Genomic DNA, 40,643 nt, shown 5'->3' with positions numbered 1-40,643 from the left:
CGGCGCGGCGCGGCAGGTCGGCGGCGGACGCCGCGGCGGTCAGGGCAGTGAAGGCGGTCAGGGAGGCGAGGAGCTTGGTCATCACGGGCGATCCGGGTTTCGATCTGGTGATAATACTACCAAGCTCTGAGCAGAATAGCTGTAGTTTTACGGACACACAGCTTCGCCGCGTCGGTAAAATCATGGTAAATGGCCGATTAACTTCAGTCGACTCGGTTAAATACTGGTGAAGTTCTGGCCGCATGCTCGGGGGCGTCCGGGCCGCGAGGCGGCCGCGTCGGCCCCCGGGGCCGGACTCCGACGGGCGGGAGCGACGCGCAGACATTCGTCGGCGCGCCCCTCTCGGCCACTGGGGCGGGAAGGGTTCGTCGTCGCGGCGTCCCGCGCGCCACCCTACCCCGTCCGGTCGCGCCGGGTGATGTGCTTGACCAGCTCGGCCAGCCTCTCCTCGGCCTTCTTCAGCGCCACGCGCGAACCGTGTCCGGGCGGCGTTCCGTCGGCAGCCGTGCGAAGTTTCGCGATGGTGGCCTGGGTGTCCTCGACCTCGGCATCGAGCGCGGCACGCTCACCGGATCTATCGATGGCCATATCGATCCTCCAGGTGTTCTGCCCCTAGCGGCCGCCAGGGCGCCACGTTCTGAGGTAGGCGGCAGGCCGACCCTGGCGAGACTCGCGGGCGGTGCCGGAACCGGGCTCCCGGTCCGATCCGGGTTCGGCGACCCCCGTCGCCGCCCGTGCGCCACGGCACGCCGCGGCGTGATCCCGGCGCCCTTGGCCGGCGTTCTACCGGTACACCCACCGGAGACGGCCGCCATGCTGATCCTCAACCCCCTCACCGGCCAGACGGTCGACGTGCGCGTACCCCGCCCACAGCCCAGGAAGGCGTGAGCCCGCCCGGCGCGGGGTCTCGCCGAGGCACCCTCCCCGGTCGCGCCGCGGCCTCGGGCTCGCCCAGCCGCACGATCCCGGCACGCCGGGCCGCCGTGCGGCGCGACCGCTCACACGGAGCGCGGGGGCCGGCGCGCCAGTCGCTCGGCCTCCGCCTGCCACGCGTCGCGCTCGGCCTGCAGGGCCTCGATGCGGGCGTGGAGGTGGCCGGCATCGATGGCGGTCTCCATCAGCATGTCCTGCGCGGTGGCGAGCTGCTGGCGCAGCTCGGCGTTCTCGGTCGCGAGCGCGAGGAGCAGGGCCGCCACGTCATCGCTCATCCTGGCCCCTGCGCCGCCACCAAGCCGGCGCGTTTAGCCCCGGCGCGACCGGGCCACAACCGCCCCGCCGGCGCCCACGGACCGGTCGCCGTCCCGGTCGACTCCGCGCGGTCGAGCGACTGCCGCGTCGCGCGTCAGGCGGCCTCGTCGGACAGGAGGCGCCCGACATAGTGGCGCCCGACCGACTCGATGACGGGCGTGAACAGGCTCGCCATCCAGGGCACCAGCGCCTCGACCTCCAGCGCGTCGTCGGCCACCTGGATCGCGACGCGCGCCGTCTGCCCGTAGCCGCTGCCCGAGAAGGCGCGGCGATTGCCGAGCCAGTCCTCGGCCTCGACCCGGATCTTCTCCGCCTCCAGGCGCCGGAAGGCCCAGTCCATGTGCAGGTCGATGCGGCGCCGAACCTCGGCGGCCCCGAGGGCGTGCGGGACGGTGATGGTCAGGCGCTTCGGCACCGGGATCTCCTCGCGAGCAACGCCCGTGAGGTGCGGCCGGACGGTTAACGATTGGTGATCGGCGCCACCCGATCGGCCCGTCGGGTGGTCCGTCGGCGCTCAGTACCGGACGGTGCGGACGCCGCCGGCCCCGCCGCCCACGACGCTCCGGATGACCTCCTTGGTCGACGGGCTGATCCCGCCGTCGCCGCGCAACCGGCGCCCGTCCGCTCGCTCGAGGCGCGCGACGTCGTCGGAGCACCGGTCCAGGGCGTGGCGGACCTTCGCTGACAGCGGGCCGCCGCGTTCCGCCTGGGCGCCGCCCATCTCGAACCGCAGGCAGGACGCCAAGTAGCCTTTCAGGTCGTCGAAGGCGGCCGCCTGGGCCCCCGACGTCAGGACGATGAGCATCAGGGCGGATCGGGCGAGCATCACGCGCTCCAGGGCAGGCGGTCCGCGCGGACAACGCGCGAGCGGGGCGTTGGTCCCCGGGGCGGCGTCACGCCGCCACGTTCAGCCGCTGCGGCGCGGTGCCTGGGCGGCGTCGCGCCGCTGATCCTGGGTGCCCCGACACTGCACGTATTCCGGCGTTCCCGGCTCGGCGCCGTAGCTCCGGCAGATCGCGTCGTCCTTCGCGGCGATGTCCGCCTCGCTCATGAAGAGTTCGCCGCGACCGGGCCGGTTCGCCGCGTTGCAGGCCGTCAGGGCCGTGGCCGCGATCGCCAGAACGATGATGTGCTTCATGGGACTCCTCGACGCCGATCAGCACCACAGCGCCGCGACGCTGTCGATGACGCCGCCGCGGCATCCACAAGCCGGCGGTCGACATGGTTATCCAAGGATGGCCAGGGGGTTAGCGCGGCGCCACGGTCCGGGCCGCCCGCCGCACGGGGCGGAGCTGTCCCGGCATGCAAGCGTAACGCCGTCGTGACCGGCAGTGCCTGCGTGGCCGGCATGTCGTGTCGCCGGTGCAGCCGCGGCGCAACGCCGGCTAAGCATCCGCCCCTGCATCCTCCCGAAGGCAGACCCACCTTCAGCCCCGCCGGCAGCGCCGCGCGGGGCTTTTTCGTGCGCCGGGCGCCGCCGGGCACGAAGGTGAGCGGCGTCGGAAACCCGGATCGCGCGCCCGCGTTCGGGCATGGAGGCCCGTGCGCGCGGCACAGTCAGGGCCGGGATGCCAAGGAGCACATGATGCGTCATGCCCTCTTCGCCATCTTCGCGCTGGTCGCGGCGTCGCCCGGTTCGGCGCAGACTGACAGCGGTCCCGCACCGATCCGGCAGCCCGGACCGCCCCAGCGGGTGACGCCGGGCACCCCGGCCGGAACCGTCGTCGTTCCCGGCGGCGGCCAGAACAGCGGTCCGGGCAGCACCGCCGTCGTCGCGCCCACCGGGACGGGGGCGGCGACCGTCACGACGGACTCGGCCGCGGGCGGAAATGCCAGCCAGCCGGAGCGCGGCGTACCCCAGGTCGGCAAGGGCGGCGAGGCCGGCGGCGGCAGCTGATCGCCGACTCCGCTCCCTGAGAGTCCGCCCCGGCCAGGTCGGGGCGGGCCCGTGCGCCGTCCCTTTGCCGGTGTCCGGATGCGGCGGGCGACGGCGCGCGTGCGGGCACCGGGACGTGAGCGCCGCGCCGTTGACCTGCCCCGGAGCGGTGCGCCGACGCCGCCTTCAGTTCAGATGTCGGGCAAGTTCGTGGCCGGCCATCGAATTCTGACCGCTCTGGCTATGTCAGGTTCTGCAATCAATCTAAAATAATCATAGGCGCCCTTTCCATTGGTGCAATTATACCGGTAAAATTCAATTACAATTCGTTGATGCAGTTCTCGAACTGGCGCGCTATAGAGGTGTCAAAGATTTGTCGCGACGACGCCGTGCGTCTGCCGGAGATTGCGTTGGCGGATCCTGAATTCGAGGATGAGAGAGGTAGGCCGAACGACAAGAGATCGATGCTCCGGCAGATCGCGCACGCACTCGGAACGCCCAAAGACGCCTTTCTCGACGAATCCGAGGCGTTCGCCACGATCGAGATGACGGGGGACTTGCTGTGCGTCTGGTCCGCGCTCACCCTGTCGGACCGCCGCTTGCTGCTGGAGATGGCGCGCGGGATGATCTCCCGCGGCTAGAACGGCCACGGCTCCTCCTGTGACCCCTTCCCTGCCCGCTCGCCCGGCACCACGAGGTCCACGATCTCGTCGAGCGGCTGCGTCACCCGGATGGTCCGACCCGCCGCGGTGATGAAGGTCTCGTTGCGCATCAGGTCCGTGTCGCTCAGCGCCTGGACGCTGGTCACGCGCAGCAGGTGGCGGCAGCCGTCGCCGTCCTGCACCTGGAGGAAGTTCCCGACCCGCCGAACCGCCGACATGGCGCTCTCCCACCCCGCTGGTGATCTGGGCCTAGGCGCCCTGCAGGCTCTCGGCGAAGTCGTCGGGGATCTCGCCCCACTGGCCGAGGATCGTGACGCCCTCCAGCTCGCCGGTCTCGTCGTCGGCCACGACCTTCAGCGCCGCCGCGCCCGGCATCCGCTTGGCCATGTTCTCCGCCTTCTTCACCGCCCCGCTCTCGGTCTGCGCCGGCTCCTGCCGGGCCGGTCGCAACCGCTTCCGGTGCACCTCGAAGGGCTGCACCACGAACGCCGTCCTCATCGCCATCGCCGTCCTGTCCCCCGGTTTGTCACAGGTTCTCCACCGACCCTACCGGCCGGCCAAGGGCCGCCCGCGACAGGTGTTTTCGCGCCGTATTCACATTCGTCCACCGGCCCGGAAGAAACTTCTCGCCCGCAGATTGTGCCCGGCCAGCACCTGTGATCTGTTCCGCTTTCGTTCTAGCACGGCGAGGCGGCGGGCGCACCTCTCCCGGATCAGCGCGGCGGGGCCGGCGTGCCGATGCCGTCCGCGTGCCGCCGATCGGGCCGGGGTTGCGCCGGCCTCCCCGCGCCTGTTGGCGACCGCCCGCCGACGACTGCCTGACGCGCGTCGGACCGGCCCGGCCAGGTCATACCAAGGTATGGCGTCGCCCCGCGTCGGTATAAATGTCCGGCTCCGTCCCGGTCGCTACACTTTCCGTCATCCAACAGCGCAGACGGAGAGTTGTCATGACGGATCGTGCCAAGGGAATTGCTCTGATCACCGGCGCTTCGGGCGGGATCGGTGCGATCTATGCCGAACAGCTCGCCGCGCGCGGCTACGATCTCATCCTGACCGCCCGGAACGCGGATCGCCTGGAGGCGGTCGCGGAGACGGTGCGTCGGGCCTCCGGCCGCACCGTCGAGGCGCTCGCGGCGGACATCAACGACCGGGCCGGTCTTCGGCGCGTCGAGGACCGGCTGCGGGGCGAAGCGGCGATCACCCTGCTGGTCAACAACGCCGGCTTCGGCTCGGCGGCCCCGCTGCTCCAGGCGGATCCGGACGAGATGGAGCGCATGATCGGCGTCAACGTCACGGCCGTGACGCGCCTCGCCTACGCGGCGGCGCCGGCCTTCGTCGCGCAGGGGCACGGGGCGATCATCAACGTCGCCTCGACCGTCGCCCTCAATCCCGAGCTGCTCAACGGCGTCTACGGGGCCAGCAAGGCTTACGTCCTGGCCTTCACCCAGTCGCTGCAGCACGAACTTGCCCCCAAGGGCGTCCGGATCCAGGCGGTCCTGCCCGGCGCGACGGCGACGGAGTTCTGGACCGTGGCCGGCGTCGGCGGCCACCGGAACCTCCCGGCCAGCATCGTCATGACGCCGGCCGATCTGGTCGCGGCCGCGCTGGCCGGGTTCGATGCCGGCGAGGTCGTCACGATCCCGCCCCTGGAGAACGGCGCGGCCTGGTCCGCGCTGGACGCCGCGCGCCTCGAACTCGCCGCCCAGCTCGGCGCGTCGGCGCCGGCGAGCCGGTACCGGAGCGCGCGCGCCGTCGCGGCCTGAGGTGCCCGCGGGGGCGCCCCGACCGGGGGCCCCTGCCCGCTCCCCTCGGCGGATCGGTCAGGCCCGGGCGAGCGGCAGGCGCACCGTGAACCGGGCGCCCGGCGCCCCGTCGCGGGAACGCGCGTCGATCGAGCCGCCGTGGGCCGCCACGATGGTCCGGCAGATCCGGAGGCCCAGGCCGAGCCCCTCGGTCCGCGTCGTGAAGAAGCCGTCGAACAGCCGGTCGACGGCGTCGGGATCGAGGCCCGGCCCGTTGTCGACGACGTCCACCGTGATCGATCCGTCCCGGCAGGTGGTCTCGACCGTGATCTCCGGCCCGGGCATCCGCGCCTGCCGATGGATCTGGATGGCGTTCATCAGCAGGTTGACGAAGACCTGCTGCAGCTGGATCCGGTCCGCGGAGACCTGCGCGGCCGCGTCGGCCGGGACGACGGTGAGCCTGATCTTGCCGCGGTTCAGGTCGTGCGCCACGAACTGCGCGGCCTCGGTCAGGATCTCCGCCACGCAGACGGGCGCGCGGACGCTGTCGCGTTTCGCGGCCATGCGCCGAGTGCGATCGATGATGTCCCCGGCCCGCGTGACCTGATCGACGATGCGCTGGCATTGCCGCCGGAGCAGGTCGCGGTCGAGATCCGCGCGGTCGAGCAGGCGCAGCATCGCCCCGGCGGTCATGCCGATCGACGACAGGGGCTGCCCGATCTCGTGCGCGATCGACGCCGAGAGCTCGCCCAGCGTCGAGATCCGGGAGACGTGGGCGAGCTCGTCGCGCAGGACTTCCAGGGACATCTGCCGCTCGACGTGCTCGGTGATGTCCACGAAGGAGGCGAGCCAGAGGCCGGAGCTGGCGCCGTCCGCCCGCGGGACCACGCAGAACAGCGTCTCGAAGCGCGAGCCGTCGAGCCGGACGCTGTGCGCCTGCTGCTGGAACGCGGTCGCGCCGGCCGCGAAGGCCCGGGCGGAGTTGACCTGGGCGGTGCAGAGGGGGTCGAAGAAGCGCTGCGTGCGCTGCCCGATCATGTCCGCGCGGCCGCCGGCGCCGAACATCCGCACCGCCGCCTCGTTGACGTCGAGGATGACCATCCCGTGCCGCAGGCGGTCGGCCACGTCCGGACGCGCGTCGAGATGGGCGGCGATGTCGGTGATCCCGGCCGCCCGGAGCGCGTCCAGGGTGGCAACCCGCTCGCGGGCATCGACGACGACGAAGCCGATCGTCGAGACCTTCATGCAGACGAGGTACCACGCGTCGTTCCAGTCGGCCTCGCTGGCCACGACGATCCGGTCGTCCGTCGGCGTCAGACCGATGCTCATGTCCACGGTTCCCGGGGCCGGCCCCAGTGCTGGCCCGCCGCACCCCCGGTATACGGCATGCGAAAATCCCGCTTCCAGTCGCGAAGCGGGACTTTCGCGGGGCGGCGGCCTCGCCGGCGTCAGGCCCCCGAGAGGGTCTCCTTGGCCAGGGGCAGGCTGCGCAGGCGTCGGCCGGTCAGCGCCGCCACCGCGTTGACCACCGCCGGCGGCACGCCGGGCAGGCCCGGCTCGCCGATGCCGCCCATCGGCGCCCCGCTCTCGACGATCGCCACGTGCACCCGCGGCATCCGCGCCCGGTCGAGGATCGGATAGGCGTCGAAGTTCCGCGCCTGCCGCTGCCCGCCCTCGTAGACCACCTGCTCCAGCAGCGTCGACGAGAGGCCGAGCGCCGCCGCGCTCTCGACCTGGCGCTTCACGATTGCCGGGTTGACCACCCGGCCCGGATCGATGGCGATCCAGAGATCGTGCACCCGGGCCTCGCCGTTCTCGAGCGACACCTCGGCGATCGTCGCCGTCTCCGACCCGAACGGCGAGGCCATCGACACGCCCCGCGCGCGCCGCGTGCCGTCCGCCGCCTGGAACGGCCCGCGCGTCCAGCCGCCGGCGAGGTCGGCCACCGCCTGCAGCAGGGTGCGGTGGCGGGCGCTGTCCTTCAGGAGCGTCATCCGGAGGGCGAACGGGTCCTGGCCGCCGGCCTGCGCGATCTCGTCGAGGAAGCTCTCGTAGAAGTAGTCGTTCATCGAGTGCCCGACCGAGCGCCAGAACGCGATGGTCACCGGGTGCGGCACCTTCACGTAGGTGAGCCGCCGGTTCGGGATGGCGTAGGGCTTCTGGTCGAGGCCCTCCACCACCGAGGAATCCACCGGCCCCTTGAACAGCGCGCCGAACCAGCGCCCGATCGGGCCCTCCCCCACCGCGGTGGTCTCCAGCGCCACCGGCATCCCGTCCGGCCCGAGGGCCGCCTTGAACCGGGCGAAGCTCAGGGGGCGCAGCGCGTCCATGCCGAACTCCTCCTCCCGCGACCACAGCACCCGCACCGGCCTGCCCGTCGCCTTCGCGAGCAGGATCGCCTGCGGGAACGGGCTGGCCGGCCCGTAGTGGAAGTGGCGCCCGAAGAAGCCGCCGAGCATCGGCGAGTGGATGCGGACCTGATCCGGCTGTAGCCCGGCCGTCTTGGCGGCGACCTGCTGGAACAGCTCCGGCATCTGGTTCGGCACCCAGAGGTCGAGGCTGCCGTCGGGGGCGAAGCGGGCCACCGCCGAGGGCGGCTCCAGCTGCGCGTGCGCGAGGTAGGGGGCGTCGTACGCGGCCTCGACGACTCGGGTCGCGCCCGCAAAGGCGGCGTCCGGGTCGCCCGCCTGCTCGGCCGGAACGCCGGGGCCGGGCGCGTCCCGGAGGGCGGCCAGCATCGCGGCCGAGGAGAAGCCGGCCGAGACGTTCGCGACGCCGTCGGGCGCCGGCCGGCTCCAGGTCACCTGCAGGGCCTCCGCGGCCGTGCGGGCCCGCCACCATGTGTCGGCCACCACCGCCACCGCGCCCGGCAGGCGCTCGACCGCCTGGACGCCCGGCATCGCCCGGACCTCCGCCGCGTTGGTGATCGCCTCCGGCTCGGTGCCGAGATGCGGCGCGTGCCGGATCGCGGCGTGAACCATGCCGTCGAGCCGGATGTCGATGCTGTAGACGGCCCGGCCGATGGACTTGTCGCGCATGTCGAGGCGCGCCACCGGCTTGCCGATCCAGCGGAAGTCCTTCGGATCCTTCAATGTCACGTCGTCGCGCGGCTGCAGCGCGAGCGCCGCGGCGGCGAGGACGCCGTAGCCGAGGCTCCGGCCCGAGGCGGCGTGGATCACGCGGCCGTTCCCGGTGGTCAGGCTGGCCTGCGGCACGGCGAGTTCGGCGGCCGCCGCCCGCAGCAGCATCTCGCGGGCGGTGGCGCCGAGGCGGCGCATGGCTTCGAAGCTCGAGCGGGTGGAGAAGGATCCGCCGGTCATGCGCAGGCCGTTGACGACCGCGTAATCGGGGCCGGGCGGGGCGCATTCCACCGCGAAGCGCGCCGGGTCGAGGTCGAGCTCCTCGCCGATCGTCTGGGCGAGGCCGGTGTTGATGCCCTGGCCCCCCTCCACGAAGGGGCTGAGCAGGCGCACGCTGTCGTCGGGGCGGATCTCCAGGAACGCCGCCACGCGGGTCCCGGGTTTCGGGGCGACGGCCGCCGGGCCCTCGGCGCGGGTCTGGGCGGCGGCCGGCGCCAGCCGCAGGCCGACCCCGAGGACCAGCGCGCCCGAGGCCGCCCCCAGGAAGCCGCGGCGGGAGAGGTTGCGGACCGGTTCGCGGCGGTCCGGGCGGGTGCGGGGCGAGCGGTCGCTCATCGTGCGCCTCCTCAGGCCGCGGCCTGCCGCACGGCGGCGGCGATGGCGTTGTAGGTTCCGCACCGGCACAGGTTGGTCATGGCGCCGGCGATGTCGGCCTCGGTCGGTTTCGGGGTCTGCTTGAGCAGGCTCGTGGCGGCCATGACCTGCCCGGACTGGCAGTAGCCGCACTGCGGCACCTCGATGCCGACCCAGGCGGCCACGACCCGGGCCCCGACCGGATCCTGCTCGATCGCCTCGATCGTGGTGATGGCTTGGTCGCCGACGCTCTCCAGCGGGACCTGGCAGGAGCGGGTCGCCGCGCCGTCGAGGAGCACCGTGCAGGCGCCGCACTGCCCGATGCCGCAGCCGTACTTCGTGCCGGTCAGCCCGAGGCTGTCGCGCAGGACGAACAGCAGCGGCGTGTCCGGTTCCGCGTCCACCGTGTAGCGGCGCGCATTGATCGTGAGCTGGACCATCGTTCGACCTCGTGGAATGGGGGACGGCGCGACGTGTCTCGGCGTGCGAACCGGCCGGGCGACGTGTCTCCGGGGGCGGCCGAAGGCGCGGCCTGTGTCGTGTGCTGTATCGCGAGAGGTACAGCCGCTCCCGGCCGCGCGGAATCATACGAAGGTTAGGGGTCGTCACCCGAAACGGTGCCTCTCTGTGGCCGGATCCGAGATCAGGGCCGGCCGAAGACAGTCCATCGCCCCGGGTCTCGGTCCTGAAAGCTTCAGGCGGCCGCACGCGGGCGGCCGTTCACACCTTCGCGGCGAGGGCGGGCGCCGGGGCCCGGGCCGCCGGCGCGGACGCCTCGCGCAGGACGGCGCGGGCGCTGTCGGCGAGGACGAGCCAGGCACCGGCCATGAGGGTGACGTCCTTGAGGACGAGGCGGCCCGCGCCCGACAGGTAGGGGAAGCCGTGCTGGGCATCGCCGAGTGCGGCGACCCAGGCCTCGGGGGTGGTCACGAGGAACGACAGGGTCACCACCGGGGTGAGGAAGGCGAGCACCGCGCCGGCCAGGCCCAGCCGCCGCGACACCAGGCCGGCGAGGACGAGCAGGCCGATCAGCAGCTCGACCGTGCCGAGGCCGCGGGAGAACGCGTAGGTGTGGTTGGCTGTCTGCCACGCGCGGGCGGCGAGGTTGAGCTCGCCTTCGTGGGTGAGGTGCTGGGCGTACTGGTCGGGATGGGCGTAGAAGAACGCCATGACCGGGCTGTTGGCGACGAAGGGCGTGATGCTGTCGGCCTCGTAGGGCGCGAACTTGAGCGCGCCGATCCAGAGGAAGACGACCGCGATGGCGACCCGCATGGCCTGGAGGCCGAGGCGGTTCGAGCCAGGCCCGGAGACGAGGCCGAGGGCGCGGCGAACCTGCGTGTTCATGGATCTGATCCTTCGAAGCTGAGGGCGCGGGACGGCGGGAGGCCACCCTGCAGAGGCGCCGGCCGGGACGGATGATCGGGCGGCGGCGATGGGATGAGCTTCGATGATGGGCCGATCCGGCTCAATCATACGCAGGTTTGGGTCTGATCATCCGATATTCGACCGGAACGCGGCCGTGGGTTCGGCAAGACATCTGTGTTCCGAGGTCGAGCGCAGGCATGCGGGTCCGTGCTCGACTTGCTGCCGGAAGGGATCGCGCCGCGCGGCGCGGCCGCGGGCGCACGAAATCTGTGCGCCGGCCGGTCAGGACCGGTCTATCATACCGACGCATGATATCCGGCCGATCGCGATGCCTTTACGTGTTTGCGAAATCTCGGATCCGCGGAGGATGGACGATGGACGACCACTACGATGCGCTCGTGATCGGCAGCGGCGAAGGTGGCAAGTTCCTGGCTTGGCACTTAGCCAAGGCCGGGCAGCGGGTCGCGGTGGTCGAGCGCCGCTGGATCGGGGGCTCCTGCCCCAACACCAACTGCCTGCCGAGCAAGAACGAGATCTGGAGCGCCGAGATCGCCCATCTCGCCCGGCACGCCGACCGGTACGGCATCGAGACCGGCCCGGTCGCGGTGGACATGGCCCGGGTGGTCGAGCGCAAGCGGGCGATGGTCCGCGACCTCGTCGACATGCACCTCGACCGCTACCGCGACAGCGGCGCGGAGCTCATCATGGGAACGGCCGCCTTCACGGGTCCCAGGGCGCTCACGGTCGCGCTGAACGCGGGCGGGTCGCGCGCGCTGATGGCCGAGCGGATCTTCCTCAACCTCGGCACGCGCCCGACCATCCCCGACGTCCCGGGCCTGCGCGACGCGGAACCGCTGACGAATATCGAGGCGCTCGAACTCGACGCCGTGCCCGCCCACCTCGTTGTCCTCGGCGGCGGCTACGTGGGCCTCGAACTGGCCCAGGCCTACCGCCGGTTCGGCAGCGCGGTGACGGTGATCGAGCACGGGGCGCAGATCGCGGGCCGCGAGGATCCGGACGTGGCCTCCGCGCTCGCGCAGCTCCTCGAGGCCGAGGGGCTGGCCATCCGCACCGGCACGGAGGTCGTGCGCGTGAGCGGCCGTTCGGGCGACGCCGTGGAGATCACGGTGCGCGGTGGCGACGGCGAGGCGGTCATCGCCGGAAGCCACATCCTCGTCGCGGCGGGCCGCGCGCCGAACACCGGTGGGATCGGCCTCGACCGCGCGGGGGTGGACCTCACCGAGCGGGGCGTGATCAAGGTCGACGACCGTCTGCGGACGAGCGCGCCGGGCGTCTGGGCCATCGGCGAGTGCGCGGGCAGCCCGGCCTTCACCCACGCCTCCGCGGACGATTTCCGCGTGATCCGCGACGATCTCGCGGGGATCGCGCGCTCGACCGCGGGGCGGCTGATGCCCGCCTGCCTGTTCACGGACCCGCCGCTGGCGCGGGTCGGATCGACCGAGACCGAGGCGCGCGCCCGCGGTGATGCCGTCCGGGTCGCCAAGCTGCCGATGGCGGCCGTGCTGCGCACGCGGACGACCGGGCAGACCGAGGGCTTCATGAAGGCCGTCATCGGACCGGACGATCGGATTCTCGGCTTCACGATGCTCGGCGCGGAGGCCGGCGAGGTCATGGCCGCTGTCCAGGTCGCGATGCTCGCCGGCCTGCCCTACACGGCTTTGCGCGACGCGATCCTCGCCCACCCGACCACCGCGGAGGGGCTGAACAGCCTGTTCTCGGCCGTGCCCGCCGCCTGACCCACTCCCTGACCCGCTCTCCGCGGTTCAGGCGCTCGCCGCGGCGGGTTCCGCCGCGCGGCTCTCTTGGTCCGGCTCGGCCGCCGGCAGATCGACCGCGAAGGTCGCGCCGGGACCGTCGTTGTTCCGAGCGGTCAGTGTCCCGCCATGGGACTCGACGATGGTCCGGCAGATCGCGAGGCCGATGCCCATCCCGTCGCGTTTCGTGGTGAAGAACGGGCTGAACAGCTTGGGCAACTGCTCTGGATCGATGCCGGTGCCGCTGTCGGACACCGCGATCCGAAGCCGACCGGGCGCGGGAGCGCTGAGCGCGATCTGCAGCTCGCGGCGTGTCTCGGGCGCATCGCGCATGGCGTGCAGGCCGTTCGTCACGAGGTTGACCACGACCTGCTGCATCTCGACGCGATCGGCCAGGACGCGCGCCTCGGTCGCGGCGATCAGAGTCCGCACCATCGCCCCGGCCGCCAGGATCTCCCGATCGAGGAGCGCCACGACCTCCGCGAGGAGGGGCTGAAGGTCGACGATCTCGGGCTGGCTCCGGTCGCGGCGGAGCTGCTCGCGCGTCCGCTGCACGATCCGGCTCGCCCGCATGCCGTCGCGGACGGCGCGCTCGGCCGCCCGCGCGGCCGCCTCCAGATCCGGCGTCTCGCGCCGCAGCCAGCGCAGGCAGGCCTCGGCGCTCATCACCATGGCGCCGATCGGCTGGTTGACCTCATGGGCGATGGAGGCGGAGATCGCCCCGACGGTCGAGACCCGGCCCGCGCGGGCCAGCTCGGCCTGGGCGGCGAGCAGCGCCTCCTTCGCGCGCTCCCGCTCGGTCACGTCGATCATCGCGCAGGCGACGCGGTCGAAGGCCGCCGGGTCGTCCGGCAGCGCCACGACGAGGATCACGGTCACCTCCCGCCCGTCGCCGCGAACGAGGCGGCCCTGCGCCTCGAACCGGCCGCCCGCCCGGTCGAGCCGCTGCAGGAGCGGCAGGACGAGATTGTTGCCCGGCGGCAGGAAGCGGCTCATCGAGCCGAGGACCGCGTCGCGGGACCGGCAGCCGAGGAGCTGCACCGTGGCGTCGTTGACGTCGACCAGCGCGATCTGCCGCGCGCAGGCGGCGGCGAGCACGGCATCGGCCTGTCCGCGGAGGTCGGTCCCGGACCCCCCGGCGGCCCGCGCCTCGGCGAGGTAGGCCTGCGCCCCGGAGAGATCGACCTCGCACAGCGCGACGTGGCTCTGCTCGAAGAGCGCGCGGTAGCGCCGCTCGCTCCGCGCCAGTGCCCCCAGCGCGCGCTGGCGGGCGCTCGTGTCGAAGGCGATCAGGCTGATCCCGCCGGTCAGCGCGAGGTAGAAGCCGACCGCGGTCAGGCCGCTGCGCTCGGCGAGCGACTGCGCGATCATCGGCGAGAAGGCGCCCCCGATGATGCCGCCGACGTTGAACGCCACGGAGGTGCCCGTGTAGCGCACCTGCGGCGGGAACAGGCTCGGCAGCCACGCGCCGAGCGGCCCGTTGACGAAGCCCATCACCCACAGGGCGAAGGCCAGGAAGACGAAGATCGTCACGAGGGAGCCGCTGCCGAGCATCGGCGCCAGCAGGATCCCGGAGGCGATCGTCCCGGCGCAGCCGACGATCAGGACGCGGGCCGGGTCGAGCCGGTCGGACAACCAGCTCGCGACGACGATGGCGGCGGCCATGAACAGGATCGCGCCGAGCTCGACCGTCAGGAACGAGGCCCGGGAATAACCGAGCGTCGTCGTGCCGTAGCCGAGCGCGAAGGCGGTGGCGGTCCAGAACAGCGAGAAGCACGCGACGACGCCGAACATCCCGGCGACGACCTGCCCGGCATGGTGGCGCAACAGCGCGACGAAGGGGACGCGCGGTGGCTGTGCGTCCTTCACGGCGGCGGCGAACTCCTCGGTCTCGCCGAGATTGGTGCGGACCCAGAGCCCGAGCCAGACGAGCGGCACGCTGAGCAGGAACGGCACCCGCCAGCCCCAGTCCGCGAACTGCTCCGCGCTGAGGGTCAGGGTCAGGACGAGGAACAGGCCGTTGGCCACGAAGAAGCCGAGGGGCGCCCCGAGCGGCGCGAACATCGCGTAGCGCGCGCGCCAGCCCGGCGGGGCGTTCTCCAGCGCCAGCAGGGCGGCGCCGCTCCACTCGCCGCCGAGCGCCAGCCCCTGCCCGAACCGGAGGAGGCAGAGTAGGACGGGCGCGAGCCAGCCGGCCAGCGCGAAGGTGGGCAGCAGCCCGATCGCCGAGGTCGAGAGACCCATCAGCAGGAGCGAGGCGACAAGCGTCGCCTTGCGCCCGACCCGGTCGCCGAAATGCCCGAAGACCGCGCCGCCGATCGGCCGGGCCACGAAGGCGAGGCCAAAGCTCGCGTAGGCGCTGATCAGCTCCGCCGATTGCAGCGCCGCCGGGAAGAACAGCGGCCCGAAGATCAGGCTCGCCGCCGTGGCGTAGATGTAGAAGTCGTAGAACTCGACCGTCGTGCCGATCAGGCTCGCGAGGAGGACGCGCGCCGTCTTTTGTCTGGGAGGCGCGTTGCTCACCGCAATCATCTCCGCGCCTCGCTCCGCAGCCTGCCATACGGGTGCACGGCCGGACGGGGCGCCCGCGAGCCCGGGGGCCGGGACATGCTGATCGCGTTGGAGGTTGAGCCAGTCCCGGGGGCAGTGCAACCGCTCATAGCCACAAGCTTGGCCGCAAGTCGATAGGCTCGGCCGGGTGCGGCCCCTGCGTCCGGCCTCTGCGCCCGGCCTTTGCGTCCGGCCTCTGCGGACCGGCTGTGCCGTCCGAAGACGGTCGGCTTGATCGGGCGCGGATTCAACCTGTAAGCACTGTCCTCGCGGACAGCCTGGCAGGGGCGCGCGGGGGCTCGTCGATCACGATGTCAGGCAACGTCCGGGGTGGCGCGGCGAAAGCCGGCGCCGACACGGCCTCACCGCTGGTGGTCATCGTCGAGGACGACGAGGGCGTCCGGGAGGGGCTCCAGGATCTCCTGCGCTCCGTCGGCCTCGACACCCTCGCCTACGGCGCGACGAGCGAGCTCCTCGCGGCGACGCTGCCGGACCGCCCGGGCTGCCTGATCCTCGATGTGCGGCTGCCGGGATCCAGCGGTCTCGACCTGCAGGCGAAGCTGGCCGCGCTGGGCAACCGCATGCCGATCATCTTCATGACCGGCCACGGCGACATCCCCATGACCGTCCAGGCCATGAAGGCGGGCGCGCTCGACTTCCTGACCAAGCCGTTCCGCGATCAGGACATGCTCGACGCCATCGCGGTCGCGATCGAGCGGGACAGGACCCGGCGCGCCTCGAGCGCGGGGGTCGCCGAACTCGAGGCGCTGGCCGCGACCCTGACGACGCGGGAGGCCGAGGTGATGGCGCACGTCGTCAAGGGGCTGCTCAACAAGCAGATCGCCTACGCCCTCGGCATCAGCGAGATCACGGTCAAGATCCACCGCGGCAACGTCATGCGGAAGATGGAGGCCGGCTCCGTGGCCGACCTCGTGCGCAAGACCGAGCTGCTCAAGGCCCGGGCGACCGTTTGAGCCCGAAGCCCCCCGCAGCCGCCGGCCCGGGCCGGGCCAATCGGCGCGGAACGATGCCGGGTATCACCGCGTTGGCACCCACACGGGACAGATTTCGTCGACACGATCTAGTCGAGTGGCGGCGGAAAAGTCCCGACTAGATTCGCCAAACCCATGTCTACCGGATCGCATCGCGGCGCTCCGAGGCCTGCTTTGCTGTGGCGGGACTCGGTTCATCAGGATGTGCGTCCGTCGCGCGCATCAAACCATCGTATAATATCGTCGGCGCGGCCGCTGGCCCACACAGGTGGGATCGACGCGCCTCCGAGAGGCTCCGGAGGGAGATTCGTGCCGGTCGGGAAGAAAGCGGTCGCGGTCGTGGACGACGACGAGGCGGTTCTGGACGCGACGTCCAGCTTCCTCGAAGCGTTGGGCTACGACGCGCGCGCCTTCAACTCGGGCGAGGCCTTCCTGGGCTCCATGGCCGGCAGCGACGTCTCGTGCCTGCTGACGGACGTGAACATGCCGGGGATCAGTGGCATCGAGTTGCAGGACCGCGTCCGGCAGCAGCGCCCTGCCCTGCCGGTCATCATGATGACCGCGCTGACCGACGACGCGCTCCGGCGTCGGGCCCTCGCCGGCGGCGCCCGCGATCTCCTGCGCAAGCCCCTCGTGGCCGACGAACTGATCCGCTGCCTGGAAGAGGCGATCGGGGCCTGAGGATCGGCCGCGTGAACGTCGGCCAGGCTGCGCGCGGCCGTCACGCGCCTGCGCGCCCGGACGATCCGATTAGGACATCAAACCTCCGTATGATTTCGGCGCGAACGGCCACGGTGCAAGGTCGCGCCATGGAAGGGGCGCGCCGCACGCGGGCCGGACGAGGAGGCGGGGATGGGACTGACGATGGCGAGCCGGAGCGGTGCGGGGTCGGACGAGGCCGTGCTCCGCGCGGAGACCGCCCGCAGCGCCATGGCCCGGCTCCTCGCCGTCGCCGGACACGATCTCAAGCAGCCGCTGCAGGTGGCCCTCATGGCCATCGACCGCGCGGTCTCGGACGGCGTCGGCCCCCGGGCCGCGGCCCGGCTCGGCCTTGCCAGCGACGCACTGGTGCGGCTGGGCCGCGAACTCGACGACTTGGCCCGCTCCTCCCAGACCGGCGCCTTGCCGCCCCGGCTCGGTCCCGTCGCCCTCGTCCCGCTCCTGGAGGCGGTGGCGGCCGAGTGGCAGCCCTACGCCGACGCGGTCGGAGTGCGGGTGCAGGTCTGCGCCACGGCGCTGACGGTCCAGAGCGAGGCCGCCATGCTGACGACCATCCTGCGCAACCTCGTCGGGAACGCCGTGAAGTATGCGGGCCCGGGCGGCCGCGTCGTCGTCGGATGCCGCCGCCGGCAGGGGCGGGTCACGATCGAGGTGCACGATGACGGTCCCGGCATCGCGCCCGAACGGCTGGCGGGCATCTTCGACGCCTTCGACCGCGCCGGGCGCCGGGACGGGGCCGGTCTCGGGCTCGGCCTGCACATCGTCCGGCAGACCGCCGCGGCGCTCGATCACCCGATCGCCGTGCGATCCCGGCGCAACCGGGGCTCCGTCTTCGGCGTGACCGCGCCCCGTCACTGTCCGGCATCCGCGTAGATTTCCCGGGTCGATCCCGACGGCGTTGCCGCCGCGGAGCAGGTCCGCCGTCCCGGCACTGGAGGCCGCGAAACGCCCGGACCGCGTGCGCAGCCCATCGAAATCCGCGGCGTCCACGGCCGCGCAGGCGTGCCGCGCCCGCACGGCTTGCTCGCCAGGGTTGCTTGTGGAACCGTGTCGGCCTGAGACCCCGAAGAGGCGACGGATGCTCCGCACCGTGCTTTCGCAGACGGAGCGCGACCTGACATGACGGCTGGTGATCCGCCCAACAAGATGGCCGAAGTCGCCGGACTGGCGGCCGCGATCGCCGACCACATCCTCGCGCAGCACGAGGCCGGGACCACGATCCCGCCGGACCAGTTCCGGATGCTGGTGAGCGCCGCCCGGATGCTCCTGGACAACGGCGTGCCGTGGCCGCCGTCGGTGACCTACCTCGTCATGGAAGTCGCCCGACGGGTCGAGGAGGCCGAGCCGCCGCCCAAGGGCGACGAGGTCGTGGCGCACCTGGAGCAGGCGCTCGACGCGGCGAAACCGACCTGAGACTCACCTGAGACCGACCGTCATGCGGCGGGCGCGCCGATTTCCTGCGGGATCGGCGCCCTATATGGGCCCTATGCCCACACTCGGTCTCAAGCTCCCGCTCCGGATCTGCGTCCTCGAGAACGCCGCCTGCGTCGAGGATGCCGGCGGCCGGCGCACCGGCTACGTCTACTGGGACGAGGGCCGTTCGGGAGGCGGTGACAGGCCCTTCACCCGCGCCGAGGCCATCGAGCAGGTCCGGATCATCGCGGGCGCCTGGGCCGGCGCCCTGGTCCACAGCGGCACCCTCGACACCGGCCCGGCGCCCGAGCCGGGTGCCGCCGCCGCCGAGCCGTCTCCGGAAGGCTGACCCGCCCCGCGCGGAGAGGGATCGCCGCTACAGGCCGGTGCCGCTCGAATACGAGACCGGCGCGCCCGGGCCCGAGCTCATCGCGGAGGCCGCGACGGTGGCGGCGATCCAGTCCCCGTCGCTGGTCCCGTGCACCCGGCACGCCCGCGCCATGGCCCGCACTTGGCGGCGCCAGAGCCAGAGGCGGAGGGTGTGGATGAGGTCGTACATGGTCGGCCCCGCGCTGCCGCTCCCGCCCATGTGGTGCGCGCGGGCGGACCGCTCAAGCCTGCGACGCCCGACCGGTCGAGTCCAGAAGCCCCGCCTCAAGCGGCGCGGTGCTTCATCACGAAGTGGAAGCCGAGTTCGGGGTTCTTGCTGAAATCGGCATCGTAGAACGCGTTCTCATTGCCGGAACCCCGGCAGAAATCCTTGAACTGAAACATGGTCATCGGGACGAATTCGAGCCCGTGCTGCCGGACGAGGTCGCGCCACCACGCCTCCGGCTTGACTGTAGGATGGTAGCTCACGCCGTTGGCGACATCATCGTAAGTTGCGGCGGAGCCGACGAAAAGACCGTCATCGGCCAAGTGAGATCTCACGTTTTCAAACAACTGTGGGAGTAACGATTCCTCGATATGCTCGAGGACTTCCCACATGGTGATCACGTCAAACTTGGCTTTCTTCCCGGTCCTCTGATCCACCAGAGAGAACGGTTTCGTGATGTCGCATGTCTTCAGGTATTCGGGAATGATGGACCATTCGGCTCGCTGTGCGCGAAGGGAGTAATCGCTCCCTTCGATGCCGAAGGCCGCGTTGCCCCTGATGAGGAAATCGAAAACAAGGCCGCCGCCCGCGCAGCCGAGATCCAGGGCGGTTACCTTGCGGCCGAAATGACTCTCGACGGAATGACAAAACCGCTGGTTGCGCGTGTTGTCATCCTTTGTTCCTCTCGGAACTGTGTGGTCATTGCTTTCATACGCAATGGGATGGTCTGTCAGGAGGCAAAGATTGTTCTTCGGCGCGAGCTGCACGACGGCGAGGCGCCTGACATCTTGCATCTGCGCGAGCTGCTGCGCGTGAGCCGCCATGATCTTGCTGTCGAGGGCGGCGTAGAGCTGGCGGCCCACGTCAAGGATCTGCTGGGTGATGAATTGCTTGTCTTGGTCGTCCATCACAAATCCCTGACGATCGATCTCGGTGTGACGCGGCGTGGCTGAACCCGAATTTATCCCAGATCCTGTATCAAATCTTTACGCGGCGGTCTGAATCCGGGGCGAGAAGCGGCGGCGCCCGCCCGACGGCGCGCTTCGTCCGGGACCTGTCGCCAGCCCGGTCGGGTGGGCCGACCGAAGGTCTCATGCCCCCGCCCCGGGCAGCCCGGTCCAGGCCTCGCGGACGAGCGCGAGGCGCCGCTCGGCCCGCGCCGCGTCGGCGTCCGCGACTTGGTGGAGGACGGCCTCCAGCGCCTCGGACCCGCCGAGCGCCGCGGCCGCCTCGCCCTGGCGGCGCATCGCGGAGCGGTGCGCCCGCATCGCCGGTCCCGCCTTCGGCCCGGCCTCGATCGCCTCCAGGGTGGCGATCAGGGCGGCCGCGAACGGGGCGACGTCGCGCCAGGACGCCGCGGGCGCCGATTCGGGCGGGCGGGCCTGCTCCGGCGGCGGCGCGGAGAAGCTGGTGGTGAGCGGGCGCTTCATGACGAACCTCCACGGGCGCGGTATAGGGGGCCATCGGCCGGCGCGGAGCTGTACGAGGAGCGCATGGCCGAAAGGCGGAAGGCCACCGGATCCGGCGAGGATAGCCTATCGCGCCACATCCTCCCCAATGCCGGCACGATGGTCGGCGTCTGCACTACGCTGATCGGCCTCGTGAAGATCGCCGAGGGCTGGATCGGGCCGAGCCACGTCGACGAGGCCGCCGCCCTGACGGCGATCCTGTTCCTGGTCAGCGCGATCGCGTCGTACCTGTCGATCCGCCTGGGCAACGGCGGCGACCTCCCGGTCAGCCTGGAGCGCTGCGCCGACATCTGCTTCGTCATCGGGCTGATCGGCCTGACGCTGATCGCGGTCCTGTTCGCCTATGAGACGATCTGACGGCGCGCCGCGCGGCGCCGGTCGGGCAGGGCTTCGCTATCGGTCAGCGCCGCCGCGAGGACCGCGAACAGGCCGAGATGCAGGCCGAGCGCCGCCAGCCCGGGATCGCGCAGGGACCACAGGCCGGCCGCCCCGAGCGCCATCAGCGGCGGTCCGGCCACGTAGACGAGGGTGCGCCACCCGGCGGGCCGGCCGAGGCGCCAGAAGCAGCCGGCCAGCGCCGCAAGGGCGAAGCCGCCCTTGAGCAGCGCCATGAACCGGATCACCCGCACCAGATCGGGGTCGACGGGAGCGGCGGGGGGGCGCCCAGCCGCGACCCAGGCCAGCGGAAGCGCAAGGATCGTCAGCGCGGCCAGCAGCAGGCGCGCCGCCGGGGTGCCGCGATTCCCGCGGCCGGCCGCGGCCGGGATCGTCATCGCCTGAACCCGCATCGGCTTCCTCCTGCGCGTGCCGCGAAGGGGCCGAGTCTAGGCCCTCCGGAGGCTCCGGTCACCGCGCGGGGGAGGGCGGCGGCCGGACCGCGCCGTCGCAGGGCGGGCCGGTCCCAAGGGCGGCCCGCGGCTCAGCAGCCGCGGAACAGCGCCACGCCGAAGGCGGTGAACTTCAGCGGCAGGTGGCAGTGGCGGTCGGGGTCGTCGAGCCGGAAGCGGATCGCGGCCTCCTCCAGGAACCCCTCCCCCGCGGCCCCGACGAAGTCCCCGATGACGAACACGACCTCGTAGAGCCCGGCCTCGAGCCGCGTCCGCACGACCGGATGGTCGAGGGTCCCGTCCGCCCCGAGGCGGCCCTCGGCGATCACCCGCCGCCGTCCTCCGGCCGTAAGGACGCGCACGCGCATCCCCTCGGCCGGCCGGCCCGTGGCGGCGTCGACGGCGTGGAGGGACAGGCCGGTCACGGGGCCTTGCCCTCCCAGACCATCCGCCAGGGATGGGCCGCCTCGTAGGCCGCCGCCATCGCCACCAGGGTCTCGTCGCCGCCCCAGGGCGCCACGAGCTGGAACCCGATCGGCAGCCCGGCGCTCGACGGTCGGCAAGGAATCGAGATCGCCGGACAGCCCGCAGCGTTGACGAAGCCCGTGAAGGTCGCCGAGCCGCGGGGGCCCACCGGCACCCCGGCGATGCGCGGCGGATGGGTGTCCTCCGCCCGCCAGGGCAGCGCCGCCGCGGCGGGCGTCATCAGCAGGTCGTGGCCGGCGAACAGGGCGGCGAGGTCCCGGCGCAGCGCCAGCGCCATCCGCTGCACGTCGAACAGGTCGGCCGCCGAGAGGGCCGCCCCGGCCTCCGCCAGGGCGCGGATGTCCGGGCCCAGGTCGTCGCGGCGGCCGGGATGCGCGCGCATCAGCCACGCGATGCCCGCTTGGCCGAGGACCGGCCACGCCTCCGTGATGGCCGTCGCCGCGTCGAAGCGGCCGGTCTCGACCCGGTGGCCGAGGCCGGCGAGGCGCCCGGCCGCCTCGGCGACGCTGTCGGCGATCTCGGGATCGACCGGGGCCGTCCCGAAGGCCGGGACGTGGAGGATCCGCATCGGGCGCTCCGGCACGGCTTCGCGCCCGAACGGGCCGAAGCCGTGCGGCGCGACGGAATCCGGGTCGGCCGCCCCGAGGACCCGCATCGCCGCCGCGAGATCCTCGACGGTGCGCGCCATCGGCCCGACCACTTCGAGGTCGAGCATGATCGGCGGCAGCCCGCCTTTCCGCGGCACCCGGCCGGCGGTGGGTTTCAGGCCGACGAGGCCGGTATGGGAGGCGGGGCGGCGGATCGAGCCGCCCGCGTCGGTCCCGAGCGCCAGGGGGCCGATCCCGGAGGCCACGGCCGCGACGGCGCCGCCGCTGGAGCCCCCGGGCGTCAGCGCCGGATCCCACGGGTTCCGGGTGACCCCGTGGACCGGGTTGCCGGTGTAGCCCTGGACGGTCAGCTCCGGGACGTTGGTCTTGCCCAGGATCACCGCCCCGGCCGCGCGCAGCCGCGCCACCGGCGTCTCGTCCCGGTCGACCGCGCGCGCGGTCCCCTCCCCCGCGTAGAGCCGGCTGCCCCAGCCGGTCGCGAACCCGGCGACGTTCAGGCTGTCCTTGACGGTCAGCGGCACGCCGTCGAGGAGCCCGAGCGGGCGTCCCGCCCGCCAGCGCGCCGCGCTCGCGGCGGCGGCGCGCTCCGCGCCCTCGGGATCGACGGCGACGAGGGCGTTGAGCGTGGGGTTCACGGCCTCGGCCCGCTCCAGGCAGGCGCGGGCGGCCGTGACCGGGCTCGCCGTCCCGGCGGCGTAGCGGCGGCCCAGGGCCGCGGCCGAGAGGGTCCAGAGCGGGCCCGCCGCGTCGATCCGGGTCATGACTCCTCCTCGCGATGCGCGATCCAGCGGGCGAGCGGCCCGGTCAGACCCGTAGCGGGCTTCGCGGGCGGCCGGGCGAAGCGGCCGGCCCGGGGTGGCCGCGTCCCGAGCCGCACCAGGGCCTGCGCCTGACCCAGGGCGGCCGCGAGCGGATCGACGAGCGGCACCGGCACCGCGTCCCGCAGGGTCGCGGCGAGGCCGGCGAGCGGCGCCCCGGCCAGGATCACGACGTCGGCCCCCTCCCCGACCGCCCGCTCAGCCAGGGCCAGGATCTCGGGCCGCAACTCGTCCTGCACATCGGTCACCGCCGCGAACGGCCGGCGCACCGCGTGGAGGCCGGCGCAGCGGGCCGACAGGCCGGCCAGGGCCACCGCGTCCTCGTACCAGGGCAGCAGGGCGGGCGCGAAGGTGACGATCGCGAACCGCGCCCCGAGCTGGCAGGCGGTCAGCATCGCGGCCTCGGCCATGCCGACCACCGGCAGGTCGAACAGCTCCCGCGCGGCGACGAGCCCGGGATCGCCGTAGGCCGCGATCACCGCGGCGTCGTGGCCGGAATGGTGCGCCGCCAGCGTCTCCAGCACCGCCGCCCCGGCGAGCTGCGCCTCGGCCCGGCTGGCGATGTAGGGAAGGCCCGTCGCCGCGGTGAGCGCGGTGATGTGCGCGTCGGGGGCGAGCGCCGCCGCGGCGGCCCGGGCCATGCGCGCGGTCATCGCCGCCGAGGTGTTGGGGTTGAGGAGCAGGATCCGCATGCGAGGGCTCCGGGCACTTCAGCCGGCCATCCGGCGGGACAGGCCGGCGGCCCGCTCCATCACGGCGGCGAGCACCACGGTCGCGAGGATCAGCAGGCTGGAGGCCGCCGCCACCGTGACGTCGAGGCGGCCCTCCAGGTCCTGCCACATGCGGATCGGCAGCATGTCGGTGGCGGCGTCGCGCAGGAACAGCGAGACCGGGACGTTGTCGAAGCTCGCCATGAAGGCGATGAAGCCCCCGGCCAGGATCCCGGGCCGGATCAGCGGCAGGGTCACCCGGCGGAACGTGTAGAGGCGCGAAGCGCCGAGGGAGGTCGAGCTCTCGAGGAGCACCGGGTCCATCTGCGACAGGGCCGCCACGGTGGTGCGGACCACGTAGGGCACGCAGACCACGGTGTGGCCGAGGACGAGGGTCAGCGGCGAGACCGGGATCCCCGCGAGGCTGAACAGCATCAGCGCCGCGAGCCCGAAGGCCAGGGCCGGCAGGACCAGCGGCGACAGGAACAGGCTGTCGAGGAACCGCGCGGAGAGCCGCCGCGACCGGGCGATGGCGAGCGCCGCGGCGGTGCCCAGAACCACCGACAGCAGGGTCGTCCAGCCCGCCACCACGAGGCTGTTCCAGGCGGCGGCCTGCAGCTGCTCGGCCTCCGCGAGCGCCGCGTACCAGCGCAGGGCGTAGCCGGGCGGCGGGAAGCGCAGGGAGAAGCCGCTGGTGAACGACACCACCACGACGATCACGGTCGGCGCCGCCAGCAGGACGAGGCAGAGCCCGGCGAGCAGCAGCACGGCGCCGTGGAAGCTGAACCAGTCGAGATCGCGCCGCAGGCTCGTCCGCATGGTGACCTCCCGGTGACCTCCAGGTGACCTCAGGCCTGCGCGTAGCCGCGCGACAGGCGGCCCGCGAGGTTGAGGAGCGTGACGCAGGCGAGCACCGCCACGAGGAAGACGATCGCGATCGCCGCCGCGAACGGCCAGTTGTTGAGCGATGAGGCCTGCTGGTACAGGTACATGGGCATGAACAGCATCTGCCCGCCGCCGATCAGCGACTGGGTGATGAAGGCGGTGATCGCCGCCGCGAAGGTCAGCAGGCAGCCCGCCACGATGCCGGGCAGGCAGAGCGGCAGGGTCACCCGCACGAAGGTGCGCCACGCCCCCGCCCCGAGCGCCGCCGAGGCGTCGGCGAGGTTGGGGTCGATCCGCGACAGGGCGGTGACCAGGGGCAGGACCATCAGCGGCAGCTGCACCTGCGCCAGCGCCAGGACGAGGCCGCCCTCGGTGTAGAGCAGCTTCAGCGGCGCGTCGGTGAGGCCGAGGCCGAGGAGCGCGGCGTTGACGATGCCCTGGCGCCCCAGGATCACGATCCACGCGAAGGTCCGCACCACCACGCTCGTGAGCAGCGGCAGCAGCACGATCAGGGTCAGCAGGCCGCGCAGCCGGCCGGGCGCCCAGGTCAGGAGCAGCGCCAGCGGCAGGCCGAGCAGGAGGGTCAGCGCCGTGACCTCGGCGCCGAGCCACAGGGTCGCGCCGAGCACCCGCAGGGAGAACGGGTCGAGCAGGAACCGGGCGTACTGGTCGAGGCCGAACCGGGTCATGGCCGGATCGGCGTAGAAGCTCACGAGCAGCAGCAGCGCCAGCGGCGCCAGGAAGAAGACGAGGAAGAACGCCCCGAGCGGCAGCGCGAGGCGGATGTCGTAGGCCGCCGTCCAGGCGCGGCCCGGGCGGAGGGGCGCGGCGACCGGGCTCGCCGCCGCGATGGCCGGCCCGGCCGTCACACCCGGATCTCGCGGTTGAAGCGCTCGATCCAGGCCGGCCGGCCGCGGTTGATCGCGGCCCAGTCCTGGAACACCGACTTGCGCTTCAGCTCCTCGGCGTCCTTCGCCAGGACCTTGGCGACCTCGCCCTCCATCGCGACCTTCCGGTTGGTCGGCACGATCAGGTAGGGGCTCTGCATCAGCTTGGCCTGCACCTCCGGCGACAGGGCGGCCTCGATCAGCTTGAAGGCCAGCTCCTTCACCGGGGTGTTCTTGACGATGTGGATCGTCGTCTTGAAGGCGATGATGCCCTCCTTGGGCGCGGCGAACTCCACCGGCACGCCCCGGGCCTTCAGGATCTGGATCGCGTTGAAGTTGCCCGGCCCGATGTCGACCTGCTCCTGCTGGTAGAGGGCCGCCAGGGCGCCCGGGTTGGCCGCGACGGCGGCGAGGTTCGGCTTGAGCGCCTCCAGCGCCTTGAAGCCCGGCTCGACGTCGGTCTCCGAGCCGCCGTGCATCCGGGCGATCTCCACGAGGAAGCCGGTGCCGAGCGTCGAGTTCAGGTTGGTGATGCCGACCCGGCCCCTGTACTCGGGCTTCCACAGGTCGGCCCAGGAGGTCGGCGGCGTCTTCACCTTCTCGGGATTGTAGGTCAGGCCGACGATCTGGAAGAACGGCGCCGGGCCCATCGGCTCCTGCGCGTCGGCGATCAGGTCGCCGTAATGGGCGGACTGGGCCGTTGGGTAGGGCTCGACGAGGTCCTGGGCGATGGCCGTGAGGGCGGGGCCCGGATCGTGCAGCATCACGTCGATCGGCGGGTTGGCGCGGGCGGCCTGGACCTTGGCGATCTGGTCGACCGAGAGCATCGGATCGAGGATGACGTCGCCGCCCGAGCTCTTGCGGAAGGCCGGCACCAGCACGGCCCGGTGCGCCTCCTCCCAGCTCCCCGTGAAGGTCGCGAAGACGAGCTTGCGCGCCTGCGCGTGGGACAGGCCCGGGAAGGCCTGGGCGGCGCCGAGAGTCAGGGCGCCGGCGAGGAGGCTGCGGCGGTGCAGGGTCATGGTCGGCTCTCCTGGCTCGGTGTCGACTGGCGCGGCTGCGGCGGGCGCGGCCTCAGTGGCGGGGATCGGGGAAGACGCTGACCCGCTCGGGGGCGGTCGGGCGCAGGCGCACGCGGGTGCCGGGCGGCCGGGGCCGGGCGCCCGCCGCGCGCGGCTCGGCGGTCTTCAGGCGGGCGCCGCCGTCGAGGCGGATCTCGTGGACCAGGGTGGCGCCGAGCGGCAGGCCGACCTCGACCGCGCCGTCGAGCCCCTCCCCATCCCCGGACCCCGCTCTCTCTTCCGCGAAGGCGACGTGCTCGGGTCGCAGGCAGGCGGCGACCCGGGTCCCGTCCGGCAAGGACGTGGCGGCGGGGAGCAGGCCGCCCGCCTCCAGGGCCACCACGCGGGCGCCGCCCGGCTCCGTCGCGAGCCGCCCGTGCAGGACGTTGGCCGTGCCCACGAAGGTGTTGACGAACAGCGTCTCGGGCCGGTCGTAGACGTCGGTCGGGGGGGCGAACTGCTCCAGCCGGCCGGCGTTGAGCACGGCGACCCGGTCGGCCATCGACAGGGCCTCTTCCTGGTCGTGCGTGACGATCAGCGTGGTGGTGCCGGCGCTGCGCTGGATGCGCTTGATCTCGATCTGCATGTCGAGGCGCAGGTTCTTGTCGAGGGCCGCGAAGGGCTCGTCGAGGAGCAGGATCGACGGGCGCACGGCGAGCGCCCGGGCCAGCGCAACCCGCTGCTGCTGGCCGCCCGACATCTCCCGCGGGTAGCGCCCGGCGAGGTGCTCCAGCCGCACCAGCGCCAGCATCTCGGCGACCCGCGCCCTCTGCTCGGCCCGACCGACGCCCCGCGCCGCGAGGCCGTAGGCGACGTTGTCGGCGACGCTCATGTGGGGGAACAGGGCGTAGTTCTGGAACACGATGCCGACGGTGCGCCGGTTCGGCGGCAGGTGGTCGACCGCCTGACCGCCGATGATGACGCGCCCCTCCGTGGGCTTCAGGAAGCCCGCCACCGCCCGCAGCAGGGTGGTCTTGCCGCAGCCCGAGGGCCCGAGCAGGGCGACGAGTTCCCCGCCCCTGATGTCGAGGGTCACGGTGTCGACGGCGAGGGCCGAGCCGTAGCGCTGCGTGATCCCGTCGAGGATCAGGGTGGTCCCGGCGCTCACGGACGGCCCTCCCCGCCCGCCGCGAAGGCGCGGCCGTGCGCGGCGAGGTGCGCGGTCGGGCAGCCGGCGAGGTCCAGGCCCTTCCACAGGGTCACGGCCACCGAATCGACCACCGGCACGCCGAGTTCGGCCTCCAGGGCCGGGGCGAGCGCGGCGCCCGCGAGGTTCGTGCACACGATCGCCACCGCGTCGACGCCCTCGGACGCCACCGCGCGGACCATGCCGGCGATGGCCTCCGGACCGGTTTCCGCGAAGGCGAAGTTCTCCGACAGGCCGAGATGGCGCTCGGCGCCGCAATCGAGACCGGCCGCGCCCCAGTTGGCCTGGATCCGGCGCTGCACGTCGCCGGTATAGGGCGTGACGAGGCCGATCCGCCGGAAGCCCCGGGCGCGGAACAGGTCGCGGAAGGCGAGCGCGGCGGTGGAGGCCGGGCATCCGGTCCGGTCGGTGATCGCGGCGCTCAGGCGCTCGTCCGCGTCGAAGCCGAGCCACGCGCCGGAGGTGCCGTTCCACAGGATCGCGGCGACCCGGGCATCGGCGAGTAGGTCGGCCGCCGCCAGGATCGGCTCGGGGTCGAACTGGTCCAGGGCCGCCGGCGACAGGCCGATCTCCGTCACGCGGAAGCGGGCGAAATGGGCGCTCACGCCCGCGTGCCCGGCCAGCAGATGGGCGGTGGCCGGCTCGAGGACGCTGTTCGACGAGGGCGTCAGCATGCCCAGACGCGTCGTGCGGTTCGGTCGTTCCATCGCATCCATCCCCGATGCACCGAGCATCCGACAGGCCTGGACGGGCGACAAGATATTTTCTGCATGCTGCATGCAATTTGCGCAACTGCATGATATGTCAGCGCAACAGGCTGAAAAATGGAACACCGATCGGGTGGCCGGACGCGCTAGGCTGGCGCGGTGGAACGGGAGGATCGATGGACGTGGTGGCACGCCGCCGGGGCCGGCCCCGCAAGGCCCTGGTCGTCCCGGCCGCGCAGGTGCCGCGGACCGCGCTGCACGCGCAGGCGGCGGCCCGGCTCAAGGACATGATCGTGCGCGGCGCGCTGCCGGCCGGCGCGACCCTGGTGGAGACGGACCTCTCCGCGGCGCTCGGGATCTCCCGGACCCCGCTGCGGGAGGCCCTCAAGCTCCTGGCGGCGGAGGGACTGGTCGAGCTGCACCAGAACCGCAGCGCGCGCGTCCCGGACTGGACGCCGGAGGAGATCCTCGAACTGTTCGAGGCGCTCGCCGGGATCGAGCGGCTGACCGCCGAACTCGCGGCGCCGCGGATCTCCGAAGACCTGATGGACCTGCTGCGCGGCAAGCAGGCGCAGCTCGACCGGATGCACCGGGACCAAGTGCTCGACGCCTATTTCGCCCTGAACCAGGAGATCCACCGGACGATCGTCACGGCCGCCCGAAACCGCCCGCTGGCAGAGGCCCACGCGGCGCTCCAGGCCCGGGCCCAGTGGGCCCGCCTGCGCGCGCTCTCCAGCGGCAGCCGCTGGGAGGAATCGGCGCGCGAGCACCGGGACCTGTTCGAGGCCCTCGCCGCGCGGGACGCCGCCGAGGCCGGATCCGTCGCCCATCGCCACGTCCTGCGGACCGGCGTGGTGATCGCCGAGACGCTCCAGGCGCGGCGCGCGGACCCCGCGGCCCGGTAACGAAGCGTTAACCCTGTCGCCGCATCGGTGGGTCACCAGCCGGACGCTGGCCTTCCACGCCCATCCGATCCGCCCCTCAACACGGGTGGGCGTGGAAGCCTCGGCCGCCGCCCGTCAGGCGTCGCCGAACGCGACCCCGAGCTCGGTCTCCTGGCGCCACGTGACGCGTGCCGGCCGCCGCTGGCCGTCGGCCCCGTAGGCCAGCACGAACGCGTCGGGCACGCCGATCACGCTGACGACCCTGAGGCGGGCGCCCCCGTCCGACATGTTGCGGATCGTGCAGTCGATCACGCCGCCTCCGGCGAGTTCGATATGGCCCTCGAGCAGGGTCCGTCTGCGGGGCGCGGCGCGTCTGTCGTCCATCCTCGTTACCCTATGGTTGCGGGCCGGACCCCACCGGATCCGCGCGCGCTCCGCAGGTCCGCGGCACGGAGGGTCGCCACCCGCCCGCCTCGTCCCGACGCGACGACGTCGGGCCCTCTCCGGGCCGGCCGCCATCCCGCCCAGGAGACCACGAAGTTCGTGTCGATTCCGTCAAAGCGCTCCGCGAAAGCGCGCCGGCGCGCGGGTCAGGACGTCCGCACCAGTTGAAGGGTTCCCCGCGGGGGCGGCGGCGCGACGCTGCGGGTCTGATTGCGGCCGCCGTTCTTGGCCTCGTACAGGGCGCCGTCCGCCAGCCGGTACGGGTCCGGCATGGGCGCGCTCCGGTCGCTGCCCGGTCGCACGGAGGCGAGCCCGATGCTGACCGTCACGGTCCCCGCCCCGAGTCCGGCCGACTCGACGGTCAGCTTCGCCACCTCGGCATGGACCGTGTCGGCGACCCGCAGGGCGCCGGCCTCGTCCGTCTCGGGCAGGAGCAGGGTGAACTCCTCGCCGCCGATGCGGCTGACGAGATCCTGGGGGCGGTGCACGCTCGCCGCGAGGCAGCGCGCCAAGCCCTGCAGGATCGCGTCGCCCACCGGGTGACCGTAGCGGTCGTTGAAGCGCTTGAAATGGTCCGCGTCGACGATGAGCAGCGACAGGGGCTGACCGTCGCGCCGGGCCGCGTCCAGGTTTCGCCGGAGGGCGTCCTCGAAGCAGCGGCGGTTCGGCAGGCCGGTCAGGGCGTCGGTGCGCGACAGTGCGGCCATCTCGGCCCTCAGCGCCTCGCGGCGGCGCAGCTCCCGCCCGAACAGGAGCGACAGCGCGATCGTGAGGCCGCACAGGGCCAGCACGATGCCGCCGATGATGGCCGCCTTCGCGGCCCAGTCCGCCTCCACGTCCTTCGTGGACAGGGCGACGTTCAGGATCAGCGGCAAGGTCCCGATCCGCGTGAACGTGTAGCTCCGCTCGACGCCGTCGCGCACGGAGGCGCTGACGAAGCTGCCCCGCCCGTCCCGCAGGAACCGCCTGAAGGTCGGCGCCTGCGCGATGTTCGCCCCGAGATCGGCCTCCACGTAGGGATAGCGCATGATGCGGGTGCCGTCGGTCAGGTACAGGTTGATGGCCCCGCCCGGCCCGAGGTCGATCTCGCTGAACAGGTGCATGAAGTAGGACAGCTTCACGGTGCCGAGAACCACGCCGCCGAAGCTGCCGTCGGGCTTGTCGATGCGGCGGCTGAACGGCAGCATCCGCTCGCCGTTCAGCCGCGACACGATCGGGCGCCCGACGTAGAGGCCGAGCCCGGCGCTCGCTTGGTGGACCTGGAAGTACTCGCGATCCGCGTAGTTGCCCTTGCGGGGCGGGACGGCCGCGATGTCGGCGACGACGTCGCCCCGCTCGTCCAGGATCAGCATCACGCCCATGTCGCGGGCGGTCGCGGCGCGATCGAACAGGATGAGCTGACGCAGGCGCGGATCGGCCTCGGTCAGGCCCGGCACCTTCAGGTTGTCGACGGCAGCGCGGATCGAGAGATCGTACATCTCGATGTTGCGCGCGATGTCGCGTTCGAGAACCTGCAGGAGGTTCCAGGATGTCTGGTCCGCGCTGGCCCAGGCGTCGCGCCGCAGGTCGGCCAGCATCAGGCCGGACGTCACGACCATGCCCAGCGGGGCCAGGATGCCGAGGGCGATCCAGGTGCGCGCCGAGCGGAACCACGGGGCGACGCGTCGCCAGACGTTCATCGGCCCTCCGCGGACTGCGCTTCGTCGCCGCGCTCTGGCATGGAGAGCCTTAACCGCGGCTTTCGCGGTTTTCCGGCCGAGGCCGATGGGTGCGAATCGCGGTGGACGGCGGCAATCCGCGCCGCGGTCATCGCGCCGCCGCCCCCGCGGGATCGGCGCCGGCCGGCGGGAAGCGCAGCGTGACCAGACAGCCGCCGCCCGCCGCCTCGGCGATGGTCACGGGGGCCCCGTGGAGGTCGGCGATCGCCGCCACGAGGCTCAGGCCGAGGCCGTGGCCGGCGGTCCGGCGCGCCGCCTCCGCGCGGTAGAAGCGGCGGAACACCTGGCTGCGCTCCCCCGGCGGCAGCCCCGGGCCGGTATCGGCGACGGTCGCGACGATCGCGGTCTCGGTGCGCTGCAATCCGACCGCGACGCGGCCGCCGGGCGGCGTGAACTTCAGGGCATTGTCGAGGAGGTTCGAGAAGGCCTCGAAGCACAGGTCGCGGTCGCCGTGGACGGGATGCGGCCCCGGCGGCACCGCGAGCGCGAGGTCGATGTCCTTCTCCTCGGCGAGCGGCGCGTGGAACTCGACCGCCACGGCCGCCACCTCGCCGAGATCGACTCGCGCGAACGCGCCGCGGCGCCGGCCGTCCTCCATCTCGCCGATCCGCAGGACGGCGGTGACCATGGCGAGCGTCTGGTCGATCCACACGAGCCCCTGGTCGATGGCCTCGTGAAATTCCGCGACGGTTCGGGCCTGGGACCGGGTGCGCTCGAGCCGGGCGCGCAGGCGGGTGAGCGGCGTGCGCAGGTCGTGGGCGACCGCGTCGCCGACGCTGCGGACCTCGCCCATGAGGTGCTCGATCTCGTCGAGCATCCGGTTCACGGTCCGGGTCAGCCGGTCGAACTCATCGTCCCGCGGTCCGACCGGCAGGCGCTTGCCGAGATCGCCGCGCATCACCTCGGCCACGGCGGCCTCGGTGGCGGCGAGGCGGCGGCGGGCGCGGCTCGTGAGCAGCAGGCCGCCCAGCAGGGAGAGCGCCAGCGTCGGGACGAGCCCGAGGCCGAGGGCGCGCAGGGTCGTGGCCCGCACCCGGTCGATCTCGTCGGTGTCGTGTGCGATCACCACGGTGCTGCCGTCCGGCAGCTTGAGCGCGGCCGCCCAGATCTCGTCCTGGAGCCGGCGCCCGGCGAGGTCGACCGTCGCGCTCACCCGGTACGCGTCGCCGTCGCGCGCCAAGCGGTCCGGGATCGCCCCGAGATTGCCGACCCGGCGCGTCCCGTCCGGGGCGAACAAGCCGCCGTAATGGGTGGCGTGGACATCCATGGCGATCCACGTGTCGACCCGGTTCGCCGCGGCGGCGGGGTCGGCCGCGGCCGACCGCACCTCCAGCCGGAGCGTCTCGGCGAGTTCCTCGCGCAGGTAGTCGGCCGTCTGCCAGTAGACGAAGGCGAACATCGCCAGGGCGAGCAGGGCCGACCACAGGGCGATGCCGAGCGCCCACCGAAGCGCGGTGGAGCGCAGCAGGTCGGCCGGGCGGGGCAGGTCAAGCATCGGGCGACAGCGTGAACCCGGTGCCGCGCACGCTGTGGATCAGGGGCGGCTCGCCGGCCGCCTCCAGCTTCCGGCGCAGGCGCCCGACATGGACGTCGATCAGGTTGGACTTGGGCGTGAAGCGGTAGTTCCAGACCTCCTCGAACAGCATCGCCCGGGTCACGATCTGGCCGGGGCGGCGCATCAGATATTCGAGGAGCTTGAGCTCGCGCGGCAGCAGCTCCAGGTCGCGGGCGCCGCGCCGGCCCGTGCCGGCGATCAGGTCGATCGCGAGGCTGCCCACGTGCAGGACGGTCTCGCGGCTGTCGACCGGGCGCCGCAGCAGCGCCTCGATGCGCGCCGCCAGTTCGCCGAGCGCGAAGGGCTTGGCGAGGTAGTCGTCGCCGCCGGCCCGCAGGCCGCGGATCCGCTCGTCGACGTCGCCCAGCGCGCTCAGGACCAGGGCCGGGGTCCGGTCCCCGTCGCGGCGCAGATCCTGGAGCACGCCCAGGCCGTCCTGCCCGGGCAGCATCCGGTCGAGGATGATCGCGCCCCAGCCGCCGTCCCGGGCCGCCCGGGCCCCGTCCGGTCCGGTCGCGGCCCAGACGACGTCGTGGCCGCGCCCGCGCAGGTCGTCGCGCACGTCCGCGGCCGTCTCCGAATCGTCCTCGATCAGCAGCAGCTTCGCCACGCGCGGCCCCCGCTTCGGTGCGTGCTTCGCCCCGATGCCCCGCCCCGATGCCCCGACGCGGGTCACCGACGCGCTTCCCTTGTGCCGGACTTCGCCGCGCAAATCGCCCCGGGCGGGCCACCATGAACCCGAATTTAATGGCACCGCATCGGCTTGGCCCCCTTTATTGGAATGACTCTATCCCGTACCGGCGCCCCCCTCGGCCGCCGGACGGCGCGCCTGCCGGATACCCCCGATGCCGACCCGGTCCCGCCGCCCCTGCCCGCCTCGCGGCCGCATGCCCCTCGCGCGGATGGCGGCGCATGCCTAGGAAGCGGCGCCCCCGGCGCCTGATCAACCGCTACGCCGGAAGCCGCCTCTACGATGTCGAGACCGGGACCTACGTCACCCTCGACCGGCTCAAGGAGATGCGCGGCGCGGGCTACGAGGTCGTGGTCCGCGAGGTCGAGACCGGCCGCTTCGTGACCGAGGACGTGCTCCGGCCGGGCCTCGACGCGTGAGCGGGCGCGGCACGAGTGCGCGCGCGCGGCGGCCCGGGGGAGCCGCCGGCGGCAGGAAATCCCGGCGGTCGTGCCCATGGCGCTGACCACCGAGACGGATGCCGGCGACCGTGACGTCGACTGCCGCGACGCCGGGCGCGCCGACGCGGGCGCAGCGTCCAGGCGGGAGCCGGACGCGGCCGGCGCCACGGAGGCCCGCGACGTCGGCCGCCGCGGCGGCGCGCGGGTCTGGCTGGCCCTCGTCCTCGTCGTCCTCGCGGCGGCGGGCTGGGTCTATCGGGACGCGCTCCGCGAGCGGCTCGGCGTGGCACCCGCGGCGCCGCCCGTGACCGGCGCGGCCGACGCCGCGCCGGCAGATCCCGACCGCGTCACCCTGGACGCGGCGGGACAGAAACGGATCGGCCTCGCCTTCGGGACGGCCGAGACCCGCCGGATCGTGCTGCCTTTGCGCGTCCCCGGCACCGTCGCCTTCGACGAGCGGCGGGTGACCCATCTCAAGCCGCGCACGCAAGGACGGGTGCTGAGCCTCGCGGTCCAGCCCGGCGACCGGGTCCAGGCGGGCGAGACTCTCGCGACCCTCGACGCCGCCGGCCTCCTCGACGCGCGCAACGGCTTTCTCGCCGCGCAGGCCTCCCTCGGCGAGGCGCAGGCCTCCGAGGCGGTAGCCGCGCTGCAGCTCAAGCGCGGGCAGGAGCAGCTCAAGTTCGGCGGCGTCGCGCAGGCCGAGGTGGAGCGGCGGCAGGTCGACCTCGCCAAGGCCCAGGCGGCGGTGAAATCGGCCCAGGCCAACGCCGAGATGTACCGGGCGCAGTACCAGCGCCTCGCCCCGACCGAGGGGGCAGCCCCGGGCACCAGCGCCGTCGTGACCCCGATACAGGGCGTCGTGACCAGCGTCGGCGTGACCCTGGGCGAGGTCGTCGACACCACCCGCGACGCCGTCACGGTCGCCGACCCGACCCGCATCCTCGTCCTGGCCAATCTCTACGGACCCGATCTCGGGCGGGTGAAGGCCGGCGACACCGCCTCCGTGGAGAGTCCGATCCCGGGCCAGGCTCCCCTCGACGGCCGCGTCCGCTCGGTGAACGCCGCCCTGGATCCGAGCACCAGCACGGCGCCCGCCCGGATCGAGCTCGACAACCCCGGCGATCTGCTGCGCGCCAACATGTTCGTCTCCGTGACGATCGCGGCGGATCTCGGCCGCGACGGGATCACCGTCCCGGCGGCCGCGGTGCAGCAGACCGAGCAGGGGCCGATCGCCTTCGTGCGCGTGGCCGAGGACCGGTTCGAGCGGCGCGCCCTCAAACTCGGGATCCAGCGCTCCGACTGGGTCGAGGTGCAGAGCGGCGTCGCGGCCGGAGAGAGCGTGGCGACGCAGGGCAGCTTCGGGCTCAAGGCGATCCTGCTGCGCAGCCTGCTCGGCTCGACGGATTGATGAGGCCCCCGATGCGGTCGTGGTTCGCCCTCCTGGTCCGTCGCCGGTTCCTGGTCCTGATGATCGCGCTCACCGCCGCGGCGGGGGGTGTGGCCAACCTCGAAGGCCTGTCGATCGACGCGGTGCCGGATATCTCGCCCAAGCAGGTGATGATCCTGACCCTGTCACCGGGGCTCGGCGCGCTGGAGGTCGAGCGGCTCGTCACCTTCCCGGTGGAGAACGCCATGGCGGGGGCGCCGGGCCTGACCGGGATCCGCTCGACCTCGCGGGCCGGGGTCTCGGCGGTCTACGTCACCTTCGCGGACGGGATGTCGATCACCGAGGCGCGCAGTCAGGTGTTCCAGCGCCTGCCGGCGGCCAAGGGCATGATGCCGGCAGGCATCGGCGACCCGCAGATGGGCCCGATGGCGACCGGCCTCGGCGAGATCTACCAGTTCGAGCTGCGCGGGCCCGCCTACACGCCGATGCAGCTCCGCCGCACCCTGCAATGGACGATCGCGCCGAAGCTGAAGCTCACCCCCGGCATCGCCGACGTCAACATCTACGGCGGCCAGATGCCGACCTACGAGGTCCGGGTCTCGGCCGACGCGCTCCGCCGCTACGGCGTCGGCCTCGCCCAGGTCTTCACGGCGCTCGCCGACAACAACGCCGCCCGCGGGGGCGCCTATATCGAGCACAACGACCAGCAGGAGACGATCCGCGGCCTCGGCCTCGCCAAGGGGCCGGAGGACATCGCCGACATCGTGGTCGCCACCGGCCCGGGCGGCGTGCCGGTGACGCTCGGGACGCTGGGACAGGTGGTGGAGGCGCCGAAGGTCCGGCTCGGGGCCGTGACGCACGACGCGCAGGGCGAGACGGTCGTGGGCATCGCGCTGATGCAGCTCGGGGAGAATGCCAGCGCGGTGGTCGGGCAGGTCAAGAAGACGATCGACGACCTGCGCCCACAATTGCCGCCGGGCATGGAGATCGTGCCCTACTACGACCGCAGCGCGCTCGTGGACCGCACGATCCGCACCGTCGAGCACAACCTCCTCGAGGGCGCGGTGCTCGTCATCGTCGTCCTGCTGCTGCTGCTGGGCAACCTCCGCGCCGGGCTGATCGTGGCGGCCGCGATCCCGCTCGCGATGCTGATGGCCTTCGCCGGCATGCGGCTGCTCGGCCTGTCGGGCAACCTGATGAGCCTCGGCGCCATCGATTTCGGCCTGATCGTCGACGGCGCGGTGGTGATGGTCGAGAACGTCCTGCGCGCCCGCGGCGAGCGCCCGGACCGCCCGCCCGCGGACCTGATCCGCGACGCCGCCGCCGAGGTGGCCAAGCCCGTGATGTTCGCGGTGGCGATCATCATCCTGGTCTACGTGCCGATCCTCGCGCTGGAGGGCGTGGCCGGCAAGATGTTCGTGCCGATGGCGCTGACCGTGATCCTGGCCCTGTCGGGCTCGCTCATCGTCACCATGACGCTGATGCCGGCGCTCGCCGCGATCTTCCTCTCGGGCCGGGGTGTCGGCGAGCGCGAGACGCGCCTCGTCCGCTGGGTGCGGGCCGCCTACACGCCGATGCTGAAGGCCGCCGAGCGGCACGCCTCCGTGACGGTGCTGGCGACGCTCGCCCTCTTCGCGGGCTCCTGCGTGCTGGCGACCCGGCTCGGCGGCGAGTTCCTGCCGAAGCTCTCGGAGGGCTCGATCGTCGTCACCTCCGAGAAGTTGCCGGGCATCGATCTCTCGGCCTCGCTCGCCACGGTGACCCGCATCGAGCGGGTGCTGAAATCGTTTCCGGAGGTGAAGCGCGTCGTCTCGCTCACTGGCAGCGCCGAGATCCCGACCGACCCGATGGGCGTCGAATCGACCGACAGCTTCATCACTCTCACCGATCCGGCCACGTGGAAGACCGCCGAGACGCAGGAGGGCCTCGTGGCGGCGTTCGACAGGCGCCTCAAGGAGGAGGTGCCGGGGGTCGCCTACGCCTTCTCGCAGCCGATCCAGATGCGCATGGACGACCTGCTGGAGGGCGTGCGCGGCGACGTGGCGATCAGCCTCTACGGCGACGACCTGAAGGTCCTCAAGGATACGGCCGACGCCATCGTTCGCGCGGTCTCCGGGGTCGATGGGGCGGCGGACGTGAAGGCCGAGGCGCAGGCCGGCATGCCGGCGCTCACGATCCAGGTCGACCGCGCCAGGGCGGCCCGCTACGGCATCAACGTGTCGGACGTGCTCGACATGGTCGAAAGCATCGGCGGCCGCACCAGCGGCGTGGTCTACGGCGACGACAACTCGATCACCGAGATCGTGGTCCGGCTCGATCCGGCCGACCGCAGCGACATCGAGCGGATCCGCGCCCTGCCGGTCGGCCGGTCCGGCACCGGCGATCCGGGCCGGGAATCGGGCAGCCGCTTGATGGTGCCGCTGTCGATGGTCGCCGGCGTGGACGTCGCCTCCGGCCCGGCGCAGATCAGCCGCGAGCGCCTGCAGCGGCGGATCTCCGTGCAGGCGAATGTCCGTGGCCGCGACGTTCAGAGCTTCGTGGACGCCGCCAAGGCCGCGGTCGACCAGCAGGTCAAGCTGCCGCCGCGCTACGCGTTGGTCTGGAGCGGGCAGTTCCAGAACCTGCATGAGGCGACCGCCCGGCTGACCGTGGTGGTGCCCGCGGCGCTCGCGGCGATCCTGGTCCTGCTGGTGGTGATGTTCGGCGACATCCGCCTCGCCGGGCTGATCTTCCTCAACGTGCCGGTGGCAGCCACCGGCGGCATCCTGGCCCTCACCCTGCGCGACATGCCGTTCTCGATCTCGGGGGCGATCGGCTTCATCGCGACCTTCGGCATCGCGATCCTGAACGGCGTCGTGCTGACGAGCTACATCCGGGACCTGGAGGCGTCCGGCCTCGGACCCCGGGAGGCGGCGACGCGGGCGGCCGAGATGCGGCTGCGCCCGGTGATGATGACGGCCCTGGTGGCGGCGCTGGGCTTCCTGCCGATGGCGCTGTCCACCAGCGCGGGCGCCGAGGTGCAGCGGCCGCTCGCCACCGTGGTGATCGGCGGACTGATATCGGCGACCCTGCTCACCCTCGTGGTGCTGCCGGCAATCTACCCCGCGGTCGCCGGTCTGCGCCTGCCCTTCGCCCGACCCACGCCACCCGCCGGGCGACGGCCCGGCGGCGGCGAGGCGCACCGGCGCGCGGTGGCCGATCCGTGACCGCGATCGGAACGCGACAACGTATCCGCAATCGGTATGTGGATACGCAATTCTGTGCTGATGCCCGGACGATCCGCAGAGGCCTATGCTGACCCGACACGGAGCGGGAGTCCGGCATGTTGGACGGCGACGCCTTTGCCCACGAGATCGCGGCGCTCCTGATCGCCGACATCAAGACCTCCGGCGCGCGCACGCGCGGCGAGCTCGAGGAGGCCTGCCGGATCTCCCTCGAGAGCCTGCTCGGCGACGCCGCGGTGCCGCCGCAGATCGCCGTGCTGATGCCGATCGGCCTGGAGCGGTGGCCGCGGGTGGTCGTGAAGGGGCGGCCCCTGCCGGACGTGTAGGCCGGCGCGGCCTGCCCGCTCAGCGGCCGATGACGCCGGTGCCCCCGGTCGGGCCGATGGCGTTCGGCCCGGTATTCGGTGCGGGCGTCGCGGCCTGGTTCCGCTGGATGTCCATCCGCAGCGTGTTGCCCTGGGTCGTCTGCTCCTGGCGCAGGGCGCGCATCTGGCCGCTGGTCTCCATGGATCGGTTGGCGGCGTTGGGATTGTTCTGCTGCACCTGGGCCAGGGCGGGCGTCGCGGCGAGACCGAGGCTCGCGGCAGTGAGCGTGACGATGAGGCGGCGCATGGAAGGGCTCTCGCGCTGAGGGATCCTGCCGTGTTGACCCGCACGGAACCCGCCAAGTTCCATCCCGCTCGCGGGCGAGCAGCGTCTGCCGACCTCGGGAAGGTTAGTCGTTCCCTTTCAGCTGCGCGCCATCTTCACGCCTTGTTAACGCATCGGCGCAAGGCTCGCCGTGGCGTCGAGCGTGGGACGTTGGAGAGGGGCGTGATGCGGGCCTTGTCGGCGGAGGATGAACAGGCTGTCGATCGGCTGACGCTCCAGCTCCTTCACGACGCCTATTGCGACCTCGCGGCGGTCCTGCGCGGCGCCCAGCCCCAGGCGGCTGCGGCGATCCTCGGCGTCATGGAGCAGCGCGTGACCGACGTCCTGACCCGGATCTGCCGGCAGAACTCGGAAGGGGCGGCCTCGATGGAGATCGCCGTCGCTGTCGGCGAGCGGATCGGCGAGATCATGGATCAGGCGCACGGGCGGGACGTGGCCGGCACGCGGGCCGCCTGATTTAAAAGATTGCGGACGCCTGCGTTATCAGCAGGTTTAACGCCCGTGCATAGTCTAATATTTGCGGTTCCATTGAACTTATGGATCGCGCGATGGCCAATTTGTGGGCCGGCGCGGGTCAATGATAAAGGTTAGAAAATTTGCACGTTTGCCTGAGGCCCTGTCGAATTTCTTATTCATAGGTTCGGTCGGCTGAGATTTCTAGTCGCGAGAAAACTTCTAATTAGGGGTGTGTGGTTCGAAAGCATGACGTGTCGCTTCGCAAGCATGTCCAGGCATATTTATAACGTACCTAATCATTGGGATTTGAAGTTTCGACGGATGTATAAATCGGGCTCTAATGTTTTGTGGCACGTCCAGTTGGGTGCAACATTTTACCTCTCAAGGTATTAAGCGTTCCGTTGATGAGGTCATTTTTAATAGAGCTTCAATGATTCGCCGATGCGAAAATTCGCTAAGAGCCCGTCCGGTAAGGGTCTGAGGCGGGGTTGAGTGGCCGGGATGGCGATGATTCCAGGAGGGTGCTGAAGCCTGACCTGGAAGCGCCATGTGGACCCCGACCACCCGGCGGCAGCTGAGAAGCGTGGGCCTTCGCTATGAAACCGACCTTACCGACGCCGAGTGGGCGGTGATCGAGCCACTGATGCCGAGGCCAGCGCCCTGTGGCCGGCCTCCGCTCTGGACGACACGGGAGGTCCTGAACGCCATCTTCTACGTTCTGAGGGGTGGGATCTCCTGGCGGTTGATACCCAAGGATCTACCGCCGCGCTCGACCACGTTCGGCTACTTCAGCCGCTGGCGCGACACAGGGCTGTTTGGCCGGATCAACCACCACCTGGTCATGGCCGATCGCGAGCGTGTCGGACGGGAAGCCTCACCATCTGCCGCGATCCTCGACAGCCAAAGCATCAAGACGACGGAGAGCGGCGGCCCG

Annotated in this window: 47 protein-coding genes; 17 read left to right on the top strand and 30 right to left on the bottom strand. The window is 72.2% G+C overall.

The genetic code is table 11. The features are described from left to right. The 6 genes from ME121_RS34325 to ME121_RS25550 all read right to left on the bottom strand — a co-directional run. On the bottom strand, positions 1-244 hold a 244-nt coding region (locus ME121_RS34325), incomplete at its 3' end, for a hypothetical protein (RefSeq protein WP_491892888.1). Positions 245-393: 149 nt separating this feature from the next. Then, complete coding sequence (locus ME121_RS25570; RefSeq protein WP_059409852.1) at positions 394-588, bottom strand: hypothetical protein; 195 nt, start codon at positions 586-588, stop codon at positions 394-396. 410 nt (positions 589-998) lie between these two features. Next, positions 999-1,208: a hypothetical protein gene (locus ME121_RS25565; RefSeq protein ID WP_029359298.1), complete on the bottom strand. Its 210-nt coding sequence runs from the start codon at positions 1,206-1,208 to the stop codon at positions 999-1,001. Between the two features lie 134 nt (positions 1,209-1,342). Further along, positions 1,343-1,663 carry a polyhydroxyalkanoic acid system family protein gene (locus ME121_RS25560; RefSeq protein WP_029359299.1) on the bottom strand — a complete coding sequence of 107 codons (321 nt, stop codon included), beginning with the start codon at positions 1,661-1,663 and terminating at the stop codon, positions 1,343-1,345. A 99-nt stretch (positions 1,664-1,762) separates the two neighbouring features. Continuing rightward, the gene (locus ME121_RS25555; RefSeq protein WP_012318273.1) at positions 1,763-2,074 is read right to left on the bottom strand and encodes a hypothetical protein; all 312 of its coding nucleotides are present in this window, start codon (positions 2,072-2,074) and stop codon (positions 1,763-1,765) included. 81 nt (positions 2,075-2,155) lie between these two features. Beyond that, positions 2,156-2,386, bottom strand: a complete 231-nt coding sequence (locus ME121_RS25550; RefSeq protein ID WP_012318272.1) for a hypothetical protein — start codon at positions 2,384-2,386, stop codon at positions 2,156-2,158. A 447-nt stretch (positions 2,387-2,833) separates the two neighbouring features. Between ME121_RS25550 and ME121_RS25545 the strand changes: the two genes are divergently transcribed. Beyond that, on the top strand, positions 2,834-3,145 hold the full coding sequence (locus ME121_RS25545; protein ID WP_408902594.1) for a hypothetical protein: 312 nt from the start codon (positions 2,834-2,836) through the stop codon (positions 3,143-3,145). 311 nt (positions 3,146-3,456) lie between these two features. Continuing rightward, a complete protein-coding gene (locus ME121_RS34320) occupies positions 3,457-3,765 on the top strand; it encodes a hypothetical protein (protein WP_143739297.1) in 309 nt (102 codons plus the stop codon). Here the strand turns inward: ME121_RS34320 and ME121_RS25540 are convergent. Further along, the gene (locus tag ME121_RS25540; RefSeq protein ID WP_053622638.1) at positions 3,762-4,004 is read right to left on the bottom strand and encodes a hypothetical protein; all 243 of its coding nucleotides are present in this window, start codon (positions 4,002-4,004) and stop codon (positions 3,762-3,764) included. The genes ME121_RS34320 and ME121_RS25540 overlap by 4 nt on opposite strands. 31 nt (positions 4,005-4,035) lie before the next feature. Further along, on the bottom strand, positions 4,036-4,290 hold the full coding sequence (locus ME121_RS25535; RefSeq protein WP_012318267.1) for a hypothetical protein: 255 nt from the start codon (positions 4,288-4,290) through the stop codon (positions 4,036-4,038). Positions 4,291-4,733: 443 nt separating this feature from the next. Here ME121_RS25535 and ME121_RS25530 point away from each other — a divergent pair, with 443 nt between their 5' ends. Further along, positions 4,734-5,549 carry an SDR family NAD(P)-dependent oxidoreductase gene (locus ME121_RS25530; protein ID WP_053622637.1) on the top strand — a complete coding sequence of 272 codons (816 nt, stop codon included), beginning with the start codon at positions 4,734-4,736 and terminating at the stop codon, positions 5,547-5,549. A gap of 57 nt (positions 5,550-5,606) precedes the next feature. On the opposite strand, the gene ME121_RS25525 is transcribed toward ME121_RS25530, so the two are convergent. From ME121_RS25525 to rclC, 4 genes are all read right to left on the bottom strand, one after another. Continuing rightward, entirely contained in the window at positions 5,607-6,857 is a 1,251-nt protein-coding gene (locus tag ME121_RS25525) for a sensor histidine kinase (RefSeq protein WP_059409851.1), read from the bottom strand. A gap of 119 nt (positions 6,858-6,976) precedes the next feature. Further along, on the bottom strand, positions 6,977-9,223 hold the full coding sequence (locus ME121_RS25520) for a xanthine dehydrogenase family protein molybdopterin-binding subunit (protein ID WP_059409850.1): 2,247 nt from the start codon (positions 9,221-9,223) through the stop codon (positions 6,977-6,979). An 11-nt stretch (positions 9,224-9,234) separates the two neighbouring features. Then, positions 9,235-9,681, bottom strand: a complete 447-nt coding sequence (locus tag ME121_RS25515; RefSeq protein WP_012318263.1) for a (2Fe-2S)-binding protein — start codon at positions 9,679-9,681, stop codon at positions 9,235-9,237. Positions 9,682-9,961: 280 nt separating this feature from the next. Next, positions 9,962-10,585, bottom strand: a complete 624-nt coding sequence (gene rclC, locus ME121_RS25510) for a reactive chlorine resistance membrane protein RclC (RefSeq protein WP_059409849.1) — start codon at positions 10,583-10,585, stop codon at positions 9,962-9,964. A gap of 395 nt (positions 10,586-10,980) precedes the next feature. On the opposite strand from rclC, the gene ME121_RS25505 reads away from it, so the two are divergent. Continuing rightward, the gene (locus ME121_RS25505; RefSeq protein WP_059409848.1) at positions 10,981-12,363 is read left to right on the top strand and encodes a mercuric reductase; all 1,383 of its coding nucleotides are present in this window, start codon (positions 10,981-10,983) and stop codon (positions 12,361-12,363) included. A 27-nt stretch (positions 12,364-12,390) separates the two neighbouring features. Here the strand turns inward: ME121_RS25505 and ME121_RS25500 are convergent, their stop codons facing one another. After that, positions 12,391-14,913 carry an MFS transporter gene (locus ME121_RS25500; protein WP_059409847.1) on the bottom strand — a complete coding sequence of 841 codons (2,523 nt, stop codon included), beginning with the start codon at positions 14,911-14,913 and terminating at the stop codon, positions 12,391-12,393. Positions 14,914-15,242: 329 nt separating this feature from the next. Here ME121_RS25500 and ME121_RS25495 point away from each other — a divergent pair, with 329 nt between their 5' ends. The 5 genes from ME121_RS25495 to ME121_RS25475 all read left to right on the top strand — a co-directional run bounded on the left by ME121_RS25495 (position 15,243) and on the right by ME121_RS25475 (position 18,405). After that, complete coding sequence (locus ME121_RS25495; RefSeq protein WP_059409846.1) at positions 15,243-15,905, top strand: response regulator transcription factor; 663 nt, start codon at positions 15,243-15,245, stop codon at positions 15,903-15,905. Positions 15,906-16,232: 327 nt separating this feature from the next. Continuing rightward, positions 16,233-16,604 (top strand): response regulator transcription factor, encoded by a 372-nt coding sequence (locus tag ME121_RS25490; protein ID WP_059409845.1) that lies wholly within the window; start codon positions 16,233-16,235, stop codon positions 16,602-16,604. Positions 16,605-16,775: 171 nt separating this feature from the next. Continuing rightward, complete coding sequence (locus ME121_RS25485; protein WP_059409844.1) at positions 16,776-17,516, top strand: sensor histidine kinase; 741 nt, start codon at positions 16,776-16,778, stop codon at positions 17,514-17,516. Positions 17,517-17,762: 246 nt separating this feature from the next. After that, a complete protein-coding gene (locus ME121_RS25480) occupies positions 17,763-18,056 on the top strand; it encodes a hypothetical protein (protein WP_059409843.1) in 294 nt (97 codons plus the stop codon). A gap of 73 nt (positions 18,057-18,129) precedes the next feature. After that, positions 18,130-18,405, top strand: coding sequence for a hypothetical protein (locus ME121_RS25475; RefSeq protein ID WP_053621787.1), 276 nt, complete (start codon positions 18,130-18,132; stop codon positions 18,403-18,405). A 27-nt stretch (positions 18,406-18,432) separates the two neighbouring features. Here ME121_RS25475 and ME121_RS25470 read toward each other — a convergent pair whose 3' ends face one another. The 3 genes from ME121_RS25470 to ME121_RS25460 form a co-directional block, all read right to left on the bottom strand. Next, positions 18,433-18,615 (bottom strand): hypothetical protein, encoded by a 183-nt coding sequence (locus ME121_RS25470; protein ID WP_245337850.1) that lies wholly within the window; start codon positions 18,613-18,615, stop codon positions 18,433-18,435. A gap of 95 nt (positions 18,616-18,710) precedes the next feature. After that, positions 18,711-19,559: a methyltransferase domain-containing protein gene (locus tag ME121_RS25465; protein ID WP_059409842.1), complete on the bottom strand. Its 849-nt coding sequence runs from the start codon at positions 19,557-19,559 to the stop codon at positions 18,711-18,713. Between the two features lie 183 nt (positions 19,560-19,742). Further along, positions 19,743-20,081: a hypothetical protein gene (locus tag ME121_RS25460; protein WP_059409841.1), complete on the bottom strand. Its 339-nt coding sequence runs from the start codon at positions 20,079-20,081 to the stop codon at positions 19,743-19,745. A gap of 63 nt (positions 20,082-20,144) precedes the next feature. On the opposite strand from ME121_RS25460, the gene ME121_RS25455 reads away from it, so the two are divergent. After that, positions 20,145-20,477, top strand: coding sequence for a hypothetical protein (locus ME121_RS25455; RefSeq protein WP_059409840.1), 333 nt, complete (start codon positions 20,145-20,147; stop codon positions 20,475-20,477). Here the strand turns inward: ME121_RS25455 and ME121_RS25450 are convergent. From ME121_RS25450 to ME121_RS25410, 9 genes are all read right to left on the bottom strand, one after another. Further along, positions 20,462-20,908 (bottom strand): hypothetical protein, encoded by a 447-nt coding sequence (locus ME121_RS25450; RefSeq protein WP_059409839.1) that lies wholly within the window; start codon positions 20,906-20,908, stop codon positions 20,462-20,464. The two genes, ME121_RS25455 and ME121_RS25450, sit on opposite strands and share 16 nt — an antisense overlap. Before the next feature lie 131 nt (positions 20,909-21,039). Beyond that, the gene (locus ME121_RS25445) at positions 21,040-21,372 is read right to left on the bottom strand and encodes a hydroxyisourate hydrolase (RefSeq protein WP_012318244.1); all 333 of its coding nucleotides are present in this window, start codon (positions 21,370-21,372) and stop codon (positions 21,040-21,042) included. After that, positions 21,369-22,802: an amidase gene (locus tag ME121_RS25440; RefSeq protein WP_059409838.1), complete on the bottom strand. Its 1,434-nt coding sequence runs from the start codon at positions 22,800-22,802 to the stop codon at positions 21,369-21,371. The genes ME121_RS25445 and ME121_RS25440 overlap by 4 nt, the downstream gene beginning before the upstream one ends. Then, positions 22,799-23,551: an aspartate/glutamate racemase family protein gene (locus ME121_RS25435; protein ID WP_059409837.1), complete on the bottom strand. Its 753-nt coding sequence runs from the start codon at positions 23,549-23,551 to the stop codon at positions 22,799-22,801. Before ME121_RS25435 ends, ME121_RS25440 begins: the two co-directional genes overlap by 4 nt. Positions 23,552-23,569: 18 nt before the next feature. After that, positions 23,570-24,388, bottom strand: coding sequence for an ABC transporter permease (locus ME121_RS25430; RefSeq protein WP_059409836.1), 819 nt, complete (start codon positions 24,386-24,388; stop codon positions 23,570-23,572). Positions 24,389-24,417: 29 nt separating this feature from the next. Continuing rightward, entirely contained in the window at positions 24,418-25,323 is a 906-nt protein-coding gene (locus tag ME121_RS25425; protein WP_059409835.1) for an ABC transporter permease, read from the bottom strand. Continuing rightward, positions 25,320-26,363 carry an ABC transporter substrate-binding protein gene (locus tag ME121_RS25420; RefSeq protein WP_029361475.1) on the bottom strand — a complete coding sequence of 348 codons (1,044 nt, stop codon included), beginning with the start codon at positions 26,361-26,363 and terminating at the stop codon, positions 25,320-25,322. Before ME121_RS25420 ends, ME121_RS25425 begins: the two co-directional genes overlap by 4 nt. 52 nt (positions 26,364-26,415) lie before the next feature. Then, complete coding sequence (locus ME121_RS25415; protein ID WP_024830659.1) at positions 26,416-27,510, bottom strand: ABC transporter ATP-binding protein; 1,095 nt, start codon at positions 27,508-27,510, stop codon at positions 26,416-26,418. Further along, positions 27,507-28,256, bottom strand: a complete 750-nt coding sequence (locus tag ME121_RS25410) for a maleate cis-trans isomerase family protein (RefSeq protein ID WP_059409853.1) — start codon at positions 28,254-28,256, stop codon at positions 27,507-27,509. The genes ME121_RS25415 and ME121_RS25410 overlap by 4 nt, the downstream gene beginning before the upstream one ends. 176 nt (positions 28,257-28,432) lie before the next feature. On the opposite strand from ME121_RS25410, the gene ME121_RS25405 reads away from it, so the two are divergent. Then, positions 28,433-29,161, top strand: a complete 729-nt coding sequence (locus ME121_RS25405; protein WP_059409834.1) for a GntR family transcriptional regulator — start codon at positions 28,433-28,435, stop codon at positions 29,159-29,161. Positions 29,162-29,275: 114 nt separating this feature from the next. Here ME121_RS25405 and ME121_RS25400 read toward each other — a convergent pair whose 3' ends face one another. From ME121_RS25400 to ME121_RS25385, 4 genes are all read right to left on the bottom strand, one after another. Then, the gene (locus ME121_RS25400; protein ID WP_012318235.1) at positions 29,276-29,524 is read right to left on the bottom strand and encodes a PilZ domain-containing protein; all 249 of its coding nucleotides are present in this window, start codon (positions 29,522-29,524) and stop codon (positions 29,276-29,278) included. A gap of 206 nt (positions 29,525-29,730) precedes the next feature. Then, positions 29,731-31,263 (bottom strand): sensor domain-containing diguanylate cyclase, encoded by a 1,533-nt coding sequence (locus tag ME121_RS25395; protein ID WP_059409833.1) that lies wholly within the window; start codon positions 31,261-31,263, stop codon positions 29,731-29,733. Between the two features lie 127 nt (positions 31,264-31,390). Beyond that, positions 31,391-32,797: a HAMP domain-containing sensor histidine kinase gene (locus tag ME121_RS25390; RefSeq protein ID WP_053621777.1), complete on the bottom strand. Its 1,407-nt coding sequence runs from the start codon at positions 32,795-32,797 to the stop codon at positions 31,391-31,393. Further along, on the bottom strand, positions 32,790-33,467 hold the full coding sequence (locus tag ME121_RS25385) for a response regulator transcription factor (RefSeq protein ID WP_024830664.1): 678 nt from the start codon (positions 33,465-33,467) through the stop codon (positions 32,790-32,792). Before ME121_RS25385 ends, ME121_RS25390 begins: the two co-directional genes overlap by 8 nt. 302 nt (positions 33,468-33,769) lie before the next feature. Between ME121_RS25385 and ME121_RS25380 the strand changes: the two genes are divergently transcribed. The 4 genes from ME121_RS25380 (at position 33,770) to ME121_RS25365 (ending at position 38,928) form a co-directional block, all read left to right on the top strand. Next, positions 33,770-33,967 (top strand): polyhydroxyalkanoate synthesis regulator DNA-binding domain-containing protein, encoded by a 198-nt coding sequence (locus ME121_RS25380; protein WP_012318231.1) that lies wholly within the window; start codon positions 33,770-33,772, stop codon positions 33,965-33,967. 76 nt (positions 33,968-34,043) lie between these two features. Next, positions 34,044-35,399: an efflux RND transporter periplasmic adaptor subunit gene (locus ME121_RS25375; RefSeq protein WP_059409832.1), complete on the top strand. Its 1,356-nt coding sequence runs from the start codon at positions 34,044-34,046 to the stop codon at positions 35,397-35,399. An 11-nt stretch (positions 35,400-35,410) separates the two neighbouring features. Further along, a complete protein-coding gene (locus ME121_RS25370; RefSeq protein ID WP_059409831.1) occupies positions 35,411-38,584 on the top strand; it encodes an efflux RND transporter permease subunit in 3,174 nt (1,057 codons plus the stop codon). A 116-nt stretch (positions 38,585-38,700) separates the two neighbouring features. Then, a complete protein-coding gene (locus tag ME121_RS25365) occupies positions 38,701-38,928 on the top strand; it encodes a hypothetical protein (protein WP_012318228.1) in 228 nt (75 codons plus the stop codon). Positions 38,929-38,947: 19 nt separating this feature from the next. Here the strand turns inward: ME121_RS25365 and ME121_RS25360 are convergent, their stop codons facing one another. After that, positions 38,948-39,214: a hypothetical protein gene (locus tag ME121_RS25360; RefSeq protein ID WP_053621774.1), complete on the bottom strand. Its 267-nt coding sequence runs from the start codon at positions 39,212-39,214 to the stop codon at positions 38,948-38,950. A 204-nt stretch (positions 39,215-39,418) separates the two neighbouring features. Between ME121_RS25360 and ME121_RS25355 the strand changes: the two genes are divergently transcribed. After that, positions 39,419-39,709: a hypothetical protein gene (locus ME121_RS25355; protein ID WP_053621773.1), complete on the top strand. Its 291-nt coding sequence runs from the start codon at positions 39,419-39,421 to the stop codon at positions 39,707-39,709. A gap of 547 nt (positions 39,710-40,256) precedes the next feature. Further along, positions 40,257-40,643, top strand: a 387-nt coding sequence (locus ME121_RS25350) for a transposase (RefSeq protein WP_491892887.1), incomplete at its 3' end; no start/stop codon positions are given.

This window comes from Methylobacterium sp. ME121 (assembly GCF_000974725.1).
Classification (GTDB): domain Bacteria; phylum Pseudomonadota; class Alphaproteobacteria; order Rhizobiales; family Beijerinckiaceae; genus Methylobacterium; species Methylobacterium radiotolerans.
Note: the sequence above shows the minus strand (reverse complement) of the source record. Positions and strands in the feature narration are given on the sequence as shown.

What these genes read in the sequence shown, in the direction of transcription:
- ME121_RS25380 (WP_012318231.1), top strand. Translation starts at nt 33,770, where the DNA reads ATGCCTAGGAAGCGGCGCCCCCGGCGCCTGATCAACCGCTACGCCGGA.
- ME121_RS25420 (WP_029361475.1), bottom strand. Translation starts at nt 26,363, where the DNA reads ATGACCCTGCACCGCCGCAGCCTCCTCGCCGGCGCCCTGACTCTCGGC.
- ME121_RS25540 (WP_053622638.1), bottom strand. Translation starts at nt 4,004, where the DNA reads ATGTCGGCGGTTCGGCGGGTCGGGAACTTCCTCCAGGTGCAGGACGGC.
- ME121_RS25390 (WP_053621777.1), bottom strand. Translation starts at nt 32,797, where the DNA reads ATGCTTGACCTGCCCCGCCCGGCCGACCTGCTGCGCTCCACCGCGCTT.
- ME121_RS25450 (WP_059409839.1), bottom strand. Translation starts at nt 20,908, where the DNA reads ATGCGGGTTCAGGCGATGACGATCCCGGCCGCGGCCGGCCGCGGGAAT.
- ME121_RS25375 (WP_059409832.1), top strand. Translation starts at nt 34,044, where the DNA reads ATGGCGCTGACCACCGAGACGGATGCCGGCGACCGTGACGTCGACTGC.
- ME121_RS25535 (WP_012318267.1), bottom strand. Translation starts at nt 4,290, where the DNA reads ATGGCGATGAGGACGGCGTTCGTGGTGCAGCCCTTCGAGGTGCACCGG.
- ME121_RS25465 (WP_059409842.1), bottom strand. Translation starts at nt 19,559, where the DNA reads ATGGACGACCAAGACAAGCAATTCATCACCCAGCAGATCCTTGACGTG.
- ME121_RS25570 (WP_059409852.1), bottom strand. Translation starts at nt 588, where the DNA reads ATGGCCATCGATAGATCCGGTGAGCGTGCCGCGCTCGATGCCGAGGTC.
- ME121_RS25525 (WP_059409851.1), bottom strand. Translation starts at nt 6,857, where the DNA reads ATGAGCATCGGTCTGACGCCGACGGACGACCGGATCGTCGTGGCCAGC.
- ME121_RS25505 (WP_059409848.1), top strand. Translation starts at nt 10,981, where the DNA reads ATGGACGACCACTACGATGCGCTCGTGATCGGCAGCGGCGAAGGTGGC.
- ME121_RS25430 (WP_059409836.1), bottom strand. Translation starts at nt 24,388, where the DNA reads ATGCGGACGAGCCTGCGGCGCGATCTCGACTGGTTCAGCTTCCACGGC.
- ME121_RS25515 (WP_012318263.1), bottom strand. Translation starts at nt 9,681, where the DNA reads ATGGTCCAGCTCACGATCAATGCGCGCCGCTACACGGTGGACGCGGAA.
- ME121_RS25410 (WP_059409853.1), bottom strand. Translation starts at nt 28,256, where the DNA reads ATGGAACGACCGAACCGCACGACGCGTCTGGGCATGCTGACGCCCTCG.
- ME121_RS25355 (WP_053621773.1), top strand. Translation starts at nt 39,419, where the DNA reads ATGCGGGCCTTGTCGGCGGAGGATGAACAGGCTGTCGATCGGCTGACG.
- ME121_RS25475 (WP_053621787.1), top strand. Translation starts at nt 18,130, where the DNA reads ATGCCCACACTCGGTCTCAAGCTCCCGCTCCGGATCTGCGTCCTCGAG.
- ME121_RS25545 (WP_408902594.1), top strand. Translation starts at nt 2,834, where the DNA reads ATGCGTCATGCCCTCTTCGCCATCTTCGCGCTGGTCGCGGCGTCGCCC.
- ME121_RS25405 (WP_059409834.1), top strand. Translation starts at nt 28,433, where the DNA reads ATGGACGTGGTGGCACGCCGCCGGGGCCGGCCCCGCAAGGCCCTGGTC.
- ME121_RS25455 (WP_059409840.1), top strand. Translation starts at nt 20,145, where the DNA reads ATGGCCGAAAGGCGGAAGGCCACCGGATCCGGCGAGGATAGCCTATCG.
- ME121_RS25565 (WP_029359298.1), bottom strand. Translation starts at nt 1,208, where the DNA reads ATGAGCGATGACGTGGCGGCCCTGCTCCTCGCGCTCGCGACCGAGAAC.
- ME121_RS25495 (WP_059409846.1), top strand. Translation starts at nt 15,243, where the DNA reads ATGTCAGGCAACGTCCGGGGTGGCGCGGCGAAAGCCGGCGCCGACACG.
- rclC (WP_059409849.1), bottom strand. Translation starts at nt 10,585, where the DNA reads ATGAACACGCAGGTTCGCCGCGCCCTCGGCCTCGTCTCCGGGCCTGGC.
- ME121_RS25435 (WP_059409837.1), bottom strand. Translation starts at nt 23,551, where the DNA reads ATGCGGATCCTGCTCCTCAACCCCAACACCTCGGCGGCGATGACCGCG.
- ME121_RS25470 (WP_245337850.1), bottom strand. Translation starts at nt 18,615, where the DNA reads ATGTACGACCTCATCCACACCCTCCGCCTCTGGCTCTGGCGCCGCCAA.
- ME121_RS25480 (WP_059409843.1), top strand. Translation starts at nt 17,763, where the DNA reads ATGACGGCTGGTGATCCGCCCAACAAGATGGCCGAAGTCGCCGGACTG.
- ME121_RS34320 (WP_143739297.1), top strand. Translation starts at nt 3,457, where the DNA reads ATGCAGTTCTCGAACTGGCGCGCTATAGAGGTGTCAAAGATTTGTCGC.
- ME121_RS25365 (WP_012318228.1), top strand. Translation starts at nt 38,701, where the DNA reads ATGTTGGACGGCGACGCCTTTGCCCACGAGATCGCGGCGCTCCTGATC.
- ME121_RS25520 (WP_059409850.1), bottom strand. Translation starts at nt 9,223, where the DNA reads ATGAGCGACCGCTCGCCCCGCACCCGCCCGGACCGCCGCGAACCGGTC.
- ME121_RS25370 (WP_059409831.1), top strand. Translation starts at nt 35,411, where the DNA reads ATGCGGTCGTGGTTCGCCCTCCTGGTCCGTCGCCGGTTCCTGGTCCTG.
- ME121_RS25360 (WP_053621774.1), bottom strand. Translation starts at nt 39,214, where the DNA reads ATGCGCCGCCTCATCGTCACGCTCACTGCCGCGAGCCTCGGTCTCGCC.
- ME121_RS25440 (WP_059409838.1), bottom strand. Translation starts at nt 22,802, where the DNA reads ATGACCCGGATCGACGCGGCGGGCCCGCTCTGGACCCTCTCGGCCGCG.
- ME121_RS25395 (WP_059409833.1), bottom strand. Translation starts at nt 31,263, where the DNA reads ATGAACGTCTGGCGACGCGTCGCCCCGTGGTTCCGCTCGGCGCGCACC.
- ME121_RS25400 (WP_012318235.1), bottom strand. Translation starts at nt 29,524, where the DNA reads ATGGACGACAGACGCGCCGCGCCCCGCAGACGGACCCTGCTCGAGGGC.
- ME121_RS25500 (WP_059409847.1), bottom strand. Translation starts at nt 14,913, where the DNA reads ATGATTGCGGTGAGCAACGCGCCTCCCAGACAAAAGACGGCGCGCGTC.
- ME121_RS25530 (WP_053622637.1), top strand. Translation starts at nt 4,734, where the DNA reads ATGACGGATCGTGCCAAGGGAATTGCTCTGATCACCGGCGCTTCGGGC.
- ME121_RS25485 (WP_059409844.1), top strand. Translation starts at nt 16,776, where the DNA reads ATGGGACTGACGATGGCGAGCCGGAGCGGTGCGGGGTCGGACGAGGCC.
- ME121_RS25555 (WP_012318273.1), bottom strand. Translation starts at nt 2,074, where the DNA reads ATGCTCGCCCGATCCGCCCTGATGCTCATCGTCCTGACGTCGGGGGCC.
- ME121_RS25550 (WP_012318272.1), bottom strand. Translation starts at nt 2,386, where the DNA reads ATGAAGCACATCATCGTTCTGGCGATCGCGGCCACGGCCCTGACGGCC.
- ME121_RS25460 (WP_059409841.1), bottom strand. Translation starts at nt 20,081, where the DNA reads ATGAAGCGCCCGCTCACCACCAGCTTCTCCGCGCCGCCGCCGGAGCAG.